The organism is Halomonas sp. THAF5a (genome assembly GCF_009363755.1).
GTDB lineage: Bacteria > Pseudomonadota > Gammaproteobacteria > Pseudomonadales > Halomonadaceae > Halomonas.
Genome location: NZ_CP045417.1, coordinates 3,444,855 through 3,500,821 on the forward strand (window position 1 = coordinate 3,444,855; position 55,967 = coordinate 3,500,821).

At 69.1% G+C, this 55,967-nt stretch carries 46 protein-coding genes, 5 tRNA genes and 3 rRNA genes (2 of these 54 cut by a window edge); 23 read left to right on the top strand and 31 right to left on the bottom strand.

Going from position 1 to position 55,967, the window contains the following annotated elements; translation table 11 throughout:
* Positions 1–1,290, top strand: partial view of a short-chain fatty acid transporter gene (locus tag FIU83_RS15600; protein WP_152484898.1) — the 3' portion only. Its footprint begins 21 nt before the window's first position; only the last 1,290 of its 1,311 coding nucleotides appear in the window; the start codon falls outside the window, past its left edge; its stop codon occupies positions 1,288–1,290.
* 90 nt (positions 1,291–1,380) lie between these two features.
* The gene (locus tag FIU83_RS15605) at positions 1,381–1,884 is read left to right on the top strand and encodes an acyl-CoA thioesterase (RefSeq protein WP_152484899.1); all 504 of its coding nucleotides are present in this window, start codon (positions 1,381–1,383) and stop codon (positions 1,882–1,884) included.
* A 13-nt stretch (positions 1,885–1,897) separates the two neighbouring features.
* Here FIU83_RS15605 and FIU83_RS15610 read toward each other — a convergent pair whose 3' ends face one another.
* From FIU83_RS15610 to FIU83_RS15620, 3 genes are all read right to left on the bottom strand, one after another.
* Entirely contained in the window at positions 1,898–2,218 is a 321-nt protein-coding gene (locus FIU83_RS15610; RefSeq protein ID WP_152484900.1) for an I78 family peptidase inhibitor, read from the bottom strand.
* A gap of 58 nt (positions 2,219–2,276) precedes the next feature.
* Positions 2,277–2,408 carry an entericidin A/B family lipoprotein gene (locus tag FIU83_RS15615; protein ID WP_152484901.1) on the bottom strand — a complete coding sequence of 44 codons (132 nt, stop codon included), beginning with the start codon at positions 2,406–2,408 and terminating at the stop codon, positions 2,277–2,279.
* An 84-nt stretch (positions 2,409–2,492) separates the two neighbouring features.
* Entirely contained in the window at positions 2,493–3,239 is a 747-nt protein-coding gene (locus tag FIU83_RS15620) for a sulfite exporter TauE/SafE family protein (protein WP_152484902.1), read from the bottom strand.
* 132 nt (positions 3,240–3,371) lie between these two features.
* On the opposite strand from FIU83_RS15620, the gene FIU83_RS15625 reads away from it, so the two are divergent.
* Positions 3,372–3,803, top strand: a complete 432-nt coding sequence (locus tag FIU83_RS15625; RefSeq protein WP_152484903.1) for an HIT domain-containing protein — start codon at positions 3,372–3,374, stop codon at positions 3,801–3,803.
* Between the two features lie 50 nt (positions 3,804–3,853).
* Here the strand turns inward: FIU83_RS15625 and FIU83_RS15630 are convergent, their stop codons facing one another.
* Both FIU83_RS15630 and FIU83_RS15635 read right to left on the bottom strand, forming a co-directional pair.
* The gene (locus tag FIU83_RS15630; protein WP_152484904.1) at positions 3,854–4,213 is read right to left on the bottom strand and encodes a hypothetical protein; all 360 of its coding nucleotides are present in this window, start codon (positions 4,211–4,213) and stop codon (positions 3,854–3,856) included.
* Positions 4,210–4,740, bottom strand: a complete 531-nt coding sequence (locus tag FIU83_RS15635) for a hypothetical protein (protein ID WP_152484905.1) — start codon at positions 4,738–4,740, stop codon at positions 4,210–4,212. The genes FIU83_RS15630 and FIU83_RS15635 overlap by 4 nt, the downstream gene beginning before the upstream one ends.
* A gap of 190 nt (positions 4,741–4,930) precedes the next feature.
* Between FIU83_RS15635 and FIU83_RS15640 the strand changes: the two genes are divergently transcribed.
* Positions 4,931–5,404 carry a Dps family protein gene (locus tag FIU83_RS15640; protein WP_152484906.1) on the top strand — a complete coding sequence of 158 codons (474 nt, stop codon included), beginning with the start codon at positions 4,931–4,933 and terminating at the stop codon, positions 5,402–5,404.
* A 101-nt stretch (positions 5,405–5,505) separates the two neighbouring features.
* Here FIU83_RS15640 and rmuC read toward each other — a convergent pair whose 3' ends face one another.
* Genes rmuC through FIU83_RS15655 form a run of 3 tightly spaced genes read right to left on the bottom strand, consistent with a single transcriptional unit; the run spans position 5,506 to position 10,780 of the window.
* On the bottom strand, positions 5,506–6,966 hold the full coding sequence (rmuC, locus tag FIU83_RS15645; protein WP_152485406.1) for a DNA recombination protein RmuC: 1,461 nt from the start codon (positions 6,964–6,966) through the stop codon (positions 5,506–5,508).
* A complete protein-coding gene (locus tag FIU83_RS15650; protein ID WP_152484907.1) occupies positions 6,966–8,468 on the bottom strand; it encodes an aminoacyl-histidine dipeptidase in 1,503 nt (500 codons plus the stop codon). Before FIU83_RS15650 ends, rmuC begins: the two co-directional genes overlap by 1 nt.
* Before the next feature lie 32 nt (positions 8,469–8,500).
* The gene (locus FIU83_RS15655) at positions 8,501–10,780 is read right to left on the bottom strand and encodes a tRNA(Met) cytidine acetyltransferase TmcA (protein ID WP_152484908.1); all 2,280 of its coding nucleotides are present in this window, start codon (positions 10,778–10,780) and stop codon (positions 8,501–8,503) included.
* A 391-nt stretch (positions 10,781–11,171) separates the two neighbouring features.
* On the opposite strand from FIU83_RS15655, the gene dctP reads away from it, so the two are divergent.
* The 4 genes from dctP to FIU83_RS15675 all read left to right on the top strand — a co-directional run bounded on the left by dctP (position 11,172) and on the right by FIU83_RS15675 (position 16,056).
* Positions 11,172–12,281 carry a TRAP transporter substrate-binding protein DctP gene (gene dctP, locus FIU83_RS15660; RefSeq protein WP_152484909.1) on the top strand — a complete coding sequence of 370 codons (1,110 nt, stop codon included), beginning with the start codon at positions 11,172–11,174 and terminating at the stop codon, positions 12,279–12,281.
* Between the two features lie 94 nt (positions 12,282–12,375).
* Positions 12,376–12,879 carry a TRAP transporter small permease subunit gene (locus FIU83_RS15665; protein ID WP_152484910.1) on the top strand — a complete coding sequence of 168 codons (504 nt, stop codon included), beginning with the start codon at positions 12,376–12,378 and terminating at the stop codon, positions 12,877–12,879.
* Positions 12,876–14,204 carry a TRAP transporter large permease subunit gene (locus FIU83_RS15670; protein ID WP_152484911.1) on the top strand — a complete coding sequence of 443 codons (1,329 nt, stop codon included), beginning with the start codon at positions 12,876–12,878 and terminating at the stop codon, positions 14,202–14,204. The genes FIU83_RS15665 and FIU83_RS15670 overlap by 4 nt, the downstream gene beginning before the upstream one ends.
* Before the next feature lie 175 nt (positions 14,205–14,379).
* Entirely contained in the window at positions 14,380–16,056 is a 1,677-nt protein-coding gene (locus FIU83_RS15675) for an iron ABC transporter permease (protein WP_152484912.1), read from the top strand.
* Here FIU83_RS15675 and FIU83_RS15680 read toward each other — a convergent pair.
* Entirely contained in the window at positions 15,976–17,160 is a 1,185-nt protein-coding gene (locus FIU83_RS15680) for an ABC transporter ATP-binding protein (RefSeq protein ID WP_152484913.1), read from the bottom strand. The two genes, FIU83_RS15675 and FIU83_RS15680, sit on opposite strands and share 81 nt — an antisense overlap.
* A gap of 235 nt (positions 17,161–17,395) precedes the next feature.
* On the opposite strand from FIU83_RS15680, the gene FIU83_RS15685 reads away from it, so the two are divergent.
* Positions 17,396–18,427, top strand: a complete 1,032-nt coding sequence (locus FIU83_RS15685) for a Fe(3+) ABC transporter substrate-binding protein (RefSeq protein ID WP_152484914.1) — start codon at positions 17,396–17,398, stop codon at positions 18,425–18,427.
* A gap of 58 nt (positions 18,428–18,485) precedes the next feature.
* Here FIU83_RS15685 and polA read toward each other — a convergent pair whose 3' ends face one another.
* Positions 18,486–21,269 carry a DNA polymerase I gene (gene polA, locus FIU83_RS15690; protein ID WP_152484915.1) on the bottom strand — a complete coding sequence of 928 codons (2,784 nt, stop codon included), beginning with the start codon at positions 21,267–21,269 and terminating at the stop codon, positions 18,486–18,488.
* Between the two features lie 189 nt (positions 21,270–21,458).
* On the opposite strand from polA, the gene FIU83_RS15695 reads away from it, so the two are divergent.
* The 3 genes from FIU83_RS15695 (at position 21,459) to speA (ending at position 24,768) form a co-directional block, all read left to right on the top strand.
* Entirely contained in the window at positions 21,459–21,770 is a 312-nt protein-coding gene (locus FIU83_RS15695; RefSeq protein ID WP_152484916.1) for a DUF2782 domain-containing protein, read from the top strand.
* Between the two features lie 122 nt (positions 21,771–21,892).
* Positions 21,893–22,852, top strand: coding sequence for a homoserine kinase (locus FIU83_RS15700; protein ID WP_152484917.1), 960 nt, complete (start codon positions 21,893–21,895; stop codon positions 22,850–22,852).
* A complete protein-coding gene (gene speA, locus FIU83_RS15705; RefSeq protein ID WP_152484918.1) occupies positions 22,849–24,768 on the top strand; it encodes a biosynthetic arginine decarboxylase in 1,920 nt (639 codons plus the stop codon). Before FIU83_RS15700 ends, speA begins: the two co-directional genes overlap by 4 nt.
* A 109-nt stretch (positions 24,769–24,877) precedes the next feature.
* Here speA and FIU83_RS15710 read toward each other — a convergent pair whose 3' ends face one another.
* From FIU83_RS15710 to FIU83_RS15745, 8 genes are all read right to left on the bottom strand, one after another.
* Positions 24,878–25,543 (bottom strand): fumarylacetoacetate hydrolase family protein, encoded by a 666-nt coding sequence (locus FIU83_RS15710; RefSeq protein ID WP_152484919.1) that lies wholly within the window; start codon positions 25,541–25,543, stop codon positions 24,878–24,880.
* A gap of 345 nt (positions 25,544–25,888) precedes the next feature.
* Positions 25,889–25,964 (bottom strand) — tRNA-Thr (locus tag FIU83_RS15715).
* A gap of 43 nt (positions 25,965–26,007) precedes the next feature.
* Positions 26,008–26,082, bottom strand: a tRNA-Gln gene (locus FIU83_RS15720).
* A gap of 6 nt (positions 26,083–26,088) precedes the next feature.
* Positions 26,089–26,164, bottom strand: a tRNA-Phe gene (locus FIU83_RS15725).
* Positions 26,165–26,258: 94 nt separating this feature from the next.
* A complete protein-coding gene (locus FIU83_RS15730) occupies positions 26,259–26,531 on the bottom strand; it encodes an oxidative damage protection protein (protein ID WP_152484920.1) in 273 nt (90 codons plus the stop codon).
* 21 nt (positions 26,532–26,552) lie between these two features.
* Positions 26,553–27,644 (bottom strand): A/G-specific adenine glycosylase, encoded by a 1,092-nt coding sequence (gene mutY / locus FIU83_RS15735; protein WP_152484921.1) that lies wholly within the window; start codon positions 27,642–27,644, stop codon positions 26,553–26,555.
* A gap of 107 nt (positions 27,645–27,751) precedes the next feature.
* Positions 27,752–30,097: an AsmA family protein gene (locus FIU83_RS15740; protein WP_152484922.1), complete on the bottom strand. Its 2,346-nt coding sequence runs from the start codon at positions 30,095–30,097 to the stop codon at positions 27,752–27,754.
* Positions 30,094–30,546 (bottom strand): acetyl-CoA sensor PanZ family protein, encoded by a 453-nt coding sequence (locus FIU83_RS15745; RefSeq protein WP_152484923.1) that lies wholly within the window; start codon positions 30,544–30,546, stop codon positions 30,094–30,096. Before FIU83_RS15745 ends, FIU83_RS15740 begins: the two co-directional genes overlap by 4 nt.
* A 192-nt stretch (positions 30,547–30,738) precedes the next feature.
* Between FIU83_RS15745 and hisB the strand changes: the two genes are divergently transcribed.
* The 4 genes from hisB to hisF all read left to right on the top strand — a co-directional run bounded on the left by hisB (position 30,739) and on the right by hisF (position 33,614).
* Positions 30,739–31,332: an imidazoleglycerol-phosphate dehydratase HisB gene (gene hisB / locus FIU83_RS15750; protein ID WP_152484924.1), complete on the top strand. Its 594-nt coding sequence runs from the start codon at positions 30,739–30,741 to the stop codon at positions 31,330–31,332.
* A 32-nt stretch (positions 31,333–31,364) separates the two neighbouring features.
* Positions 31,365–32,006, top strand: a complete 642-nt coding sequence (hisH, locus tag FIU83_RS15755) for an imidazole glycerol phosphate synthase subunit HisH (protein ID WP_152484925.1) — start codon at positions 31,365–31,367, stop codon at positions 32,004–32,006.
* Between the two features lie 84 nt (positions 32,007–32,090).
* Complete coding sequence (gene hisA, locus FIU83_RS15760) at positions 32,091–32,837, top strand: 1-(5-phosphoribosyl)-5-[(5-phosphoribosylamino)methylideneamino]imidazole-4-carboxamide isomerase (protein WP_152484926.1); 747 nt, start codon at positions 32,091–32,093, stop codon at positions 32,835–32,837.
* A 3-nt stretch (positions 32,838–32,840) separates the two neighbouring features.
* Entirely contained in the window at positions 32,841–33,614 is a 774-nt protein-coding gene (gene hisF / locus FIU83_RS15765) for an imidazole glycerol phosphate synthase subunit HisF (protein WP_152484927.1), read from the top strand.
* A 208-nt stretch (positions 33,615–33,822) separates the two neighbouring features.
* On the opposite strand, the gene FIU83_RS15770 is transcribed toward hisF, so the two are convergent.
* Together FIU83_RS15770 and FIU83_RS15775 are read right to left on the bottom strand one after the other, a co-directional pair.
* Positions 33,823–34,419: a YjaG family protein gene (locus tag FIU83_RS15770; RefSeq protein ID WP_152484928.1), complete on the bottom strand. Its 597-nt coding sequence runs from the start codon at positions 34,417–34,419 to the stop codon at positions 33,823–33,825.
* 180 nt (positions 34,420–34,599) lie between these two features.
* Complete coding sequence (locus FIU83_RS15775) at positions 34,600–34,893, bottom strand: MGMT family protein (RefSeq protein WP_152484929.1); 294 nt, start codon at positions 34,891–34,893, stop codon at positions 34,600–34,602.
* 48 nt (positions 34,894–34,941) lie between these two features.
* On the opposite strand from FIU83_RS15775, the gene FIU83_RS15780 reads away from it, so the two are divergent.
* Positions 34,942–35,637, top strand: coding sequence for a type 1 glutamine amidotransferase (locus tag FIU83_RS15780; RefSeq protein WP_152484930.1), 696 nt, complete (start codon positions 34,942–34,944; stop codon positions 35,635–35,637).
* Positions 35,638–35,640: 3 nt separating this feature from the next.
* On the opposite strand, the gene mnmH is transcribed toward FIU83_RS15780, so the two are convergent.
* From mnmH to FIU83_RS15805, 5 genes are all read right to left on the bottom strand, one after another.
* A complete protein-coding gene (gene mnmH, locus FIU83_RS15785) occupies positions 35,641–36,762 on the bottom strand; it encodes a tRNA 2-selenouridine(34) synthase MnmH (RefSeq protein WP_152484931.1) in 1,122 nt (373 codons plus the stop codon).
* The gene (gene selD, locus FIU83_RS15790) at positions 36,759–37,796 is read right to left on the bottom strand and encodes a selenide, water dikinase SelD (RefSeq protein ID WP_152485407.1); all 1,038 of its coding nucleotides are present in this window, start codon (positions 37,794–37,796) and stop codon (positions 36,759–36,761) included. Before selD ends, mnmH begins: the two co-directional genes overlap by 4 nt.
* 50 nt (positions 37,797–37,846) lie before the next feature.
* Positions 37,847–39,232 carry a DNA repair protein RadA gene (gene radA / locus FIU83_RS15795; RefSeq protein ID WP_152484932.1) on the bottom strand — a complete coding sequence of 462 codons (1,386 nt, stop codon included), beginning with the start codon at positions 39,230–39,232 and terminating at the stop codon, positions 37,847–37,849.
* 163 nt (positions 39,233–39,395) lie between these two features.
* Positions 39,396–39,842, bottom strand: coding sequence for a copper resistance protein NlpE N-terminal domain-containing protein (locus FIU83_RS15800; protein ID WP_152484933.1), 447 nt, complete (start codon positions 39,840–39,842; stop codon positions 39,396–39,398).
* 104 nt (positions 39,843–39,946) lie between these two features.
* The gene (locus tag FIU83_RS15805; RefSeq protein WP_152484934.1) at positions 39,947–40,840 is read right to left on the bottom strand and encodes an AEC family transporter; all 894 of its coding nucleotides are present in this window, start codon (positions 40,838–40,840) and stop codon (positions 39,947–39,949) included.
* Between the two features lie 126 nt (positions 40,841–40,966).
* Here FIU83_RS15805 and hisC point away from each other — a divergent pair, with 126 nt between their 5' ends.
* The 6 genes from hisC (at position 40,967) to FIU83_RS15835 (ending at position 49,147) form a co-directional block, all read left to right on the top strand.
* On the top strand, positions 40,967–42,022 hold the full coding sequence (gene hisC / locus FIU83_RS15810) for a histidinol-phosphate transaminase (RefSeq protein WP_152484935.1): 1,056 nt from the start codon (positions 40,967–40,969) through the stop codon (positions 42,020–42,022).
* A 70-nt stretch (positions 42,023–42,092) separates the two neighbouring features.
* Positions 42,093–42,500 carry a VOC family protein gene (locus FIU83_RS15815; RefSeq protein WP_152484936.1) on the top strand — a complete coding sequence of 136 codons (408 nt, stop codon included), beginning with the start codon at positions 42,093–42,095 and terminating at the stop codon, positions 42,498–42,500.
* A complete protein-coding gene (locus FIU83_RS15820) occupies positions 42,497–44,296 on the top strand; it encodes an ATP-binding protein (protein WP_253939500.1) in 1,800 nt (599 codons plus the stop codon). The genes FIU83_RS15815 and FIU83_RS15820 overlap by 4 nt, the downstream gene beginning before the upstream one ends.
* Positions 44,286–45,668 (top strand): sigma-54 dependent transcriptional regulator, encoded by a 1,383-nt coding sequence (locus FIU83_RS15825; protein ID WP_152484937.1) that lies wholly within the window; start codon positions 44,286–44,288, stop codon positions 45,666–45,668. Before FIU83_RS15820 ends, FIU83_RS15825 begins: the two co-directional genes overlap by 11 nt.
* A gap of 197 nt (positions 45,669–45,865) precedes the next feature.
* Positions 45,866–46,891, top strand: coding sequence for a TAXI family TRAP transporter solute-binding subunit (locus FIU83_RS15830; protein WP_152484938.1), 1,026 nt, complete (start codon positions 45,866–45,868; stop codon positions 46,889–46,891).
* Between the two features lie 108 nt (positions 46,892–46,999).
* On the top strand, positions 47,000–49,147 hold the full coding sequence (locus tag FIU83_RS15835; protein ID WP_152484939.1) for a TRAP transporter permease: 2,148 nt from the start codon (positions 47,000–47,002) through the stop codon (positions 49,145–49,147).
* Positions 49,148–49,681: 534 nt separating this feature from the next.
* On the opposite strand, the gene rrf is transcribed toward FIU83_RS15835, so the two are convergent.
* The 6 genes from rrf to pssA form a co-directional block, all read right to left on the bottom strand.
* Positions 49,682–49,797 (bottom strand): 5S ribosomal RNA (rrf, locus tag FIU83_RS15840).
* An 81-nt stretch (positions 49,798–49,878) separates the two neighbouring features.
* A 23S ribosomal RNA gene (locus FIU83_RS15845) occupies positions 49,879–52,767 on the bottom strand.
* A 197-nt stretch (positions 52,768–52,964) separates the two neighbouring features.
* Positions 52,965–53,040, bottom strand: a tRNA-Ala gene (locus tag FIU83_RS15850).
* Positions 53,041–53,054: 14 nt separating this feature from the next.
* Positions 53,055–53,131, bottom strand: a tRNA-Ile gene (locus FIU83_RS15855).
* Positions 53,132–53,229: 98 nt separating this feature from the next.
* Positions 53,230–54,767 (bottom strand): 16S ribosomal RNA (locus tag FIU83_RS15860).
* The 16S, 23S and 5S rRNA genes sit together here with 2 tRNA genes alongside, the layout of an rRNA operon.
* Positions 54,768–55,448: 681 nt before the next feature.
* Positions 55,449–55,967, bottom strand: partial view of a CDP-diacylglycerol--serine O-phosphatidyltransferase gene (gene pssA, locus FIU83_RS15865; RefSeq protein WP_152484940.1) — the 3' portion only. 318 nt of this gene lie beyond the right edge of the window; 519 of the gene's 837 nt are visible here — the last part of the coding sequence; the start codon falls outside the window, past its right edge; the stop codon is at positions 55,449–55,451.

The window sequence follows — 55,967 nt, forward strand, 5'->3', positions numbered from 1 at the left end:
CCGGCCGTGAAGCTGGTCGAGAAGTACCTGCCCGACCCCTACATCTTCGTGCTGCTGCTGACGGTCATTGCCGCCGCCGCGGCCATCGCCGTGGAGCGCCAGACGCCGCTGGCGGTGCTGCGCTTCTGGGGGGACGGCTTCTGGAACCTGCTGACCTTCTCGATGCAGATGCTGCTGGTGCTGGTCACCGGCTTCATGCTGGCGAGCTCTCCCCCCGTCAGCCGCCTGCTGCAGCGCCTGGCCGGCCTGGCCAACAACGCCGGCGCCGCCATCCTGCTGGTGACCCTGGTCTCGCTGGCCGCCAGCTGGATCAACTGGGGCTTCGGCCTGGTGGTCGGCGCGCTGTTCGCCAAGGAGCTGGCCCGCCAGATCAAGGTGGACTATCGCCTGCTGGTAGCCAGCGCCTACTCTGGCTTCGTGGTCTGGCACGGCGGGCTCGCCGGCTCGATCCCCCTGACCATCGCCACCGAGGGGCACTTCACCGCCGAGCAGATCGGCGTGATCGGCACTGGCGAGACCATCTTCTCGCTGTTCAACATCGCCATCGTGCTCTGCCTGTTCGTGGCGGTGCCGCTGGTCAACCGGCTGATGCTCCCGGACGAGAAGGAGAGCGTCTACATCGACCCCGCCCTGCTCGGCGAGACCGAGACGGCCAGGCCGCGCATCGCTCGCCCGGCGGAGCGGCTCGAGAACAGCACCACGCTGGCCTGGCTGGTCGGCATCCCGGGCCTGCTGTTCCTGGTCGACCACTTCCTGCTGCGCGGCGGCGGCCTCAACCTTAACGTGGTGAACCTGCTGTTCCTGTTCCTGGCGATCGTGCTCCACCGCACGCCCCAGAGCCTGCTCAACAGCCTGCAGGAGGCGATCAAGGGCGGCGCCGGCATCGTCATCCAGTTCCCCTTCTACGCCGGGATCATGGCGATCATGGTGCAGTCGGGACTCGCCGAGACCCTCTCCAGCGCGCTGATCTCGTTTGCCACCGAGGCGACCCTGCCCTTCTGGTCCTTCATCAGCGCCGGCATCGTCAACATCTTCGTGCCCTCCGGCGGCGGCCAGTGGGCCGTGCAGGCGCCGGTGATGCTGCCGGCCGCCCAGGCGCTGGGCGTGGACATCCCCCGGGTGGCCATGGCCGTGGCCTGGGGCGACGCCTGGACCAACCTGCTGCAGCCCTTCTGGGCCCTGCCGGTGCTGGGGATCGCCGGCCTCAAGGCCAAGGACATCATGGGCTTCTGCCTGATCCAGCTGCTGATCACCGGCATCATCATCACCATCGGCCTGAGCTGGTTCTGAGCCGCTCCTGACGCTGCCCACCGCAACGCCTCGCTCCCGCTGCCGGGGGCGAGGCGTTATGCTTCATGAAACCCTCACGAGACCGACGCGATGGACGACCAGACCCTCCCCGGCCAGCACGAACTCTCGATGACCGTGCTGATGACCCCCGACATGGCCAACTTCAGCGGCAAGGTGCACGGCGGTGCCATCCTGAAGAAGCTCGACGAGGTGGCCTACGCCTGCGCCAGCCGCTACGCCGGCCACTACGTGGTGACGCTCTCCGTCGATCAGGTGCTGTTCAAGCAGCCGATCCACGTCGGCGAGCTGGTCACCTTCCTGGCCAGCGTCAACCACGTGGGCCGCTCCTCCATGGAGATCGGTATCAAGGTGGTCGCCGAGGACATCCGCCAGAAGATGATCCGCCACACCAACAGCTGCTACCTGACCATGGTCGCCGTCGACGCCCACGGCAAGCCGGCGCGGGTGCCGCCGCTGCGGCTGGAGACCTCGCTGCAGAAGCTGCGCTTCGAGAAGGCGGCCCTGCGCAAGAAGCTGCGCAAGCAGGCCGAGGAGGAGGAACGCCGTACCCAGGAGGAGCACGCCGAGCGCTGAGCGACGATGGCGCTCAGCCGCAGTCGATGGCGGTGATGCGATCGCGATCGTCCAGGCGCACGTTGAGGCGATCCCGGCGGTAATCGAGGGTGGCGACCGTGCCGGGATGCAGCACCCTCAGGGTGGCCGCGCCGCTCTCGGCCTGGAGGGTCTCGCCGAGGGCGGCGGTGAAGCGCTGCCCGACCCGCGCCTGGAGCGCGGAGGTATCGCAGTCGTTGCCAGCGGCCAGGCCGGGCGGCGGCGGCGCGGGCGCCGGATCGGGTGTGGTCGATCCGCCAGCACAGCCGGCCAGCAGCAGGGCAGCGACGAGCGCCGAGAGGGCCTTCGATGGCATGGGCGTCTCCTCTTCCATGATGGGGCCCCGGCGCGCTCGCCGGGCCCCGTGGGTGGGCTCAGTAACTGGATTCCTGGATGGCCTCGCCGCCCTCCTCGATGTCCTGGCCGGCGCCGCGGATGGTGTTGCAGCCGCTGAGCAGCGATGCGGTGAACAGCGCCACGAGCCCCAGGGCGAGTATCCGTTTCATGCGTACCTCCTCATGCTTTCCGATATGGGGTGAACGGGTGATGCCCCTTCAAGCTAGCACGCGAGTGCCGTCGCCATCGAACGGCTATCCCAGCAGCAGGCGCAGGATGATCGCCGCAATGACCGCGAGGGTCAGCCACTTGACGACGAGAGCCCCGCGCGGGCTCATGTTGACCTTCACCGCCAGCCAGGCCCCCAGCATGCTGCCCGCCGCCAGCATCAGGCCATACCCCCAGCGCACCTGGTCGTTGACCAGGAAGATCGCCAGGGCCGGCAGGGTATAGACCAGCACGATCAGCACCTTGAAGACGTTCACCTGGGCCAGGTCGATCTTCAGCATGCGATAGAGCACCACGATGAAGAGGATCCCCACCCCGATCTGGATGAAGCCGCCATAGAGGCCGATGGCGAACATCGCCAGGTAGACGGCGGGGGTCAGGCGCTCCGCGGTGAGCGCGCGGGTCTCCACCCGCGGCTGGGGCAGCAGCATCAGCACCGCCGAGCCCGCCATCACCGCGATCAGGATCGCCTCGAAGAGGGCATCATCGGTCTTGAGGGCCAGCCAGGCGCCAACCAGCGAGCCGGCCACCGCCGGCACCGACAGCCGCAGGGAAAGCCCCAGGTGCGAGGCGCCGGCGCGCAGGAAGCTGGCGACCGCCGAGACGCTCTGCAGGGCCACGGAGACCCGGTTGGTGCCGTTGGCCGCCTGGGGCGGCAGCCCCAGGAACATCAGCAGCGGCAGCGTCAGCATCGAGCCCCCCGCGGCGAGCACGTTGATGAAACCGGCCAGGGTGCCGATGGTGAGCAGGGCGAGGCCCTCGAGCAGCGTCATGATGGCGTCCGTGCGTAGCGAGTCGAAGGCCAACCAGCATACCGGCCCCGCTTGGCCGGGGGAATCTGACCGCCCGGCCCTGCTGTGCCATCATGGGCGCGAGAGAGATGCCCTGGCGAAAGGAGAGCAGCCATGCAGGATTTCGAGCCCGATGCCCGCCTGGTGGCGGACACCTACCCGATCACCGAGCTGCCCCTGTGCCAGCTGCGGCTGATGGACGATGCGCGCTTTCCCTGGCTGGTGCTGGTGCCGCGCCGCCAGGCGGTCAGCGAAGTGTTCGACCTCGACGAGGCCGACCAGCACCAGCTGTGGCGCGAGGCGACGGCGGTCGGCCGCGCGCTGCTCGAGGCGCTCGCGGGCGACAAGCTCAATGTCGCCAGCCTCGGCAACGTGGTCGCCCAGCTCCACGTACATGCCGTGGTGCGCCGCCGCGGGGACGCCGCCTGGCCGGCGCCGGTGTGGGGCCACGGCCAGGCCGAGCCCTATGACGCGGACGCCCTGGCCGACATGCGGGCCCGCATCCTGGCCGAGCTGGAGCGGCTGAGGCTGGGCGAGCGCGGCTGAGGCGACGGCACCGAGACGGGCGATACCGAGACGATCTCGCGGCGGCGCCCTCAGGGGGAGGGCCCCAGCCGCGCCTCGAGGTCGGCGAGCAAGGGGGTCAGCAGGCCGGGCGGCAGCGCCCGGCCGCCCCGGGTGGCCAGGGCCTCGATCCGGCTGCCGCCCCCGGCCTCCGGCGAGAGACGCAGCGAGACGACATAGCCCGGCATGCGGGCCAGCGCGGCATCCAGCCGCCCGAGCTCGTCGTCGGCGTGGCGAATCACGTAGCCCCGCTCCATCAGCAGCGCCATGGCCTCGCGCAGGGTCGCCTCGGGCGCTGCCGACAGGCGCAGCTCGCGGGGCGGCACGGGAGCCGGCGAGGCGCAGCCGGCGAGCCAGGCGACCAGCAGCAGGGCAGTCAGCGCGCGCGTCATGGGGCCTCCCCGGCCGGCACGGCCCGGATGACGCGGCGCAGGTCGCGGCAGAAGTCGGCGTCGCTGGCGCTGCGCGATTCGCGCAGGTCGCCCCGCCAGTCGATCAGGCGAATGTCCCGGGTCACGCGCACCTCCCGCTCAGCCACCACTGCCGAGACCCGCTCGACGCGGGTCGCCTCGTCGATGCCCGGCCCGCCGCCGAAGCCGAGCACCACGCCCGTGCCGATATGGCCCCCGCTCCCCCCGCGCACGAAACCGCCGAGGCGCGGCAGGCGCTCGATGCCGTTGTCGTGGTAGATCGTGGTGCGAGCCCGGTCGGCGCTGACGAGCCCCAGGGACGCATCGGTGTGGCGCACCACGAAGCCCTCCGCCTCCAGGGCGGTGATCACCCGGGTCAGGTCATCGCCCGGCCCCGCGGGCCAGCGACACTCGGCAGCGGGGGCGGGCTCGGCCACCGGCAGGGTGGACGGCGTCATCTGGCAGCCGACGAGCAGCCCCGGCAGCAGCCACAGCAGCCATGCACGCATGGGATCGTCTCCACGAAAACTGGCCCATTCAGTCTAGGCGCTGGGCCCCGGCGACGATACGCCGGCCTTGAATCTCGCCGCCGCCGCCCGCATCTGGTGGGTAACGGCTATGGCGGCCATGAAGAGAATCGACTTATCCACGGCCGCCCACCGCAGTAAGCTGTCACCGAAGCGATCAAGGAGGCATTGCATGAGCGACACCAACACCATCGGCCTGCACGAATCCAGCGCCAGCCAGCTCGCCGAGAAGCTCAACGAGCTGCTGGCCAACTACCAGATCTTCTACATGAACGTGCGCGGCTACCACTGGAACGTGAAGGGCCCGCAGTTCTTCCAGCTCCACGAGAAGTTCGAGGAGTTCTACACCGACCTGCTGGTCAAGGTGGACGAGGTCGCCGAGCGCATCCTGACCCTCGGGCATACTCCGGTCCACGCCTACAGCGACTACGTGAAGATCGCCCGCATCCAGGAGGACAAGGACGTTCACGACGGCGAGGCCTGCGTGCGCGGCGTGCTCCAGGGCTACCAGACGCTGATCGAGCTGCAGCGCGAGCTGCTCTCCCTGGCCTCCGACGCCGACGACGAGGGCACCGCCGCCCAGGCCGGCGACTACATCCGCGAGCAGGAGAAGACCGTGTGGATGCTGGACGCCTACCTCGGCTGATCGCCCCGGAGGCCCTCGGCCTACGCCACGCATGAACGCCGAACGCCGCCCTCGGGCGGCGTTCTGGTGTCTGGCGGTCGCCTACTGGACCGAGCGGCGGATCAGGCGCGGCGCGAGGTCGCGTCCGTGCCCGGTTCGTCCTCCCCGCCGGGCCCGTCATGCCCGACCTCCTCGCCGTGGTCGCCGGCGGCCGCGCGCACGAGCTCGGCGGGCAGCGGCTTTCGCATCCGCACGCCGAGGCGTTCCAGCTCGGTGGCCTGGGCCACCAGGCTGCCCTGGCCGCTCGAGAGTCGCCCCATGGCCCGGCGCTGGCTGTCGCTCGCCCGCTCCAGGTGGCGCCCGACCTCCTCCAGGCTCTCGACGAAGCCCACGAACTTGGCCAGCAGCTTCTCGGCCCGCGCGCCGATCAGGCGCGCGTTCTCGTTCTGGCGCTCCAGGCTCCACAGGCCCGCCACGGTGCGCAGGCTCGCCAGCAGGGTGGTCGGGGTGACCACCACCACCTGGCGGTCGAAGGCCTCCTGGAAGAGCGAGTGGTCGCGCTCGAAGGCGGCGGCGAAGGCCGGCTCCACCGGCACGAACAGGAACACGAAGTCCGGCGAGTGGAGCCCCGGCAGGGCCGGGTAGTCCTTGCCGGCGAGGCCCGCCACGTGGCTGCGCAGCGACTGCAGGTGCGCCTTCATGGCCGCCTCGCGCTCGGCCTCCTCCTCGGCATTGACCACCCGGGTCCAGGCGACCAGCGACACCTTGGCGTCAATGATCAGGTGGCGGTCGTCGGGCAGGTAGATCACCGCGTCGGGGCGCTGGCGCCCCCGCTCGCCCGTGAGCGAGACCTCCCGGCGGTACTCGATGTCGCGGCGCAGGCCGCTGCGCTCGAGCACGGTCTCGAGCATCAGCTCGCCCCAGTTTCCCTGGGCCTTCTGGTCGCCCTTCAGCGCCCGGGCGAGCCCCGCGGCCTCCTCGCCGAGGCGGGCGTTGAGCCCGGCCAGCTGCTCGAGCTGGGCCTTGAGGGAGCCGCTGTCGCGGCTCTGCTGGCCGTGGAGCTCCTCGACCCGGCGGCGGAACTGGTCGACCTGCTCGCGGAAGGGCTTGAGCGTCGCCTCGAGACCATCGCGGCTCTGGGCCGTGAAGGCCCGCTGGCGCTCCTCGAAGATGCGCCCGGCCAGCTGGTGGAACTCCTCCTTCAGCCGCTCGCGGGCCTCCTCGAGCAGGGCCAGCTGCTCGCGGTGGCGCAGCGCCATCTGCTCGCGCTCGGTCTCGAGCCGGGTGGCCCGCTCGCGCTGCTCGGCGAGCCGGTCGCGGGTGCCGGCAAGCTCGGCCTCCAGGGCCGAGAGCCGCTCGCGGCTGGCATCCAGCTGGGCGTCGCTCTGGGCCAGCTCCTGCTCGAGACGCCGCGCGGCGGCCTCGCGCTCGTGCCGGGCCTCGTCCCGGGCGGCGAGCGCCGCCTCGGCGGCCGCCAGGCGCCGCCGCGTCCTCAGCGCCAGCACCGCGGTCAGCGCCAGAAGCCCCGCCAGCGCCACCGCGATCCCGCCGGCCGGCCCGGCCGCCTGCCACCAGGCGATCATCACCGCCCCGCTCCGGGCGCGCCACCCTCGGCGCCATCCGCTCCCGCGGTCGCCAGCTCCGCCACCAGGGCGCGCAGCAGCGTCCAGAACTCCTCCACCGAGGCGAGCTCCACCCGCTCGTCCGGGGAGTGGGCGCCGCGGATCTGCGGGCCGAAGGAGATCATGTCGAGCCCTGGGTACTTGCCGCCGAGGATGCCGCACTCGAGGCCGGCGTGGATCACCTTCACCTCGGGATCGTGGCCCAGCCGCTCGGCGTGCAGGCGGCGAAAGCGCGCCAGCAGGGGGCTTGACGGGTCGGGCGTCCAGCCGGGGTAGGCGTTCTCGACCCGGGTGCGGGCGCCGACGAGCTCGAAGAGCGCGCGGAAGCGGTCGGCCATGTCCGCGGTGGCGCTGTCGCGCAGTGAACGCACCAGGGCGCAGAGGTGGAAGCGCCCGGCCTCCAGCGAGACCACGCCAAGGTTGTTGGAGGTCTCCACCACCCCGGGCAGCGCGACGCTCATCCGCTCGACGCCGCAGGGCGCCACGTGCAGGGCCCGCACCAGCAGCCGGCTGGCCTCCCGCGTCAGGGCCTCGTCCGGCGCCGCCGCCGCGGGCGCGAGGGAGAGCGCGAGCCCATCGTCGACGCCGGCGAGCTCGTCCCGCAGCTCGTCGGCGAGCGCCTCTACCCGCGCCCGGGCATCGGCCTGCTCCTCGACCGGCAGCAGCAGGGTGGCGAAGGCCTCCCGGGGCAGGGCATTGCGCAGGGTGCCGCCCTGGTAGTCGGCGAGGCGCGCCCCGAGGGGCTCCAGGGCGCGCAGCACCCTGACCAGCAGCCGGTTGGCGTTGCCGCGCCCCTTGTGGATGTCGATGCCGGAGTGACCGCCCGAGAGCCCGGTGAGCGCGAGCGAGAGCGCCGCCTCGCCCTCCGCCGGCGGCGCGGTGGGGAGCTGGGCGTCGACGATGACGTCGGCGCCGCCGGCGCAGCCGATATAGACCTGGCCGCGATCCTCGGAGTCCAGGTTGAGCAGCACCCGTCCCTCGAGCCACCCTTCGGCCAGCTTCAGGGCGCCGCCCATGGAGGATTCCTCCTCCAGGGTGAAGAGTGCCTCCAGCGGGCCGTGGACCAGGGTCTCGTCCTCGAGGATCGCCAGCGCCGCCGCCACGCCGAGGCCGTTGTCGGCGCCCAGGGTGGTATGGCGCGCCTGCAGCCAGCCGTCGACCACCCGGGTCTCGATGGGATCCCGGGTGAAGTCGTGGGGGTGGTCGGCATTGGCCTGGGCCACCATGTCCAGGTGACCCTGCAGGATCACGCCGGGCGCCCGTTCGTGGCCGGGCGTGGCGGGCTTGCGGATGCGCAGGTTGCCGAAGGCGTCGCGATCGTGGGCCAGGCCCAGGCCGTCGGCCCACCGCTCGAGGGCGGCCACCAGGGCGGCCTCATGGCCGGAGGGGCGCGGCGTGTTGCACAGGGTGCGGAAATGGCGCCACAGCGGCCGGGGCGAGAGCTGCTCGAGATGTGCGTTCATGGGGCCTCTGTCCGACGGGGATTGCGGGCACTCTACCGCCCGGTCTCGGCGGGGGAAAGCCCGCCGTCGCCTTCATGAAGGCGCGCCACGGCCTCGCGCAGCCGGGCCTGGACGCCCTTCCTGCCCGTGACGCCCAGCCGCGTCGCCAGCCAGCTCGCCTCGCGCCCCTGGAAGGCCCAGGCCGCCAGGATCTCCAGCGCCTCGGCGTGTCCATGGTCGCCCTCCTCGACTCCGGCCCGGGCGCCGCGTCTCACCAGCGCCTGGATCGCCGGACGCGCGAGGGCGGGCTCGCGATGGCCGAAGGCCACGTCCGCGAGATCGCGCCGATCGGCGGCGTCGAGGGCGGGCGCCTCCCCCTCGGCGAGCAGGGCGAGGACCACCGCGGGCTCGAGGTCGGCCAGCTCGAAGGCCAGCAGGCCCGGCAGCTGGCGCTGGAAGCGCGCCGCCAGGCGCTCGGCGAGCGCCTCGCCGTCCGCGCTGGCAGGGCACACCACCATCAGCGCGTGCTCGCCGGTGGCGGCCTCCCGGGTCAGGCCGAGGCGCACGGCGCGAAAGCCCGCCGCGCGCCAGAACGCCAGCAGGCCCGGCGCGGCGCCGAAGCTCGCCCCCAGCAGGTCGATGCCCTCGTCCCGGGCCCGCGCGAGGGCGTCGTCGAGCAGCCGCCGCCCGCCGCCCCGGCGGCGCCGGTCGGCCGGCACGGCGATGCGCAGCACGCGACGCAGGCGCGCGGTCAGCGCCGCGCGTTCCCCGGCGTGGGCGGCGAGCGACTGGGCCAGCAGGTGGCCACGGGGGCGCCGCTCGCCCCGGGCCACCCGCTCGGCGAGCTCGACCGAGAAGCCGCCCTCGTCGCCGCACACCGCCACGCCCTCCAGCGCCGGGCCCGCCGAGAGGGTGGTGAGGCTCACCCCCGGGCCGTCCAGCAGGCGGCGCAGGTCGGCGGGGGTGGTGCGGTAGTGGGCCTGCACCAGCAGGCCGAACAGCGTGCGCAGCCGCGGCTCGTCATGGGCCAGGGCGGCGCGGTCCAGGCGCGCGACGCCCGGCGCACCGGCGCCGGACGTGTCCGCGTCCGGCTCGGCGTCCAGCAGCAGCAGGCGGGCGGTGAGCGCCTCGAGGGGATCGCCTGGCGCCCAGCGGATCGGCGCGGCCAGGTGGCATTCGCGATAGTCGGGGGCCTGGCGCTCGAGGCGCTCGCGAAAGCGCAGCGCGAAGCCGCGCCCCGAGCCCTCGTAGCCGTGCACGGTGGTGGCGAAGGCGATCCGCGGGAAGGCCTCGAGCCAGCGTCCCAGCAGGGGGGCGGGGATCGCCGCCGCCTCGTCCACCAGCAGCCAACGCCCGGGGCCGCCCACCTCGCCACGCTCGGCGAGGCGGGCCAGTTCGTCGGGCGCCAGGAAACGCACCTCTCCCCCGGGGGCCTCGAAGGCCTGGCCGTGGCGCCGGCCCTCGGGGCAGAGCGCCGCCAGGCGCTCGAAGAGCCCGGCCACCGCCGCCGGGCGCGGTGCGGTGACCAGGATCTCGACCTCGCTCGAGCCCGCCGACGCCCCCTCCGCGAGCAGACGCGCGCAGGCGATGCCCAGCGCCGCCGTCTTGCCGCGGCCGCGGTCGGCGGTCAGCACCAGGGGCCGGCGGCGGCGCAGCCGGGTCAGCCGGGCCACCGCCTCGGCCTGGTCCCGGGTCAGGCAGGCGTCGTCGCCGGCGGCGGGCGAAGGCTCGTCCGGCGCCTCGGGAAGGTCCGCCATGCGTGGCGCCTGCCCCGCGGTCCAGCGGATCACCCGGGCATCGCTGGCCAGCAGCCGGGCGAGGCGCGCCAGATAGCGGGCGGTGAGCGCCTCCGCCCGCCAGGGATGATCGGCCAGGCGAGCATAGTCGGCGTCCGGTCGCCGCCCCCAGTCGGAAGGCGTCATCAGCACCAGCAGACCGCCGGCGGTGAGGGTGCCGGAGAGCGCCCCGAAGGCCTCGGGATCGAAGCCGTCGTCGGCCGAGACGGCGTCGATCACCACCAGGTCCTGCTCGCCCCCCAGCCGCGTGCGAGCCTTGGCCGGTGGCAGCCAGGCCGAGGCCGCGAGGCCCTTTGGGGGCGCGGCGGCGACCCACAGGGGCGCGCTCCAGCCGCCCGTCGCCCCCGGTCCTTGATGTCCCGCCCCACGATGCCACAGCGCCAGCGCCTCGCGCCGACAGGCCTCGGCCTCGCCGGTCAGCCACACCAGGCCGCGCCAGCGGCGGCCGGCGAGCCGTCGCGCCTGCGCCAGCAGGGCGCCGGTCGCGCCCGCCTCCGGGGCGTTGCCGTCGCGCCCCCCCTGTTCTCTGCCGCTCATGCCCTCGTCTCCTGTCGACGCTGCCCTGTCCGAGGCGCCTTTCCCGAGGCGCCCGCCTCCCACTTTGGTCTTATATAAGCACGAGGTTCAACGCTACGCGCCCTCCCCGATCGACTGTTTACGTTAACGTAAACATCAAGCAACTCCTTGATTCTCATGCCATACCTTCCGACCGAGGCGGCCAGGCTCGCCGCCGACAGGCCGCCATGGGGCCGGTCTCGCGCCCCGTCGCCGGCGTATCGGCGCAATCGAATCCTGACCGTGCGACGTGCTAGCTTGAGGCGAGCGCCGCGACGCCGTCGGAGCGTCGGCGTCGCGGCGGGTGAACCGACTTGGCCAAGGCGGTGCCCACCGGCACTGCCGCTCGAACCAACAATAAAGGGACAACAACATGACAGCACTGCGCAGCTTCACCCTCACCGGCATCGCGGCCGGCGTCGCCCTCGCCGCCCTGAGCAGCACCGCCCAGGCCCAGGAGTCCTGGACCATGACCACCACCTGGCCGGACAACCTGGACCTGATCCAGATCGACCGCCACTGGGCGGAGCTGGTCAACACCCTGGCCGGCGACGAGCTGACCATCAACTTCCGCGCCGGCGGCACCCTGATGCCCGGCACCGAGGTGTTCGACGCCACCCAGACCGGCGCCATCCAGGCGGCCGGCGACTGGCCCGGCTACTGGGCCGGCCTGAGCCCGGCCTTCTCGCCGCTGGCCACTACCACCAGCCTGTTCAACGGCGTGGATTACCTGAACTGGATCAACCAGTGGGGCGGCTTCGAGCTCTACCAGGAGGTCTACGGCGACTACAACATGGTCTACCTGCCCTACGGCATCACCAACAACGAATCCGGCTTCCGCGGCGGCACGCCCATCGAGAGCATCGCCGACCTCGAGGGCAAGCGCCTGCGCCTCTCCGGTCGCGACCAGGGCCGGGTGCTCGAGCAGCTCGGCGGCTCCCAGGTCACCCTGGCCGGCGGCGAGATCTATCAGGCCATCGAGCGCGGCGTGGTCGACGGCGCCGAATTCTCCACCCCGGGCGTGGACTACAAGGCCGGCTTCTCCGAGGTCGCCGACTACTGGTCCGTCCCGGGCTGGCACCAGTCCGCCAGCGTGTTCGGCGTGATGATCAACCAGGACGCCTGGGACGCCCTCTCCGAGGAGACCCAGGAGAAGCTGAAGATCGCCGCCCAGGCGACCATGGCCTGGTCGCTGGCCTGGTCCGAGCGCGAGTCCACCGAGGGCACGGTGAAGTTCCTCGAGGACGGCACCGAGATCAACCAGCTCTCCGAGGAGGACCTCGCCGAGATCCAGCGCATTACCAACGAGGTGATCGTCCAGGGCGCCTGCGAGGACCCGATGCACGCCAAGGTCTACCACTCCATGATCAGCTACCTGGACCACTACGCCAACTGGCGTGACGTCTCGGTGCCCTACAACATGAGCCGAGTCACCGACGACCTGCCGTCCCTCGAGGAGATCGAGGCCTGCATGAACCAGTAAGCGGCCCGGGCCGGCCCTGCGGGGCCGGCCCCGATCGCGACGGTTCCGCCGACCTCCCTCCCGACCGCTTCGTCCGATGCCGAGAGCTCCCACCATGACTGCCATTGCCAGGGCCATCGATGCCCTCAACGAGGGCTTCGGCCGCCTTATCGCGCCGCTGCTCGCCGTGATCACGCTGATCGTGATCTATGACATCGCCATGCGCTTCTTCATCGGACGCCCCAGTGACTGGGCCTTCGATGTGACCAAGATGCTGTTCGGCGCCCATTTCATGCTGATGGCCGCCTTCGGGCTGCGCCATCATGCCCACGTCGAGGTCGACGTGCTCAAGCGCCTGCTCGCTCGCCGCAAGCAGGCGGTCCTCGAGCTCCTCGGCTACCTGATCTTCTTCGTGCCCTTCATCTGGATGCTGCTGACCCTCGGCTGGGCGTTCTTCGAACGCTCCTTCAGCCGCGGCGAGACCACCTACGGCATGATGGCCATCCCGGTCTATCCGGTGAAGGGCGTGATCGTGGTCGCCGCCGGCCTGCTGCTGCTGCAGGCCATCGCCATCGTCATCCGCGCCGTCCAGGCGCTGGGCAAGGAGACCCCCGCATGAACGCCGAGATGCTCACCCTGTTCATGTTCGGCGGCCTGCTGGTCGGCCTCTTCATGGGCCATCCGCTGGCCTTCGTGCTCGGCGGCGTCGCCGTGCTCGGCGCCTGGTTCGGCCCCGGCGCCAATACGCTGGGCATCCTGATCAACAACATCTACGGCAACGCCATGGACAACTACGTCCTGGTGGCCATCCCGCTGTTCATCCTGATGGCGCGCTTCCTCAACGACTCGGGCGTCACCGAGAAGATGTTCGAGTCGATGCGCCTGCTGCTCGCCAACCTGCGCGGCGGCCTGGCGCTGACCGTGGTGGTCGTGTCGGTGCTGCTGGCCGCCACCACCGGCATCGTCGGCGCCTCGATCGCGGTGATGGGCATGATCGCCCTGGTGCCGATGCTGAACTACGGCTACAACAAGCAGCTCAGCACCGGGGTGATCATGGCCAGCGGCTGCCTGGGCATCCTGATCCCGCCGAGCATCATGCTGATCCTGATGGCCAGCTACTCGCCGGTCTCGGTGGGCGCGCTGTTCGCCGGCGCCCTGGTCCCGGGGCTGATGCTCGGCGCGATGTACGCCCTCTACGTGCTGGTGATCTGCCACCTCAAGCCCGAGTACGGCCCGCTGGTGCCGGCCGAGGAGCGCGCCGGGGTCTCCACCGGCGAGCTTGTGAAGATGCTGGGCAAGTACGTGCTGCCGCCGATGGCGCTGATCCTCGGCGTGCTGGGCTCGCTGTTCACCGGCATCGCCACCGCCACCGAGGCCTCGGCCATCGGCGTGGCCATCGCCTTCCTGCTGTTCCTGATCTTCGGTGATCGCAAGGCGTCCACCTGCTACCGCACCCTGATCGAGGCCAGCAAGACCACCACCATGGTGATGCTGGTGCTGGTGGGGGCCACCGCCTTCACCGGGGTCTTCTCCATCGGTGGCGGCATGGAGGTGATCCACGAGGTGGTGATGGCGATGCCCGGCGGCACCACCGGTGCGCTGATCCTGATGCTCTTCCTGGTCTTCATCCTGGGCATGTTCCTGGACTGGACCGGCATCGTGCTGCTGAGCTTCCCGATCATGCTGCCGATCGTCGAGAGCATGGGCATCGACGTGCTGTGGTTCGTGGTGATGGTGGCCGTGGTGCTGCAGACCTCGTTCCTCACGCCGCCCTTCGGCTACGCCCTCTTCTACCTCAAGGGCGTGGCCCCCAAGGGGGTCGAGACCCTCGACCTCTACAAGGCGGTGATCCCCTTCGTGGCGCTGATCGTGCTGGCCTGCCTGCTGATGGCCGCCTTCCCGAGCCTGGTGACCGGCCTGCCGTCGCTGCTGATCGGCTACTGAGCCGTCTCACTTCCCCCCGGCTCGGCCCTCGACGCCCGCCGCTCCTCGAGCGGCGGGCGTCCTGCTTGACGGGGACACGGCGCGCGTGGCTGCAGTCGCCCCGGCCGGCTGATACAATTCTCGGCCGCAAGTTTCTCGCATCCCTGTAGCCCTCCCGGCACGGAAGGAGACTCCGTTGACCAGTCCGGCCCGTTCCCGCGCCCGCATCCCTTCCCGCCTGTCGCTGACCCTGAACCCCTGGAACGCGCTGACCATCGGCATCGCCCTGATCGTGGCGCTGCCGGTACTGGTGGTACTGGCGCACCTGTTCATGCCCACCGACGGCATCTGGCAACACCTGGGCAGCACCGTGCTGCCCCGCTACCTCGGCAATACGCTCTTTCTGGTGGTGACCGTCGGGCTCGGCACCTTCGTGATCGGCACCGGCACCGCCTGGCTGGTGGTGATGTGCCGCTTCCCGGGGCGTCGGCTCTTCGAGTGGGGGCTGCTGCTGCCACTGGCGGTGCCGACCTACGTGATCGCCTACGCCTACACCGACTTCCTGCAGTACGCCGGCCCTCTCCAGACCTGGCTGCGCGAGACCTTCGGCTGGTCGGCGGGGGACTACGTCTTCCCGGACATCCGCTCGCTGTGGGGGGCGGCGACCCTGATCACCCTGGTGCTCTACCCCTACGTCTACATGCTGGCGCGGGCGGCCTTCCTGGAGCAGTCGGTGTGCGTGCTGGACGTGGGCCGCACCCTGGGGCGCGGGCCCTGGCGGCTGTTCACCAGCGTGGCCCTGCCGCTGGCGCGCCCGGCGATCGTCGGCGGGGTGTCCCTGGCGCTGATGGAGACCCTCAACGAGTTCGGCGCGGTGCAGTACTTCGGCGTCGACACCTTCACCACCGGCATCTACCGCACCTGGTTCGGCATGGGGGAGCAGGTGGCCGCGGCCCAGCTCGCCGCCTGCCTGCTGGCCTTCGTGATCGCCCTGGTGCTGCTCGAGCGCTGGTCCCGGGGCAAGCGGCGCTACTTCCATACCACCGGCCGCTACCAGCAGATGCCGGAGTTCGCGCTCCACGGCGGGCGCGCCTGGGCCGCGACCCTGGCCTGCCTCGCCCCGGTGCTGCTCGGCTTTTTGATCCCCAGCGGCCTGCTGGGCTACCTCTCCGTCCAGGGTGGCGATGCCCTGTTCGGCAGCGCCTTCCTGGAGTACGCCGGCAACAGCCTGCTGCTGGCGGCGCTCGCCTCAGTGGTGGCCGTCGGCCTGGCGCTGCTCCTCAGCTACGGGGCGCGACTCAACCCCGGGCGCATCACCCGGGTCGCCACGCGGGTGGCGGCCATGGGCTACGCGGTGCCGGGCTCGGTGGTGGCGGTGGGCATCCTGATCCCCTTCGTGTGGCTGGATCATCAGCTCAACGACATCATGAAGGAGCAGTTCGGGGTCGTGGTGGGGCTACTGCTCAGCGGCTCGGCGTTCATCCTGGTCTACGCCTACCTGGTGCGCTTCCTGGCGGTCTCCTTCAACGCCATCGAGGCGAGTCTCGGCAAGGTGACGCCGAGCATGGACGCGGCCGCGCGGACCCTGGGTCAGACGGCGGGCGGCACCCTGCGCAAGGTGCACACGCCGATCATGCGCGGCAGCCTGATCGCCGCCGGCATCCTGGTCTTCGTCGACGTGATGAAGGAGCTGCCGGCCACGGTGATCCTGCGCCCCTTCAACTTCGACACCCTGGCCATTCGCGCCCACAACCTGGCCGCCGACGAGCGCCTGGCCGAGGCCTCGACCTCGTCACTGGCCATCGTGGCAGTAGGCATCATCCCGGTGATCCTGCTCAGCGTCGCCATGCGCCGCTCCCGCCCCGGCAGCTGAGGCCTCGTCGAGGGGGAAGACGAACACCTGGGAGTCGTCCAGGCCGATCATGATCGGCTGGCCCTCCCGGGGCAGGAAGACCCCCGGGGCCCGGGCGTGCAGGTGGGCCTCCTCGCCGTCGGCCGTGTGGGCGCAGATGTGCAGCAGGCTGGTGCGCCCCAGCAGCTTGGCCATGATGATGTGGCTGTGGTGATGCTCCGGCGGCTCGTTGAGCGGCACGACTCTCAGCGCCTCGGGGCGGATCATCACCCTCACCAGGCTGCCGTCGGGCAGCCCGTTCGCCGAGACCTCGCCCACCGGGGTCGCCACCTGGCCGTCCTGGACCCGCCCCTCGAGCTCGTTGACCTCGCCGAAGAAGGTGACCACGAAGGGATCGACCGGCGCGCAGTAGAGCTCCAGCGGGGTGCCGGCCTGCACCACCCGCCCCTCGCGCATCAGCACGATGCGATCGGCCATGAACATGGCCTCCTCGGGGTCGTGGGTGACCAGCAGCACGCCCGTGCCCACCTTCTTCAGCACGTGCAGGGTGTCATCGCGGATGCGGTCGCGCAGGCGGGCGTCGAGGCTCGAGAAGGGCTCGTCGAGCAGCATCAGTTGCGGCGCCGGCGCCAGGGCGCGGGCCAGGGCGATGCGCTGCTGCTGCCCCCCCGAGAGCATGTGCGGAAAGACCCGCGCATAGCGCTCCATGCCGAGCAGCTCGAGCAGCTCGTAGGCCCGCCGGCGGCGCTGCGGGGCGGGCAGGGCCTCGAGGCCGAAGGCCACGTTGTCGAGCACCGAGAGGTGCGGGAAGAGCGCCGAGTCCTGGAAGGCCAGGCCGACGTTGCGCTTCTCCGGCGGCACGTGGCTGCGCCCCTCGCCCATCGACTCGCCGCCCAGCGCCACGCGCCCCTGCTGCACCCGCTCTAGCCCCGCGGCGATGCGCAGCAGGGTGGACTTGCCGCAGCCCGAGGGGCCCAGCAGGCAGACGATCTCACCGGGCTTGACGTCGAGGGAGACATCCTCGACGGCCGGGTGCTGCTGGTAGGCGTGACGGATCTGGTGCATGGCGAGCACCGGGGCGGTGCCGGCCGGCGCGTCTGGCGTCAGGGTCGATGGACGGGTCATGGGGTCTCGACTGCCGGTTGAGAGTGTCTGGCCAACATGGTAACGCGAAAGCCTCCCGAATGCGTTGTACTATCGCTCGCATTCCAGCGCCGGCCTCCCCGAGGCGTCCCGCCACCTGACCTGGATCAGGTCGGCCGCCCGCCGGGCTTGACGAGGGCGCCGGGAGGGGCTTCAATGGCGAAAGTTTAATGTTAAGCATTATCATTTCAGACCATCGCCATCCACGAGGCCCCCCATGTCGCTGCATCGTCGTTCCGCCCTGCCCCTCGCCGCCCTGGTGGCCGGCTCCGCCCTGGCCACCCAGGCCTCCGCCGCCGAGGAGCTCAACATCTACTCGGCCCGCCACTACGACTCCGACGCGGCCCTCTACGCGGCCTTCACCGAGGAGACCGGCATCGAGGTCAACGTGCTGGAGGGCGACTCCGACCAGCTGATCCAGCGCCTCAAGCTCGAGGGCGAGGCGGGCCCGGCCGACGTGCTGATCACCGTCGACGCCGGCCGCCTGTGGCGCGGCGAGCACGAGGACATCTTCGCCAGCGTCGAGTCCGAGGTGCTCGACGAGCGCCTGCCGGCCCACATGCGCCACCCCGAGGGCAAGTGGTTCGGCTTCAGCCAGCGCGTGCGGGCGCTGTTCATCGACCCCACCGCGGTGGACGCCGATGAGATCAGCCGCTACGAGGACCTGGCCGACCCGGCCCTCGAGGGCGAGGTGTGCATCCGCTCCTCGAACAACATCTACAACCAGTCGCTGCTGGCCTCGATGATCGCCCATCACGGCGAGGAAGAGGCCGAGACCTGGGCCGAGGGCGTGGTCGCCAACTTCGCGCGCGACCCCGAGGGCGGCGATACCGACCAGATCCGCGGCGTGGCCAGCGGCGAGTGCAGCGTCGCCGTGGCCAACCACTACTACTACGTGCGCCTGCTCCACTCCGACAACGAGGCCGACCGCGAGGTCGCCGAGAAGGTCGAGATCGTCTTCCCCAACCAGGAGGATCGCGGCGCGCACATCAACGTGGGCGGCGCCGGCATGGTGAAGGGCGCGCCCAACGAGAAGAACGCCGTGCGTTTCCTCGAGTTCCTCGCCTCCGATGAGGCCCAGGCCCTGTTCGCCACCGGCAACTACGAGTTCCCGGCGGTCGACGGTGCGGAGCTCGACGGCGTCCTCGCCTCCTGGGGCGACTTCAAGAAGGACGACCTGAACGTCAGCGTGCTGGGCGAGAACAACCCGGAAGCGGTGCGCATCTTCGACCGGGCCGGCTGGCGCTGAGCCGTCGGGTCAGCCTCAGACGAACACGCCACCGCAACCGCGGTGGCGTTTTTGATGGTCAATGCGCCTCGTCCCAGTTCGCCCCACTCTCGGCCTCGACGATCAGCGCCACGTCGAGCTCGGCGGCGGCCTGCATGCGCGCCTTCACCTCGTCGATGAAGGCCTCGACCTGTGCCTCGGCCACCTCGAACACCAGCTCGTCGTGGACCTGCATCACCATCACGGCGTCGAAGGCCTCGCCGGCGAGCCAGGCGTCCACGTCGATCATGGCGCGCTTGATGATGTCCGCCGCGGTGCCCTGCATGGGCGCGTTGATGGCGGTGCGCTCGGCGCCCTGGCGGCGCGCGCGGTTCTGGGAGTGGATCTCCGGCAGGTAGAGGCGCCGGCCGAACACCGTCTCGACGAAGCCGTCCTCGGCGGCCTGGGCGCGGATGCGCTCCATGTAGCGGGCGACGCCCGGATAGCGGTCGAAGTAGCGATCGATGTAGGTCCTGGCCTGGCTCTGCTCGATGTTGAGCTGGCGGCCGAGTCCCCAGGCGCTCATGCCGTAGATCAGCCCGAAGTTGATCGCCTTGGCGCTGCGGCGCTGGTCCGGCGTGACCCTGTCGAGCCCTACGCCGAACACCTCGGCGGCGGTGGCGGCGTGGATGTCGCGGCCCTCGGCGAAGGCCTCGAGCAGCCCCTTGTCGCCGGAGAGGTGCGCCATGATGCGCAGCTCGATCTGGGAGTAGTCGGCGGCGACGATGCGGTAGCCCGGCCGGGCCACGAAGGCCTGGCGGATGCGCCGCCCCTCCTCGGTGCGGATGGGGATGTTCTGCAGGTTGGGATCCGACGAGGAGAGCCGGCCGGTGGCCGTGACCGCCTGGTGGTAGCTGGTGTGCAGGCGCCCGGTGGCCTTGTTGACCAGCCGCGGCAGCTTGTCGGTGTAGGTGGACTTCAGCTTGGCGAGCCCGCGGTGCTCGATGAGCACCTTGGGCAGCGGGTAGTCCAGCGCCAGCTCCTCGAGCACCGCCTCGGCGGTGGAGGGCGCCCCTTTGGGGGTCTTCTTGATCACCGGGATCTTCTGCTCCTCGAAGAGGATCTGGCCGAGCTGCTTGGGCGAGCCGAGGTTGAACTCGCGACCGGCGAGCTCATGCGCGCGGCTTTCCAGCTCGCGGATGCGGGTCTCGAGCTCCTGGCTCTGGGCGTGCAGCCGCTCGGGGTCCAGCGCCACGCCGGTGCGCTCCATGCGCGAGAGCACCGGGATCAGCGGCCGCTCGAGGGTGTCGAGGACCTCGGCCAGGCGCCCCTCGGCCTCGACCCGCGGCCGCAGCAGCCGGTGCAGGCGCAGGGTGATGTCGACGTCCTCGCAGGCGTAGGGCGCGGCCTGCTCCAGGGCGATCTGGTTGAAGGTGAGCTGCTTGGCGCCCTTGCCGGCGATCTCCTCGAAGGAGACCGTCTTCTCGCCCAGGTACTTCAGCGCCAGCGAGTCCATGTCGTGGCGGGTCGCCGTGGAGTCGAGCACGTAGGACGCCAGCATGGTGTCCTCCAGCGGCCCGGCCACCGCGATGCCGTGATTGGCCAGCACCGAGATGTCGTACTTGAGGTTCTGGCCGATCTTGGTGCGGCGCTCGTCCTCCCAGAGCGGGCGCAGGGCCTCGAGCACGGCGTCGCGGTCGAGCTGCGCCGGGGCGTCGAGGTAGTCGTGGGCGAGCGGGATGTAGGCCGCCTCGCCCGGTTCGAGGGCGAGCCCGACGCCGACCACCTGGGCCTCCATGTAGTTGAGGCTGGTGGTCTCCAGGTCGAAGCAGAAGGCCTCCGCCTCCTCGAGGCGCGCGAGCCAGGCGTCGAGTTCGGCCTGCTCGAGGATGACGTGATCCTCGCGCCGGTTGCCCTCGCCCGCCGCGTTCTCGCCGCCCTCGTCGCTCGCACCGCCCGCGGCCGGCGCCGGGGTGCCGCCGGCGACGTCGTCGACGCCCTCGTGGCGGCCCTCCAGCAGCTCCGAGAGCCAGCCCTGGAACTCCAGCCGGCGATAGAGCGCGACCAGCGCCTCGCGGTCGGGGTGGGCGATGTCCAGGTCGTCGAGGCCCACCGGCAGCTCGCAGTCGGTCTTGATGGTGGCAAGCTCATGGGAGAGGAAGGCCTGGTCGCGGTGCTCCTCGAGCTTCTTGGGCAGCGTCTTGGCGCCGCGAAAGCCCAGGGTCTTGACCTTCTCCAGGTCGCCGTAGACGGTCTCGAGCCCGCCCTCCATGCCCTGCAGGAGGCCCAGCGCCGTCTTCTCGCCGACGCCCGGCACGCCGGGGATGTTGTCGACCTTGTCGCCCATCAGCGCCAGGAAGTCGATGATCCGCTCCGGGGGCAGGCCGAACTTCTCCTCGACGCCGGCGACGTCCAGGGTCTCGTCCTTCATGGTGTTAACCAGGGTGATATGAGCGTTGACCAGCTGGGCCATATCCTTGTCGCCGGTGGAGATCACCGCGTCGCGGCCGGCCTCGGTGGCGCGCCTCGCCAGGGTCCCGATGACGTCGTCGGCCTCCACCCCCTCGATGCACAGGAGCGGCAGCCCCAGCGCGCGCACGCAGTCGTGCAGCGGCGTCACCTGGGAGCGCAGGTCGTCGGGCATCGGCGGGCGATGGGCCTTGTACTCCTCGAACAGCTCATCGCGGAAGGTCTTGCCGGGGGCGTCGAAGACCACCGCCATGGGGCTGTCGGGATAGTCCTTGATCAGCCGCTTGAGCATGTTGAGCACCCCCTTGATCGCCCCGGTGGGCTGCCCCTCGGAGGTGGTCAGCGGCGGCAGGGCGTGGAAGGCGCGGTAGAGATAGGAAGAACCGTCGACGAGAACGATGGGCGTGTCGGCCATGTATCGGCATCCATTGAGGCGTGGCATAAGTAAGGAGTGACTGGCCATCCATGATACGCATTGCCGCCGGGTTTTGCCGCGGATGGTAGGCCACACGGCCACGAGCCCTTACACTGGAGTGACCACCGGGGCGGCCGAGGTGGATCGATCGTGGAGGCGGCCCCGTTTCCCTCGGTACTGGAGGCCATCATGAAGAAGATCCTGCGCAGCGACGCGCCCGCCCTGGGGCTCGGCCTTGTCCTGGCTACCGTCCTGGCGCTCCTTGTCAGCGCCGGCGCGCTCGCCCAGTCGGCCGGCGACCTCGAGCCGGACATCACCATTCGCGAGGAGGAGGATCGCACCATCCGCGAGTACCGGGTCAACGGCGAGCTCTACGCCATCGAGATCCAGCCCTCCGCCGGCCCCTCCTACTACCTCGTCGACCACGACGGCGACGGCGACTTCGAGCGCCGCGAGGGAGACCGCATCGCCGTGCCCCAGTGGGTGCTGAAGACCTTCTGATCCCCAGGCCGCCCCGCCGCGGCCTCCTGGCCTCGCCAACTCTCCCGCCGCGGTCGGGGCGCGTGCATCGGAGGGCCAAGTCGCTACAATAGGCGGCTTGGCATTTCCCGGGCGAGAGACACATGGCCGTATTCACACCGCTTACCGACCCTCAGGTCGCCGAGTTCCTCAGCCGCTTCGACGCGGGCTCGCTGGTCTCCGTCGAGGGCGTGCCCGCCGGCACCGAGAACAGCACCTTCTTCGTCACCACCGACCGACGCGAGCTGGTGCTGACCCTGTTCGAGCAGGGCGAGCACGAGGAGCTGCCGTTCTTCGTCGACCTGCTCGACTACCTGGACGAGCACCGCCTGCCGGTCCCGGGTCCCCTCCACGATCGCGACGGCGTGGCCCTGCACACCCTGGCCGGCAAGCCGGCGCTGCTGTTCCCCCGGCTGCCCGGCAAGCACCCCAAGGCGCCGAACCTCGCCCAGTGCCGCGAACTGGGCGACGCCCTGGGGCGCATGCACGCGGTCTCCCGGCACTTCCCCGGCCACCGCCCCAATCCCCGGGACCTGCACTGGCTGCTGCCCATGCACCACAAGGTACTGGTCTACCTGTCACCCGAGGACCAGGCGCTGATGAAGGACGAGGTGGAGACCTACCAGGGCTACTTCGGCGACGCGCCGGACCTGCCCCAGGGGGCCCTTCACGGCGATCTGTTCCGCGACAACACCCTGTTCGACGGGGATCGCCTGGGCGGACTGATCGACTTCTACAACGGCTGTACCGGCGACCTGCTGTTCGACCTGGCCATCGTCGTCAACGACTGGGCCACCGAGCCCGACGGCCGCCTGGACCCGGCCCGCCACGACGCCCTGCTCGGCGCCTACCTGGCCCGTCGGCCGCTCACCGCCGCCGAGCGCGATGCCTGGCCGATGATGCTGCGCCTGACCGCGCTGCGCTACTGGCTCTCCCGGCTGCTGGTGGTCTACGTCGATCCGCCGGCCCACGACCTCACCCCCCACGACCCCGACCAGTTCCGCACCGTCCTCGAGGCGCGCCTGGCGCACGGTGCCCTGCCGCTACCGGAAGGAGACGCATGAGTCAGCCCAAGAGCAAGGCCGGACCGGCCCAGCGAGCGCGCCGCACCTGGAACATCGACCAGTGGGGCAGCGGCTACTTCGACGTCAACGACGACGGCCAGGCCCTGGTGCGCCCGCTGGGCAGCGACGACGACGGCCCCGCCCTGCCCCTGCAGCCGCTGGTCCACAAGCTGCGCGAGGCCGGCCTGCGCCTGCCGGTGCTGGTGCGCTTCACCGACATCCTGCACGACCGGGTCGAGCAGCTCTGCGCCGCCTTCGACACCGCCATGCAGGAGGAGGCCTTCTCGGGCGGCTACACCGCCGTCTACCCGATCAAGGTCAACCAGCAGCGCCGGGTGGTCGAGTCGATCCTCGGCACCTACGAGCGCGGCCGCGGCCGCGTCGGCCTCGAGGCCGGCAGCAAGCCGGAGCTGCTGGCCGTGCTCGCGCTCTCCGCCGACGGCTCCTCGCTGATCGTCTGCAACGGCTACAAGGATCGCGAGTACATCCGCCTGGCGCTGATGGGCGAGAAGATCGGCCACCGGGTCTACCTGGTGGTGGAGAAGCTCTCGGAGCTGCCGCTGATCCTCGAGGAGGCGCGCCGCCTCGGCGTCACCCCGCGCATCGGCCTGCGCGCCCGGCTCTCCTCGGTGGGCCGCGGCCGCTGGCAGGACACCGGCGGCGAGAAGTCGAAGTTCGGCCTCACCGCCAGCCAGATCCTCAGCGTGGTGGCGCAGCTGCGCGAGGCCGATGCCCTGGAGAGCCTGCAGCTGGTGCACTTCCACCTCGGCTCGCAGATCGCCAACATCCGCGACATCCAGCGCGGCCTGCGCGAGTGCGCCCGCTTCTACCAGAGCCTGGTGGAACTGGGCGCCCCGGTGGACACCGTGGACGTCGGCGGGGGTCTCGGCATCGACTACGAGGGCACCCGCTCCAGGAGCTTCTGCTCCGCCAACTACTCCATGCTCGAGTACGCCCGCAACGTGGTGGCGGCCTTCGCCCAGGCCTGCGCCGAGCAGGAGCTGCCCCAGCCGCACATCATCAGCGAGTCCGGCCGCGCCCTGACCGCCCACCACGCGGTGCTGATTTCCAACGTGATCGGCGAGGAGCGGGTCAGCCACCTCTCACCCGAGCGGCGGGTGAAGGACGAGCCCCAGGTCGACGAGCTGTGGCGGGTCCACGACCTGCTCCACGAGCGCGCCGAACCCCGCGGCCTGGTGGAGGCCTGGCACGACCTGGTGCACGCCATGGGCGACCTCCAGGAGCGCTTCGTGATCGGCATGACCGACATCGACGCCCGTGCCGAGGGCGAGAGCGTCTACTTCGCCGCCTGCGCGCGGCTGCGCGGCCTGCTCGACAACCGCAACCGCGCCCACCGCGAGATCAGCGACGAACTGGCCGAGAAGCTCGCCGACAAGCTGTTCGTCAACTTCTCGCTGTTCCAGTCGGTGCCCGACGTCTGGGGCATCCAGCAGATCTTCCCGGTGCTGCCGCTGGAGGGCCTGCACCGCGGCCCCGAGCGGCGCGGCGTGATCCAGGACATCACCTGCGACTCCGACGGGCGCATCGACGGCTACGTCGACGGCCAGGGGGTCGAGACCACCCTGCCGCTGCCCGAGTGGCGCGAGGGCGAGGAGAAGCTGCTGGGCTTCTTCCTGGTGGGCGCCTACCAGGAGATCCTCGGCGACCTGCACAACCTGTTCGGCGACACCGACTCCGTGGACGCGGCCCTGACCGCCGACGGCGAGTGGTCGATCAGCCAGGCCCAGCAGGGCGATCGGGTCTCCGATGTGCTGGGCTACGTCAACTTCGACGTCTCGACCCTGCGCGACCACCTCGCCGAGCAGCTCGCCCGCAGCGGCCTCGACGGGGCCCAGCAGCGGGCCTTCCTCGACGACCTCTCCGACGGGCTCGACGGCTACACCTACCTCGAATAGGTAGGTACCGGCCTGGCGCCGATCGCCCCTAGACGACCACGCCCCGCGGCCTCGGCCGCGGGGCGTTGTCATGTCAGGGCGTTGTCGTTGTTAGCGACGTCGCGCTCGCTCAGTCCACCACGCGGGTCGTGACCGCGAGGCCGCCGTCAAGCGAGAAGGCGAGCGTGGCGCCCCGGGGCAGCGGACCGACGCCGGCCGGGGTGCCGGTGATCACCACGTCGCCGGGCTCCAGGGTGAAGTGGCGGCTCATCTGGGCCAGCAGCGCCGGCACAGGGAAGAGCATGTCCGCGCCCCGGCCGTGCTGGCGGGCCTCGCCGTCCACCTCGAGGGTGAAGGCGAGCGACGCCCAGTCCGGGACCTCGGTCAGTGGCAGGAAGGCCGAGAGCGGGCAGGCGCCGTCGAAGGCCTTGGCGACCTCCCAGGGATGCCCCTTCGCCTTCAGGCCCGCCTGGACATCGCGCAGGGTCAGGTCCAGGGCCAGCCCGAGGCCGGCCACGCCACGCTCGGCCTGCTCCGGCGTGGCGCTCGAGAGCGTCTCGCCGATCAGCAGCGCCAGCTCCGTCTCGTAGTGCACCTCGCCCCGGGCGAAGGGCGCCTTGATCGGCGCCTCCAGCGCCACGGCGGCGGTCGCCGGCTTGATGAACAGCAGCGGCTCGCTCGGCACCGGGTTGTCCAGCTCCCGGGCGTGCTCGGCGTAGTTGCGGCCGACGCAGACGATCTTGCCGAGCGGCTCGGCGAACGGCCGGCCATCGGTGAAACGGGGCACGAAGCGCATGGGGACTCCTCTCCTTCTCGTGGGTGCCGGGGCGGTCGAACGACCGGCATTTCAGTCTACCGAAGCCGGCCCCGGGGTCCAGCGCCGCCCGATCGAGCACGCCTCGTCATCACGCAACTGAAAGAATCCGCGGCTAGGGTAGGCACATCACGCCTCGAGTCGTGAGCCCAGGATCCGGAAGACCAGCGCATGTTTAGCTCGCCTGCGGGCGAGCTCTTTTTTGGCTGAAGAAAGGCGGGAAGAAGGCGGGAAGGAAGCGGCGTGATCACAAAGTGGATACGCACAAAAAAACCGCCTTCGAGGGCGGTTGCTTGTATGCTGCGACTCATTTTCCCGATGCTTCTATGGTGCCGGCACCAGGAGTCGAACCCGGGACCTACTGATTACAAGTCAGTTGCTCTACCAACTGAGCTATGCCGGCGCGGGAACCGACTCGAGTCACAGAATCGGAAACAGGGTTGACGTGGCTGGGGTAGCAGGATTCGAACCTGCGCATGCCGATACCAAAAACCGGTGCCTTACCGCTTGGCTATACCCCAGCATTATGGTGGCCAGAGACGGAATCGAACCGCCGACACGGGGATTTTCAATCCCCTGCTCTACCAACTGAGCTATCTGGCCCCTCGCCAACGGTGCGTATTAAACCGCACTGGCCCGCCGCCGTCAACTCTTTTTGATTCAGAAAGTTGGAAGGCAGTCGCGGGCCCCGTCGCGCCTACTGCTCGGGCGGCACGTAGCCCTCGGCCTGGTCGGTTTCCCGGTTGTCGAGGAAGCGCTCCATCTGCTCCATCAGGTACTCCCGGGAGGCGGCGTCGAGCATGTTGAGGTGCTTCTCGTTGATCAGGCGGGTCTGCAGCGCCTGCCACTCCTCCCAGGCCCGCTTCGAGACGCTGGCCTGGATCTCCTGGCCCTTCTTGCCCGGCAGCGGCGGGAACGGCAGGGCCTCCATCTCCTTCTGGTACTTGCGGCAGAACACGATCTGGCTCATCGGGACTCTCCTCGTGCGGGCTCAGGGCCCGGCGGTGGTGGTCAGGGCAAAGGGGGCCAGCGACTCCAGCAGCGCCTTGACCGGCGCCGCCAGGCCGATGCTGGCGGGATCGGCGGGATCGTACCAGCGGCGCGCCTCGCCCACCGAATCCAGCCGGGCGATGCGCGCCGGCTGCGGGGTAATCTCGAGGCGGAAGTGGCTGAAGACGTGGGTGAAGGGCGTCCAGGCCGCGTCGAGCTCGCTGCCCGGCGCATGGACGGCCAGCCAGGCCGCCAGGGCCTCGCGATCGTCGAACTGGGGCAGGCTCCAGAGCCCGCCCCACAGGCCGCTGGCGGGGCGCTGCTCGAGCAGCACGCGCCCCTCGCCGTCCTGCAGCAGCAGCATGGTGGTGGTGCGAGTCGGCACGGCCTTCTTCGGCTTCGACTCGGGGAAGCGCTTCTCCTCGCCGCGGGCATGGGCGAGGCACTCCGCCTCGAAGGGGCAGCGGGCGCAGTCCGGCTGCCCGCGACGGCAGAGGGTCGCTCCCAGGTCCATCATCGCCTGGGTGAAGTCGACCACGCGCGCCTCGGGGGTATAGTGCTCGGCCAGGGCCCAGAGGCGGCGCTCCACCGCCGGCCGCCCCGGCCAGCCCTCCACGGCGTGCAGGCGCGTCAGCACCCGCTTAACGTTGCCGTCGAGGATCACCGCCCGCCGCCCGGTGCTCTGGGCGATGATCGCCCCGGCCGTGGAGCGACCGATACCGGGCAGCGCGGCCATCGCCTCGAGGCTCTCCACCGGAAACGCCCCGCCGTGCTCCTCGACGACGACCCGCGCGGCCTTGTGCAGGTTGCGCCCCCGGGCGTAGTAGCCGAGCCCGGTCCAGAGGTGCAGCACCTCGTCCTGCCCGGCGGCGGCCAGGGTGGCGACGTCGGGGAAGCGCGCCATGAAGCGCTCGAAGTAGGGGATCACCGTGGCGACCTGGGTCTGCTGCAGCATGATCTCCGAGACCCATACCCGGTAGGGACTGCGATCCTGCTGCCAGGGCAGGTCGTGGCGGCCGTGCTCGTCGAACCATGCGAGCAGGCGCTGCTGGAAGCGTTCGGGGGGCAGGATGGCGGGCGGCATCTCGCTCATGGACTCTCTCAACGACTATTTCGACGGATCGCTCGACACGATGCTCTCAGGGCACGAAAAAAAGCGCCGACTGGGGAAGTCGGCGCAGGGACTGGTCTAGGTCTTGCTCAATTGAAGAGACCTTCCAGGGCGTTGCGAAGTTCCCGGCCGGCCTCCTCGCCGAGGCGCTCGTCGATCTTCTCGACGGCGCCCTCGAGACGCTCCTCGACCTTCTCTCCGGCCCGCCGGGTGGCCTCGTCGCGCAGCAGCCCGGCGAGGGTGCCCTGGAAGGCCTCGCGGTCGAAGCGGCACCACTCGGCGCTGTCGCCCCCGAGGGTACCGTCGCAGCGCACCGGCAGCGGCACCCGCGCCAGCCGCGGGTTGACCTCGCAGGGCGCATTGTCGGCGTCCACCAGGCGTACCGCGGCGCGCAGGTCGAACTGCTCGCTGACCAGGTCGATGCGACCTTCGCCGTCGACCCGCATGCCGGGCAGGGTGACCAGCAGGTCGTCGCTTGTCACCTCGCCCTCGTCCAGGGTCAGGCCGGCGCGGATCCGCTCGAAGCGTGTCTGATCGGCCCATTCGCGGTCGAGGGTCTTGCCCTGCAGGGTGGCCGCCGCCGTGCAGAGCTCCTCGCCGACGTTGAGCTCGTTGAAGGCGCCCTCGTCGATGCGCGTCTCGAGGCGGCCGCTCAGGTGGCGCCGGAGCTCCAGCAGGGAGTTGCCGCGACTGGTCAGCTCGCCCTCGCCGCTGAAGCGCCCGCTCAGGGGCGAGGGCGCCTCGTCCCGGGCCTCGAGCAGCGACTCGAGGCGCACCCGCTCGGCCCTGGGCGCGAGCTGCCAGCGGATCGGGCTCTCGCGCAGGTCGAGGGCACCGTCGGCGGCCAGGCTCCCCTCGTAGAAGCGGGAGGTGAAGTCGACCAGGCGATGACGGCCGTCGCGCCCCTCGAGGGTCAGGTCGACGTCCTGGAAGTCCAGCCCCGCGAGGCGCAGCTGCCCCAGGGCGAGATGGGCGTCGAGGTCGAGCTCGGCGAGCCAGGAGGCGGGCACCAGCGTCTCCTCCGCCTGGGCGTGGGCGCGGCGGATGCCCGGCAGCCGCCAGCGCGAGGCGGCGTCGTCGGCGACGCCTGCCGGCGGCAGGTAGCCGTCCAGGTCGAGACGATCCCCCTGCAGGTCGGCGGCGAGCAGGCCGCCGTCGAAGCGCCCCGCCAGGCGGCCGGTGAAAGTGGCGTCGTCGAGCACCAGGGTCAGGCCGGCGAGCTCGAAGCGCTCGAGATCGCCGCTGACCGGGCTGGTCAGCGCCACGTCGCTGAGGGCCTGGCCGTTGGCCATGGGCGGCATCGCCGCGAAGCGCGCAAGCCAGGGGCGCAGCGACAGCGGCGTCAGGCGCAGCTGGCCGGTATAGGCCGGCGCCCCGCCGAGGTCTCTGAGGTTGAGGTTGCCGTTGAGCTTGAGGGCGTCGGGGCCGGTCAGCTCCAGCTCGCGCAGGCGGGCGCTCTGGGCGTCGAGGTCGGCGTCCAGCGTGAAGGCGAGCGACAGCGGCAGGGGCTTCTCGCCCAGGCGCGGGTGATGGAGGCTGGCGTCGAGGGCGCCCTCGTCCAGCTGCACGCTGCCCTCGCCGAGGTTCAACACCATCCGCTCGCCCTGCAGGTTGAGTTTCTGCTCGTTGGCGAGGCTGGCCAGGCGGTTGACCGTCTTGAGGCTCAGCCCCTCCAGCACGTGCCGCCCCTCGGCGAGCCCCAGGTCGACCCGGGTCTCGAGGGAGACGTCGCTGAGCAGGCGCGGCTCGGTCGGCGTATCCCGCTCGTCGAGGCCGTCGTGCAGCCGCAGGCGGAAGGAGGAGGTAAGCGGGAAGGCGCTGCCGGGGTTGACATTGCTGCCGCGCACCTCGAGGGCCTCGAGGCGCAGCTCGCGGTCGGCCTGGGCGTCGCGGAAGTGCACCTCGCCGCGGCGCACCTGAACGCTGGCGATGTTGAGGGCCACCGAGAGGCCCTTGCCGCCGTCCGGGGCGGGGCCGGCACTGGCCGGCGCCAGGGCGGCCTCGGCCTGCTCGCCGCGCTCGCCCAGCCGCTCGAGGATCACCTCCCAGTTGCCCTGGCCCTGGGCGTCGCGCTCGAGGTCGAGATAGAGGTCGTCGAGGGTCAGGCCGTCGATGGCGATCTCGCCGCGCAGCAGCGGTGCGAAGGCAAGGCTGACCTCGGCATGGGAGAGCGCGGCGAAGGGCGCCGAATCGTCGGCCTGGTCGGGCAGCCGGGCCTCGGCCTGCTGCACGCCGACCCCCAGCCGGGGATAGAAGGACCAGGAGAGCGGGCCGTCCAGGGTCAGCTCGAGCCCGCTGTGCTCGCGCACGACCTCGACCAGGCGCGGCTTGAGGTCATCGGGATCGAAGAAGGTGGTGACATAGACCACGGCACCGACCATCACCAGGCCGAGGACACCGATCGCGGCAAGCAGGGTGCGCAGCAGGCGCTTCATCGGTCACCTCCCTGTGACCAGAGGTTGAGTTCGAAGTAGTCCCCGTCCTGGGTGAGCCGATAGCCGAGCCGCGAGAGCAAGAGCTGGTCGGCCATGGGCAGCTGGGAAGAGACGGCGAAGAGGCGGCGCCCCTCGGCGTGGGCGGCCTCGCTGACCAGCGCCAGCAGGCGCGAGCCGACGCCGCGGCGGCGCGTGGTCTTGCGCACGCAGAGGTTCGACAGCCACCAGGCGTTCTGGTCGAGCTTCACCGCCACGGCGCCCAGCAGCCGGTCGTTGAAGCGGGCACAGCTGAACAGGTGGCCGCCGGCCAGGTGTTCGCGAATGAAGTCATCCACGGGGAGGGGGAGGCGCTCGGGGGGCGCGTCCGTGAAGATGCGTGCAAGGTCGAGACGTATCTGGGCATCCGCTTCCCAGGCGTCCTGGTCGACCTGTTGCAGGGTCACCGGCATGCGTGGATCTCCTTGAGGCCGGGGCGGAAGGCGTGCCGCCACTGTCATGGGCCGCATTGTAGCGGATGGGGTGAGCGATTCACTATAATGGCAGGCTCTCGGCGTCCGGCACAGCGCACGACGCCCCTTCGTATTATGGCCGGCGGGCATCCCCGGCCCCCTCGACACGCGCCCAGGCGCGGGAGATCCGACATGTCCGAGCGTATCGCCACGGTCACCCGGAACACCCGGGAAACCCAGATCACGGTGACCATCAACCTCGACGGCGAGGGGCGCCTGGCCTGCGAGACCGGGGTGCCCTTCCTCGACCACATGCTCGACCAGGTGGCGCGCCACGGCCTGATCGACCTGGACATCGCGTGCCAGGGCGACCTGCACATCGACGATCACCACACCGTCGAGGACATCGGCATCACCCTGGGCCAGGCCTTCCACCAGGCGATCGGCGACAAGCGTGGCATCTACCGCTACGGCCACGCCTACGTGCCCCTGGACGAGGCGCTCTCCAGGGTGGTGGTGGACTTCTCCGGCCGCCCGGGGCTGAGCATGGACGTGGAGTTCACCCGCGCCAGCATCGGCCGCCTGGACACCCAGCTGTTCTGGGAGTTCTTCCAGGGCTTCGTCAACCACGCCCGGGTGACCCTGCACGTCGACAACCTGAAGGGCTTCAACGCCCACCATCAGGCGGAAACCATCTTCAAGGCCTTCGGCCGCGCCCTGCGCATGGCCGTGGAGCAAGACCCGCGCATGGCGGGCCAGATGCCGTCCACCAAGGGCAGCCTCTGAGGCCGCCACACGAACAACACGAGGAGCGTCCCATGACCATTGCCGTCATCGACTACGGAATGGGCAACCTGCATTCCGTCGCCAAGGCACTGGAGCACGTCACTCACGAGAACGTGGTCGTGACGCGGGATGCCCGTCGCATCCGCGGCGCCACCCGCCTGGTCCTGCCCGGCCAGGGCGCCATCCGCGACTGCATGGGCGAGCTGGAGAAGACCGAGCTTCGTGGCCTGGTCGAGGAGCTGCTCGCCGCCCAGGAGAAGCCGCTGCTCGGCATCTGCGTCGGCCAGCAGATGCTGCTCGACCACAGCGAGGAGAACGGCGGCATCGGCTGCCTGGGCTTCCTGCGCGGCGAGGTGAAGAAGTTTCCCGCCGACATGCGCGACGACATGGACCATCGCCTCAAGGTGCCGCACATGGGCTGGAACCTGGTGCACCAGCACCACGACCACCCGCTATGGGCGGGCATCGACCAGGACGAGCACTTCTATTTCGTGCACAGCTACTACGTCGAGGCAGCCGACGACGCCACGGTGTTCGGCACCACCGACTACGGCCGGGTGAGCGCCCACGTGGCCGTCGGCCGCGACGCCACCTTCGCCGTGCAGTTCCACCCGGAGAAGAGCTCCCGGGCCGGCCTCCAGCTGCTGGAGAACTTCGTGCAGTGGACGCCCTGAGCGGCGCCACGGCCTGAGCACGGTTCCGACGATCGCCGATTGACGACAACAAGGGCGCGCAGGCGCCGAATGGAGACCCGACACATGCTGGTAATTCCCGCCATCGACCTCAAGGACGGCCAGTGCGTGCGCCTCAAGCAGGGACGCATGGACGATGCCACCACCTACGGCGATGATCCGGTCGCCATGGCCGCCCGCTGGGTCGAGGCCGGCGCCCGCCGCCTGCACCTGGTCGACCTCAACGGCGCCTTCGAGGGCGAGCCGGTCAACGGCGAGGCGGTCACCGCCATCGCCCGCGCCTACCCGGACCTGCCGATCCAGATCGGCGGCGGCATCCGCTCCGCCGCCACCATCGAGCACTACCTCGAGGCCGGGGTCTCCTACGTGATCATCGGCACCAAGGCGGTCAAGGAGCCGACCTTCGTCGGCGAGATGTGCCGTGCCTTCCCGGGCCACGTGATCGTCGGCCTGGACGCCCGGGACGGCTTCGTCGCCACCGACGGCTGGGCCGAGGTCTCCACGGTCAAGGCCACCGAGCTCGCCAAGCGCTTCGCCGACGACGGGGTCTCCTCCATCGTCTACACCGACATCGCCCGCGACGGCATGATGCAGGGCGTCAACGTCGAGGCCACCGCCGAGCTCGCCCGCGAGGGCGGCCTGCCGGTGATCGCCTCCGGCGGCGTCACCGACCTCGAGGACCTGCGGTCGCTGGCCAAGGTGGCCGACGACGGCATCCTCGGCGCCATCACCGGCCGGGCCATCTACGAGGGCAGCCTCGACGTGGCCGAGGCCCAGCGGCTGTGCGACGCGCTCAGCCAGAAGGGGGGCTGATCCATGGGACTCGCCAAGCGCATCATCCCGTGCCTGGACGTCGACGCCGGCCGCGTGGTCAAGGGCGTCAACTTCATCGGCATCCGCGACGCCGGTGACCCGGTGGAGATCGCCCAGCGCTACAACCAGCAGGGCGCCGACGAGATTACCTTCCTCGACATCACGGCGAGCCACGAGGACCGCGACACCACGGTGGAGATGGTCGAGCGTATCGCCGGCGAGGTGTTCATCCCGCTCACCGTGGGCGGCGGCATCCGCACCTGCGACGACATCCGCACCATGCTCAACGCCGGCGCCGACAAGGTGTCGATCAACACCGCCGCGGTGACCAATCCCGACTTCGTGCACGAGGCCGCCGAGCGCTTCGGCAGCCAGTGCATCGTGGTGGCCATCGACGCCAAGAAGGTCTCCGCCGAGGGCGAGCCCGAGCGCTGGGAGATCTTCACCCACGGCGGGCGCCGCCCCACCGGCCTCGACGCCGTGGAGTGGGCGAAGAAGATGGTGGCCTACGGTGCCGGCGAGCTGCTGCTGACCAGCATGGACCGCGACGGCACCAAGGCCGGCTTCGACCTGGGCGTGACTCGGGCCATCGCCGAGGCCGTGAGCGTGCCGGTGATCGCCTCCGGTGGCGTCGGCAACCTCGACCACCTGGTGGATGGCGTCCTCGAGGGCGGCGCCGACGCGGTGCTGGCGGCCAGCATCTTCCACTTTGGCGAGTACACCATCCCCGAGGCCAAGCGGTACATGGCCGAGCGGGGGATCGAGATGCGGCTGTAGTGCTCGAATGAGATGAGCGCCGGGGGCAAGGCGGAGCGAGGGTCTTTTGACCAGGGACGTCAAAAGTAGCGCCCAAGGACGGGTTCACAGCGCCCTCGCGAAGGCTTGACGCCGGATAAGCTCATCGTCTCTCGCTTGCGACCGACTCAAGACGACAAAGGGCCCGCCAACTGGCGGGCCCTTGGGGTTCTGGTCGATGTGCGGGCGGCTACTCCTCGACGGAGAGCCCCAGGTTGCTGACGCCGTCGTTGCGCCCCAGGCGACGCAGCGCCTTGAGCGCCTCGCGATCGAGCTCGCCCTCCACCGCCTCGAGCACGGCGTCCTGGAAGTCGTTCTCGTCCGCCATCAGCGGATGGTCGCGCACCAGGGCGGCGAGGCGCTCGGCGTCCTCCTCGCCCTCGGTGAGCTCGATGAAGGCGCGCACCCCGCTGCGCGAGGCGCGGCTGACCTCGAGCACCGCCTCGGAGGCCTCGCCGCGCAGGGTGTCGAGGATCGCCGAGAGCGCGACGACCGCCTCCAGCGCCCGCCGGGCGCCGAAGCTGTCGTCCTCGGCGGGGGGCTCCAGCTCGGCGAGCTTATCGGCCTGGCGGTCGAAGTCGATGCGCGCCTCCTTCACCGCCAGCCGCTCCCAGACCAGATCCAGGATCACCCGCAGGCCGTGGGGATCGCCCTGGCCGCTGTTCTCGGCATAGAGGCCCTGACAATAAAAGACATAGTTGGGCAGCAGGCGCTCGCACAGCGCCGCCATGAAGGCCTGCTGGCGACGCGGCTCGAGCCGCTGCAGGCGCTGAAAGAAACCGCTCATGGATTCTCCTTGGAATATCGCTGTCTCAGCATCGTCCCTTCGCTCATGGCTGGACGCAGGCGGGGCTGATCCGGCGACGGCTCTTCGAGGAGGCGCTGTGAATACTTCCCTGTACGCTACCGACGCCATCCCTGGCGTAGGACCTCCTCTACGAGCTATCCCCGGCGCCCCTCCGCTACATCAGGGCCACATACGCGCCGGCGATACCTTTCCCCGCTCATCGAACAGCACGCCCTCGGCCACCAGGCGGCGGCGCTGCTCCTCGGCGCCGCCGTGATCGGCCAGCCGGCGCGAGGCGGTGATGACCCGGAACCAGGGCAGGCCGTGGCCGGCGGGCAGCTCGCGCAGCGCCCGGGCCACCAGCCGCGGCGTGCCGCCCTCGGTCATGGCGGCGATGCGCCCGTAGGTCGTGACCCGTCCCGGCGGGATCTCGGCCAGCACGGTCAGTATCTGTTCCTTGAGGGCCGCGTTCATGTACCCTGCCTTCCCCTGCATTTTGCTGATATTGGCGAGGTCGCCCGCATGCACGTTCACCTGCTTCAGCACAGCCCCTACCAGGGGCCCGGCCGGATCGCCGACTGGCTCGACAGCATGGGACATAGCCACACCGTCTTCCACCTCGATGCGGGCGAGCTGCCGCCGCGGTTCGGCGACGGCGATGCCCTGATCGTGCTCGACGGCCCCGAGGGCCTCGCCGACGAGCGGACCCGCCCCTGGCTCCGGGCGGAGCGCAAGCTGGTGGCCCAGGCGCTGGACGGCCGCAAGCCGCTGCTGGGCATCGGCTACGGCGCCCGGATGATCGCCGAGACCCTCGGCGCGGTCGTCGGCCGGGGCACGGTGGCCGAGACCGGCTGGCACCGGGTGACCCTCGCCCCGCTGACGCCCGTCGACCTGCCGGAGACCTTCGAGGCCTTCATGTGGCACCGCGAGGTCTTCGCCCTGCCCGACTATGCCCTGGCGCTGGGCCAGAGCGAGGCGAGCCCGCTGCAGGGCTTCACCTGGGACGACGGCCGGGTGCTGGCCCTGCTCTGCCACCTGGAGGCCACCGCGGAGAGCGTCGCCGCCCTGCTCGACCACCAGCCGCCGCCCGAGGGCAGCGAGAAGAGCCCCCACGCCCAGGCGCCCGCGGCGATGCTCGACGACCCGAAGCGCTTCGACCGCCTCGCCCCGCTGCTCGACCGGCTGCTGTCCCAGTGGCTGCGCCACGCCGCGCGCTGAGCCTCAGGCCGGCTCTTGCACGGGCCGGTTCGCCTCCCGCGCCTCGGCCGCCCACTCCCGGGCGAACGCCAGGCAGCTCTCCCAGTCGCCCACGTGGAGGAAGTGGCGCTCGGGATGCTTCTCCAGCTGGTGACGGTAGAGCGGATCGTAGTATTCGGTGAGCAGCGGGGCCAGCCAGGCCTCGTGGGCGCTGCTGTTGCCGCGCTCGTGCTCGCGGAAGGCCAGCGCCTGGAGGCGCTGCAGCCGCGCCAGGCGTGCCTGGCCCAGGCGCTTTCTCAGCCGACCGAGGGCCGCGGCGAGCTGCTTGCGCATCAGCGTCCAGCCCAGCCAGTCGCCGAACTGCTGGCGATGGACCTCCCAGAGGTCGTCGATATAGTCCTTGCGGATCTGCTCCAGGCGCCAGTCCAGCGGCATCTCGATGCGGATGCGCGGCGCCTCGAGCATGCCCCCCCAGAAGGTCAGCGGGATGTTGGAGGTGCCGATGCGCCGCGACTCGTCCTCCAGCACCAGCGGCCCGGGCAGGTCCAGCAGCCGGCGGCCCATGGCGTGCTCGAAGTCGATCTGGGTAGGCGCCGGCAGCGGGTGTCGGCCGAAGGCCGAGCCCTTGTGGCGGGCGCACCCCTCGAGGTCGAGCCCCTCCTCCAGGGCCAGGATCAGCGAGGTCTTGGCACAGCCGGTGAGCCCGCCCACCACCAGCTGCGGCTGTTCGGCGGCGGCGTCGATGCGCGCGCAGAGCGCCTGGCGCATGGCCTTCCAGCCCCCGCGGATACGCGGGCGGGTGATGCCGGCATCGGCCAGCCACTGCTGGGCGGTCTGCGAGCGCAGCCCGCCGCGGAAGCAGTAGATGACGGCGTCGGGGTGGGCCTCGACGAGGCGCTGCCAGGCGGCGACCCGGGCGGCCTTGAGGCCGCCGCTTACCAGCCGCTCGCCCAGGGCGATGGCCGCGTCCTGGCCGCGCGCCTTGTACTCGATGCCGACGAGATGACGCTCCTCGTCGTCCATCAGCGGCAGGTTGACGGCGCCGGGCAGCTTCCCCTGGGCGAACTCCACGGGGGCGCGCACGTCGATCAGCACGCGCTCCTGCCGGAGCAGCTCGAGGTCCGGCTCGACCAGCGGCAGGCTCATCCGCGCACCTCGATCAGCGACGACCCGCCGGCCTTGACTACCTCGCCGAAGGGCGTGAGCGCGAGGCCGTGGTCGCGACCGATGCGCTGCACGTCGTCCTCCCAGGAGGGGTGCACCGAGAGCAGCAGGCCGCCGGAGGTCTGCGGGTCGCAGAGCCACTGCCAGTGCGCCTCGTCCATCTCCGGCAGGCTCGCGCCCAGGGCCTCGCGGTTGCGTTGGGTGCCGCCGGGCACCGCCCCCTGGCGGCGATAGGCCTCGGCCTCGGCGAGCCGCGGCAGGCGCCGGAAGTCGACCCGCGCGCCGACGCCGCTGGCCGAGCAGATCTCGGCGAGGTGGCCGGCCAGGCCGAAGCCGGTGACGTCGGTCATGGCGTGCACGCCCTTGACCTTCGCCAGCGCCGTGCCGATGGCGTTGGAGCGCAGCATGGTCGAGCGGGCCAGCTCCTGGTGGCCGGCCTGAAGCAGGCCGCGCTTCTCGGCGGTGGTGAGCAGGCCCACGCCTAGCGGCTTGGTCAAGAACAGCAGGTCGCCGGGCTTCGCGCCCTTGTTGAGCTTGAGGTGCTCGAGATCGACCAGGCCGTTGACCGAGAGGCCGAAGATCGGCTCCGGCGACTCGATAGAGTGGCCGCCGGCCAGCGCCAGCCCGAGCTCGCGGCACACCGCCTGGGCGCCGCCCACCACGTCGCCGGCGACCTCCGCGCCGAGCTTGTCCAGCGGCCAGCCGAGGATGCCCAGCGCCATCACCGGCGTGCCGCCCATGGCGTAGACGTCGCTGATGGCGTTGGTGGCGGCGATGCGCCCGAAGTCGAAGGGATCGTCGACGATGGGCATGAAGAAGTCGGTGGTGGCGATCATGCCGCGCCCGTCGCCCAGGTCATAGACGGCCGCGTCCTCGCGGCCCTGGTTGCCGACGATCAGCCGCGAGTGGCTGCTCCCGGGGCCGGCCTTGGCGAGGATCCCGTCGAGCACGTCGGGGGCGATCTTGCACCCGCAACCGGCGCCGTGGCTGTACTGGGTCAGGCGGATGGCGCTCATCTCGTTCTCCTTGGCGTGTGTCATCGCATTCTACCTCAAGTATGCCGGGGCTAGAGGGCGTCGAGGGCCTCGGCGAGCTTGTCCACGGCGACCACCTCCATCCCCTCGGGGCTGCGCTTGGGGGCGTTGCCCCGGGGCACGATGGCTCGGGTGAAGCCGTGCTTGGCCGCCTCGACGATGCGCTCCTGGCCGCTGGGCACCGGGCGGATCTCGCCGGACAGCCCCACCTCGCCGAACACCACCAGCTCACGGGGCAGCGGCCGGTTCTGCAGGCTGGAGACCACCGCGACCAGCACCGCCAGGTCGGCGCTGGTCTCCAGCACCTTGACCCCGCCGACCACGTTGAGGAAGACGTCCTGGTCGCCGGTGAAGAGCCCGCCGTGGCGGTGCAGCACCGCCAGCAGCATGGCCAGGCGGTTCTGGTCGAGGCCCACGGCGACACGGCGCGGGTTGCCCAGCGCCGACTCGTCGAGCAGCGCCTGCACCTCGACGAGGATCGGCCGGGTGCCCTCCCAGACCACCATCACCAGGCTCCCGGCGCTCTGCTCCTCGTTGCGCGAGAGGAAGATGGCGCTGGGGTTCTTCACCTCCTTCATGCCGTGCTCGAGCATCGCGAACACCCCCAGCTCGTTGACCGCGCCGAAGCGGTTCTTCTGGCCGCGCAGGGTACGGAAGCGCGAGTCGGCCCCGCCCTCGAGCAGCAGCGAGGCATCGATCATGTGCTCGAGCACCTTGGGGCCGGCCAGGCTGCCGTCCTTGGTGACGTGGCCGACCAGCAGCAGCACGGTGTTGGACTGCTTGGCGAAGCGGGTCAGCGCGGCGGCGGACTCGCGCACCTGGGCCACGCCCCCGGGCGCCGAGGCGATGTCCTCCAGGTGCATGGTCTGGATGGAGTCGATGATCAGCACCTCGGGGCGCTCGCGCTCGGCCACGCCGAGGATGGTCTCGACGCTGGTCTCGGCGAGCATCTTCAGGCCCTGGGTGGGCAGCTGCAGGCGATGGGCGCGCATCGCCACCTGGGAGAGCGACTCCTCGCCGGTGACGTAGAGCGAGGACCGTTCCTGGGCGAGCTTGCAGGCGGTCTGCAGCAGCAGGGTCGACTTGCCGGCGCCGGGATGGCCGCCGAGCAGCACCGCGGAGCCCGGCACCAGGCCGCCGCCCAGCACCCGGTCGAACTCCTCGAAGGTCGAGGAGAGCCTCGGCACCTCGCTGAGATCGACGCTGGCCAGGTCGACCACCTCGCGAGAGAGGCTGCCGGCATAGCCGCCGCGCCCGGCGCCGCTCGCCCCGCCGCCCGAGCCCGCCCCGGGGCGCGCGGCGGCCAGGCGCACCTCGCTGAGGGTGTTCCACTCCTGGCAGCTGGTGCACTGGCCCTGCCACTTGCGGTATTCGGCACCGCACTCGGTGCAGACGAAGGCGCTCTTCACTTTGGCCATGGGGCCCTCTCTCCCTCGATGACGGGGCCGCTCGACGACGGCCCGGCTGACAGTCGGGCCATTCTAGCAGCCGCGGGCCGCCGCCGGCGGGGCCCCACGCGGACCGGGCCCGCAACGACGTGGGGCGGCCCTGAGGCCGCCCCGGTACCGCTCGCTCGCCGAATCAGAGACGCTTGAGCTGCAGCATCTCGCTGTTCTGGAAGCGACGCAGGTTGGGATCGATCAACTCCAGCGTCTGGGGATCGACGCGCAGGAAGTAGTAGGTCTGGCCCTCGCCGTCGGGCACGAGCTCATAGACGGTGGCGGAGGGATCCTGCTCGGTGCCCTGCAGGACCTCCCAGTTGCCGGCGTAGTTCTCGTCCGGCGGGTTCTGCGGGTGGGCCCGGTAGGATGCGTCCAGGTCGAAGGTCCGCTCCGCGGCCGCGCCCTGCGCCTCGCCGTTGAGGGTCACGTTGAGGTCGATGCCCTCGCAGTTGCGGCACGGCAGGGTGCCCTGGTAGGTCACCGTGGTCGCTTCCATCTCGGTGGCGGCCTGATCGGTGGGGCCGGTCGCACAGCCGGCCAGCAGCGCGGCGAGGGCAGAGCCGACCAGCAAGGTCCTGATTTGCATGTATGTCCTCCTAACCAATGGGCATGACGCCGTGAGACACGGCTACCTGACTCACAGCATAACCTCTCGTGTGCTCCGCCGACAGCCTCGCCCGGACGCCGGCCTCACCCCGGCGGCTGGACGTGGGTGAAGACCAGGATCAGCACCAGGGGCATGATCAACAGGCTGCCCAGGTTGCCGATCAGCACCAGGGAGGCCACCCGGTGGGGCTCCTGACGATACTGCTCGGCCACGAGGTAGTTCAACACCGCCGGCGGCAGGGCGGCGAAGACCCACAGGGCCGCCGCCTGCAGGCCCGAGAGCTCGAGCCAGACGATCAGCGGCGCGGCGAGCACCAGCCCCGAGAGCGGGCAGAGCAGGGCGCCGAGCAGGCCCGTGCGCCAGTCGCCGAAGTCGATCTCCAGCATGCGCACCCCCAGGGCGAAGAGCATCAGCGGGATGGCGACGCCCCCCAGCATGTGCATCGCCTCCAGCCCCCAGCCCGGCAGCGGCACCCCACCCAGGTTGACGCCGAGTCCAGCGAGGCTCGCCAGCACGATGGGCATGCGCAGCATCCGCCACAGCGGGGTATGCGGGCTGAGCATGTAGAGCCCCACCGAGAAGTGCAGCAGCATCTCGACGATGAACAGCACCACCGCCGCCGGCAGCGCCTGCTCGCCGAAGGCCAGCACCAGCAGCGGCAGGCCCATGTTGCCGGAGTTGTTGAACATCATCGGCGGCAGGAAGGTCTTCGCATCGAGCTTCAGCCACTTCGCCACCGGCCAGAGCAGCAGCCCCGAGCCCAGCACCACCGCGGCCGCCGCCAGGGCGAGCCGGGCGTAGTCCGCGAGCGGCGCCTGGCGGTCGGCCAGCACGGCGAACACCAGTAGGGGCACGAAGAGCTCCATGTTGAGGGTGTTCAGCCCGCGGATGTCCGGCGTGCGAAAGCGGCCGTAGAGGGTGCCGCAGCCCGCGATCAGGAAGACGGGCAGCAGGGTGGCGATGATCTGGGCGGTCATGGCGGGGAATCCGTAGGCGGCGAACAGTCGAACAGGGCGAGCCCCGAGCCTAGCATGGGCGCGGCTTGCGCGGTCGAGGCGCTCGGGTCACCATGAGCTCAGTCCCCACCCCTCGAGCGAGTGATCATGAGCAAGTTCTGGAGCCCTGAGGTTCGCGAGCTGACGCCCTACGTACCGGGAGAGCAGCCCCGCGAGCGGCTGATCAAGCTGAACACCAACGAGAACCCCTACCCGCCGGCCCCGGCCGTCGAGGCGGCCCTGCGCGAGTTTTCCGCCGACCACCTGCGCCGCTACCCGGACCCGACCTCGCTGGCCCTGCGCGAGGCCCTGGCCGAGTCGCTCGGGGTGGAGACCGCCCAGGTCTTCGTCGGCAACGGTTCCGACGAGGTGCTGGCCCTGGCCTTCCAGGCCTTCTTCCGCCAGTCGCGGCCGCTGTCGATGCCGGCCATCTCCTACAGCTTCTATCCGGTCTACTGCCGCCTCTACGGGGTCGAGCGCCGCCCGCACCCGCTGGACGACCAGTGGCGCGTCGACCTCGACGCCTTCCCCGAGGAGGCCGGCGGCGTGATCTTCGCCAATCCCAACGCTCCCACCGGCCACGGCCACGGACGCGAGGCCATCGCCCGGCTGCTCGAGCGGGTCACCGAGTCGGTGGTGCTGGTCGACGAGGCCTACGTGGACTTCGGCGGCGAGAGCGCGGCCCCGCTGGTCGAGCGCTATCCCAACCTGCTGGTCACCGGCACCTTCTCCAAGTCGCGCAGCCTCGCCGGCCTGCGCCTGGGCTACGCCGTGGGCTCACGGGAGCTGATCGAGGGCCTGGAGCGGGTCAAGGACTCCTTCAACTCCTACCCCATCGACAGCCTGGCCAGCGCCCTGGGCATCGCCTCGCTCGGCGATCGCGAGCACTTCGAGGCCTGTCGGGAGGCGGTGATCACCACCCGCGAGCGCACCCGGGGGCGTCTCGAGAGCCTGGGCTTCGAGGCGCTGCCCTCGCAGACCAACTTCCTGCTGGTGAGCCACCCCGAGCACGACGCCGCCCAGCTCTTCGTGGGCCTGCGCGAGCGCGGCGTGCTGGTGCGCCACTTCGACACCGAGGCGCTGCGCGACCACCTGCGCATCTCCATCGGCACGGATGACGAGATGGACAGCCTCATCGAGGCCCTGGAGAGCCTGTGCCGCTGAGCCGGGCCGCCTGCGGGGCACGCCGTTCGCGTGGCCCGCACCGTCCCCCGACCCACCGACGAGTCATGCCATGAGCGAGGAACGATTGCCGCTGGCCGGCGTGCACCACGTGGCCCTGATCACCGCCGACTATCCGCGCGCCAGGCGCTTCTACCTCGAGGTGCTGGACGCCGAGATCCTCCATGAGACCTACCGCGAGGCCCGCGACAGCCACAAGCTCGACCTGCGCCTGCCCGGTGGCACCCGGCTCGAGCTGTTCTCCTTCCCCTCGCCGCCGCCGCGCCCCAGCTATCCCGAGGCCTGCGGGTTGCGCCACCTGGCGCTGGCCACGCCGGACCTCGATGCCTGCGTGACACGGCTCGAGGCGCGGGGTGCCGATCCCGAGCCGATCCGCGTCGACGAGGGCACCGGGGCCCGCTTCACCTTCTTCAGCGACCCGGACGGCACGCCCATCGAGCTGTACGAAGCCGCCTCGTGAACGCGCCGACCACCGTGACGCGCCCCTGGCACCTCGCCCTGCTGGGCGGCGCCGGCCTGCTGGCGGCCGCCCTGTGGTGGGGCGTGTGGCAGTGGCAGTTCCAGCAGTCGCTGGAGGTCGCCCGCCAGCATGCCCAGAACCGGCTGTCGCTCTACTCCACCACCCTGGAGGGCGCCCTGGCGCGCTTCGCCTACCTGCCGCGGCTGCTGGCGAGCCAGCCGCGGCTCCGCGCGGCGGTGGACGCCCCCTCGGGCGCCACCCTCGAGCGCGCCAACCGCTATCTCGAGCGGGTCGCCGCCGACGCCGGGGCCGAGGCGATCTTCCTGCTCGACCGGCAAGGCCACACCGTCGCCAGCAGCAACCACGCCACCGTCGACAGCTTCATCGGTCACCATTACGGCTTTCGCCCCTACTTCCAGGATGCCCTGCACCGGGGCGAGGGCGAGTTCTTCGCCATCGGCAGCACCACCGAGCGGGCCGGCTACTTCATCTCGACGCCGGTGATCTCGGCCGCCGACGGCCAGGCACTGGGCGTGGTGGCCATCAAGGTGGCGCTGGAATCGCTGCAGGCGAGCTGGCGGCGCGCCGGGGAAACGGTCCTGCTCTCCGATGCCAACGGCGTGGTGATCCTCTCCAGCCGTCCCGGCTGGCGGTACCGCACCCTCGCCCCGATCGGGCCCGCGGCCATGGACGAGATCCGCCAGCAACGCCAGTTCCTCGAGCGCCCCCTCGAGCGCCTCGGCGAGGTGCTGGCCGACGGTTCGCTGGTCATCGGCAGCGGCTCCGTCAGCGAGCGCTACCTGGACCTGTCGCGGGCGCAGCGGCGACTGGGCTGGACCATGCACTACCTGGTGCCGATGCGGCCGCTGTACCAGGACGCCCGCAACGCCTTCCTGGCGGCGGCGGGCGCCACCCTGGTGCTGGTGCTGCTGGGGCTGTGGCTGCGCGAACGCCAGAAGAGACATCGCCTGCGGGACCGAGAGGCGCGCATCGTGCGCGAGGCCAACGAGCACCTCGAGTCGCGAGTCATCGAGCGCACCCGAGCGCTACAGGAGGCCCAGGAGGAGCTGGTGCAAGCCGGCAAGCTGGCCTCGCTCGGCACCATGGCGGCGGGCATCGCCCACGAGCTGAACCAGCCGCTCTCGGGCATTCGCACCTATGCCGCCAACGGGGCTCGCCTGATGGCCAGGGGCCGACACGACGCGGCCGAGGGCAACTTCGCGCGGATCCAGTCGCTCTGCGATCGCCAGGATGCGCTGATTCGCCAGCTCCGGCTGTTCGCCCGCCGGGGCGGCAGCCGCGAACCGATCGACCTGGAGGAGCGCCTGGCCTTCGTGCTGGAACTGCTCGACGAACGCCTGCGCCGCCAGGGCGTCGAGGTGGCGCTCGACCGGGACGCCTCGCCGTGTCCCCCGGTCCTCGGCGATACGCTGCGCATCGAACAGCTGCTGACCAACCTGCTGCGCAACGCCCTGGACGCCCTGGCGACGGTCGAGCGGCCGCGACTCGCCATCGCCCTGGTGCCCGGCGAGGAGAGCCTGACGCTGCGGATCGCCGACAACGGTCCCGGGATCGACGAGGCCATCCTGAGCCGGCTCTTCGATCCCTTCTTCACCACCAAGGCGGTGGGCGACGGCCTGGGGCTGGGGCTGTTCATCTGCTTCGGCATCGTGCAGGACCTGGAGGGCCGCATCACCGCGACCAACCTCGAGCGGGGCGGTGCCTGTTTCGAGGTCACCCTGCCCCTCGCCGCGACGCCGACCTCACTCGCTGGAGACGCCCGAGATGCCGACTGAAGACACCCTCCCCGTGTGGCTGGTGGACGACGACCCGGACGTCCGGGAGTCGCTGAGCCAGTGGCTGGAGGTCTCGGACCTGGCGGTGCGCACCTTCGAGGCCGCGACGCCGGCCCTCGAGGCCCTGCACCAGGGGGCCCCCTGCGGCGTGCTGGTCAGCGACGTCAAGATGCCGGGCATGGACGGCCTGGCGCTGCTCGATGCCGTCCAGGCGCTCGAGATGGCGCCCCCGGTGGTGCTCATCACCGGCCATGGCGACGTGCCCATGGCGGTCGCGGCCATGCAGGCCGGCTGCTGGGACTTCGTGGAGAAGCCCTTCGCGCCGGAGCGTCTCGAGGAGTGCGTGCGCCGCGCCCTCGCACAGCGCCGGCTGACGCTGGAGAACGAGCGCCTCCGGCAGACCCTGCGCCAGGGCGACCTGGCGGGCCGCCTGCTGGGCCAGGCGCCGGCCATGGTGGCCCTGCGCCGGCAGCTCGAGACCCTGGCCCCGGTGCGGGCCAACGTTCTCGTGCAGGGCGAGACCGGCAGCGGCAAGGAGGTGGTCGCGCGCTGCCTGCATGAGTTCGGCCCCGGCGACGCGGCTCCCTTCGTCGCCCTCAACTGCGGCGCCCTCTCTCCGGAGCTGATCGAGTCGGAGCTGTTCGGTCACGAGAAGGGCGCCTTCACCGGGGCGCACGGCCGGCGCATCGGCCAGCTGGAACATGCCAGCGGCGGCACCCTGTTCCTCGACGAGGTCGAGTCCCTGCCGCTGAGCGCCCAGGTCAAGCTGCTGCGCGCCCTGCAGGAGGGGGAGGTCACGCCGCTGGGCAGCAACGCGGTGCGCCCGGTGGACCTGCGCGTGGTGGCGGCCGCCAAGGCCGACCTACCGACGCTGGTCCGCGAGGGGCAGTTCCGGGAGGACCTCTACTACCGGCTGGCCATTACCGAGCTGCGCCTGCCGCCGCTGCGGGAGCGCCGCGAGGATATCGCCACGCTGTTCGCCCATTTCTGCCGACAGGCCGCCGCGGTCCACGAGCGCGATACGCCCGTGGCATCGCCCCGCCTGCTCCGGGCCCTCGAGCGGCAGCCGTGGCCGGGCAACCTGCGTCAGTTGCGCAATGCCGCCACCCGCTTCGTGCTGGGGCTCGAGATCGCCGGCCTCGAGGACGGCGAGGCGAGCGAGTTCGGCTCGCTGAACGCCCAGGTCGCCGCCTTCGAGTGCGCCTTGCTGCGGGCGGCCCTGGGCCGCCATGGCGGCAACATCCAGGCGGTGATGGACGAGCTGGAACTGCCCAGGCGAACCCTCAACCAGAAGATGCTTCGCCACGGGCTGCGCCGCGAGGCCTTCCTCGCGCCCGGAGACCGCGACGCCTGCAGCCCGGACGAGGCCTGACGGGCATCGGCCATTTCCTGCCGATGGCCGGTGGCGCCATCGGCAGGAAATGGCCGATGGCGCGGGAACGACGCCAGAGCTCCCCGGCCAATGCCTCACCAACCCATTGAATAAAAAGCAGAAGCCTCTTCTTGGCAAGCTTGTCGCTATAACAGCGGGTCAATCATCAAAATAACTCGCTTGCGACGGAGGCTCGTATGCAAAAACGCCAGTTCCTGAAACTCGCCCTGACCCTCTCCACCGCCACGGCCCTCGGCCTGGGCGCATCCGCGGCCTCCGCCCAGTCGGCAGCGGCAGGCGGCCAGTACATCATGGGCACGGCCACCACCGGCGGCACCTTCTATCCGGTCGGCGTCGCCCTCTCGACCCTGGTGCGGGTCAAGCTCGAGCCCACCCATGACCTCTCGGTATCGGCCATCAGCTCGGCCGGCTCGGCGGAGAACCTGCGCCTGATGGACGCCGACGAGGCGCAGTTCGGCATCATCCAGGCCCTGTACGGCGCCTGGGCCTGGAACGGCAGCGGGCCGGTGCCCAAGGCCTACAAGAACATCCGGTCGGTCTCCATGCTGTGGCAGAACGTCGAGCACTTCGTGGTGCGCAACGACCTGGTGGACACCGGCACCATCGACGACCTGGCCGGCCTCTACGATCACGGCTTCTCCATCGGCGCGCGCAACTCGGGCACCGAGGGCTCCGGTCGGCAGATTCTTGCCGGCCTCGAGATCGACCCCGAGCGGATGGACCTGGCCTACCTGGGCTACAGCGCCAGTGCCGAGGCCATGCAGAACGGCAACATCGACGGCATGAACATTCCGGCCGGCGCCCCGGCTTCCGCGGTCACCAGCGCCTTCGCCAACATGGGCGACGAGATCAGCGTGCTGGAGATCACCGAGGACCAGCTGGCGCGCATCAACGGGGAGTACCCGGTCTGGAGCCCCTACCGGATCGATGCCGACACCTACCCGGGCCAGGACGAGGCGATCGACACCATCGCCCAGCCCAACATCCTGGTGGCCAATGCCGACGTGCCCGACGAGCACGTCTACCAGATCACCAAGGCGATGTACGAGAACCTCCCGTTCCTCAACAACATCCACCCCGCCACCCGGGCCATGGCGCTGGAGAAGGCCCTCGACGGCCTGCCGATGCCCCTTCACCCCGGCGCGGCGCGCTTCTTCGAGGAGCAGGGGCTGGAGATCCCGGACACCCTGATCGCCGACTGATTCCCCCACGACGGCCGGCCGGGCCCCGGGCCCGGTCGGCTCCTCGAGGCATGCCCGACGCCAGCGGCCCCTATCGTGGCCGCTGGCGTCCGTTCCAGGAGAGCTTCCATGAACACCCCCCCCGCACGCGAGGTGCGCGACGAGTCGGCCCAGGAGGCCCCGGCGCGCCTCGAGCACCCTTGGCTCGGGCGCCTGCTGTTTGGCCTGACCCTCGTCATCGCCCTGAGCCACCTCTACTTCAACACCTTCAGCACCCTGTCCGAGATCTGGACCAGCGCGCTGCACTTCGGGCTGTTCGGCCTGCTGTGCGCGCTGGCCGTGCCGATGTGCCAGGCCGCCCAGCCGTCGCGTCAGCGGCTGGTCCTGCTGCTCGACATCCTGCTGGGCCTGGCCGCGCTGGGCTGCGCCCTGTACCTGATCGCCTTCGAGGATGCGCTCTATGATCGCGGCGTGCGCTTCTCCACCGCCGACTGGGTCGTGTCCATCGTCGCCCTGGGGCTGGTGCTGGAGTTCGCCCGGCGCACCACCGGCTGGTTCATCCCGGCGCTGTGCCTGGTCGCCCTGACCTACGTGGCCTGGTGGGGCCAGTACGTCGGCGGCGTGTTCAACTTCCCGGGGCTGAGCTGGGAAACCGTGCTGTTCCGCAGCTACATGGGCGGCGAGGGCATGCTGGGCTCCATCGCCCGCATCTCCTGGTCCTACGTGTTCATGTTCATCCTCTTCGGCGCCTTCCTGGTGCGCTCGGGAGCCGGCGATTTCATCATCGAACTGGCACGCTGCGCCGCCGGGCGCTTCGTCGGCGGTCCCGGCTTCGTCGCCGTCTTCGCCTCCGGCCTGATGGGCTCGGTCTCCGGCTCCAGCGTCGCCAACACCGTCTCCACCGGCGTCATCACCATCCCGATGATGCGCAAGGCCGGCTTCCCGGCCCGCTTCGCGGCCGGCGTGGAGGCCGCCGCCTCCACCGGTGGCCAGCTGATGCCACCGGTCATGGGCGCGGGCGCCTTCATCATGGCGTCCTACACCCAGGTCTCCTACCTCTCCATCATCGGCATCGCGGCCCTGCCGGCGCTGCTGTACTTCATCTCCGTCGCCATGTTCGTGCGCATCGAGGCCAAGCGCAGCCATGCCCACCAGCTGGCCGACGAGGACGCGCCGGGGATTCTGACCGTGCTCAAGGGCGGTTGGCACTACCTGCTGCCGCTGGTGGTGCTGGTCGCCGCCCTGATCTACGGCTTCACCCCCACCTACGCCGCGGGCATCGCCATCCTCTCGGTGGTGGCCGCCTCCTGGCTGTCGAAGACGCCGATGACCTTCCGGGCCATCCTCGAGGCCCTCTCGCTCGGCACGCGCAACATGATCACGACCGCCATCCTGCTGATGACGGTCGGGCTGATCGTCAACGTGGTCTCCACCACCGGTATCGGCAACGTCTTCTCGCTGATGATCGCCGATTGGGCCGGCGGCAGCCTGCTGATCACCCTGGTGCTGATCGCCGTGGCCTCCCTGGTGCTGGGCATGGGCCTGCCGGTCACCGCGGCCTACATCGTGCTGGGCACCCTGTCGGCGCCGGCGCTCTACGGCCTGATGGCCCAGGACCAGCTGATCGACCTGCTGATGAACGGCCAGCTCCCCGAGCAGGCCAAGGCCATCTTCATGCTGGCCGCCCCGGACCAGCTGGCCGCCCTGAACGCGCCGATGGATGCCGCCTCGGCCAGGGAGCTGCTGTCGGTGGTACCGGACAACTTCCGTACCCAGCTCTATGAGCAGGCGCTGTCACCGCACACCCTGACCATGCTGCTGGTCGCGGCCCACATGGTGATCTTCTGGCTGTCCCAGGACTCCAACGTCACCCCGCCGGTGTGTCTGACGGCCTTCGCCGCGGCGGCCATCGCCGAGACGCCGCAGATGCGTACCGGCTTCACCGCCTGGAAGATCGCCAAGGGCCTGTACATCATCCCCCTGCTGTTCGTCTGGTCGCCGCTGATCACCGGCTCGGCCCTCGACATGGTCACCGTGTTCGTGTTCGCCGCGTTCGGCATCTACGCCATCATCGCCGGGCTCGAGGGTTACCTGGAGCACGAGCTGCCCTGGTGGCTGCGCCTCGGCATGTTCCCGATCGGGGCGCTGATGCTGTGGCCCCACGGCCACCTGACCCTGGACCTGCTGGGCCTGGTCATCTTCATGGCGGTACTGCTGTGGAGCTACCGCCTCGGCCGCCACTCCGCCCCCGCCCTCGCGAACGCCCAGACCGAGTAGACGCCCCCTCCGGTCGACAGCACGACGGCCCCCGACACCCGTCGGGGGCCTGCATGCCTTCCCCGCCTCCTCCCTGCACACCATCGACCGGCCCCCCCGCCCCTGTCCTTGTGACCGGGCACCCCGGGGCTTCTCGGCCGCCCCTTCTGCCTCGACAGGCAGACAGTCCCCACCACCGACGCACTGATGCCGGAATCGCGATGCGCCGGCTCCACCCCGTCCTCCGGTGCTTGCTTCGGCTCGAGGCTCGCCCCCTCGGCAGCGGGTATCGACTGGCCCCTCGCGTCGCCAACGCGCCACCCAGGATGGCGAGGGGAAGCCCGACGCGCTGGATGACCTGGGTCCGTCCCGCACGACAGACACCCACGCATGAAAAAACCCCGAGCTCGGCTGAGCTCGGGGTTGTCTCGAAATCGGTGCCTGGGATGGCCGCGCCGATGGCCGGCGACCTGGGCGGGTGCACGCCTCGCGCAAAAACACCCGCGCATGAAAAAACCCCGAGCTCGTTGAGCTCGGGGTTTTCTCGGAATAGGTGCCTGACGATGACCTACTCTCGCATGGGGAGGCCCCACACTACCATCGGCGCTGATCGGTTTCACTGCTGAGTTCGGCATGGGATCAGGTGGTTCCCGTACGCTATGGTCGTCAGGCGAAAAACGGTGAATCATGCTGACGAGATCGTCTCGCGTATCCGTCTGTCGGTTGCCATCGGCAGACCGCTTGGGTGTTATATGGTCAAGCCTCACGGGCCATTAGTACCGGTTAGCTCAACGCCTTGCAGCGCTTCCACACCCGGCCTATCAACCAGCTGGTCTTGCTGGGCCCTTCAGGAGGCTCGAGGCCTCGGGGAGATCTCATCTTGAAGGGGGCTTCCCGCTTAGATGCTTTCAGCGGTTATCCCGTCCGCACATAGCTACCCGGCAATGCCACTGGCGTGACAACCGGAACACCAGAGGTGCGTCCACTCCGGTCCTCTCGTACTAGGAGCAGCACTTCTCAAATCTCCAACGCCCACGGCAGATAGGGACCGAACTGTCTCACGACGTTCTAAACCCAGCTCGCGTACCACTTTAAATGGCGAACAGCCATACCCTTGGGACCGACTTCAGCCCCAGGATGTGATGAGCCGACATCGAGGTGCCAAACACCGCCGTCGATGTGAACTCTTGGGCGGTATCAGCCTGTTATCCCCGGAGTACCTTTTATCCGTTGAGCGATGGCCCTTCCATACAGAACCACCGGATCACTAGAACCTACTTTCGTACCTGCTCGACGTGTCTGTCTCGCAGTTAAGCACCCTTATGCTCTTGCACTCAATGCACGATTTCCAACCGTGCTGAGGGTACCTTCGTGCTCCTCCGTTACGCTTTGGGAGGAGACCGCCCCAGTCAAACTACCCACCACACACGGTCCTCGATCCGGATAACGGACCTGAGTTAGAACGCCAATGATGCCAGGCTGGTATTTCAAGGTTGGCTCCACCGTGGCTGGCGCCACGGTTTCCAAGCCTCCCAGCTATCCTACACAAGCAACATCAGCGTCCAGTGTGAAGCTATAGTAAAGGTTCACGGGGTCTTTCCGTCTAGCCGCGGGTACACAGCATCTTCACTGCGATTTCAATTTCACTGAGTCTCGGGTGGAGACAGCGTGGCCATCATTACGCCATTCGTGCAGGTCGGAACTTACCCGACAAGGAATTTCGCTACCTTAGGACCGTTATAGTTACGGCCGCCGTTTACCGGGGCTTCGATCAGGAGCTTCGCTTACGCTAACACCATCAATTAACCTTCCGGCACCGGGCAGGCGTCATACCCTATACGTCCGCTTACGCGTTTGCAGAGTACTGTGTTTTTAATAAACAGTTGCAGCCACCTGGTATCTTCGACCGCTTCGCGCTTAGGGAGCAAGTCCCATCACGCTAGTGCGGCGTGCCTTCTCCCGAAGTTACGGCACCATTTTGCCTAGTTCCTTCACCCGAGTTCTCTCAAGCGCCTTGGTATTCTCTACCTGACCACCTGTGTCGGTTTGGGGTACGGTTCCACTGTATCTGAAGCTTAGAGGCTTTTCCTGGAAGCGTGGCATCGATGACTTCCAGACCGTAGTCTGTTCGTCTCGTCTCTCGGCGTTAAGGAACCGGATTTGCCTGATTCCTCGGCCTACTGACTTTCACCAGGACAACCAACGCCTGGCTCACCTAGCCTTCTTCGTCCCCCCATCGCAATACAGTGAAGTACGGGAATATTGACCCGTTTCCCATCGACTACGCCTTTCGGCCTCGCCTTAGGGGCCGACTCACTCTGCTCCGATTAGCGTCGAACAGAAACCCTTGGTCTTCCGGCGGGGGAGTTTTTCACTCCCCTTGTCGTTACTCATGTCAGCATTCGCACTCGTGATACCTCCAGCAAGCCTCTCGACTCACCTTCATCGGCGTACACGACGCTCCTCTACCGCTCATCCAGAGGATGAACCCGTAGCTTCGGTACCTGGTTTGAGCCCCGTTACATCTTCCGCGCAGGCCGACTCGACTAGTGAGCTATTACGCTTTCTTTAAAGGATGGCTGCTTCTAAGCCAACCTCCTAGCTGTCTGAGCCTTCCCACATCGTTTCCCACTTAACCAGGATTTGGGGACCTTAGCTGACGGTCTGGGTTGTTTCCCTTTTCACAACGGACGTTAGCACCCGCTGTGTGTCTCCCACGCGTCACTCACCGGTATTCGGAGTTTGCCTCGGGTTGGTAAGTCGGGATGACCCCCTAGCCGAAACAGTGCTCTACCCCCGGCGGCGCTACGTGAGGCGCTACCTAAATAGCTTTCGAGGAGAACCAGCTATCTCCGGGCTTGATTAGCCTTTCACTCCGATCCACAAGTCATCCAAATCTTTTTCAACAGATCCTGGTTCGGTCCTCCAGTTGATGTTACTCAACCTTCAACCTGCTCATGGATAGATCGCCCGGTTTCGGGTCTATTCCCAGCGACTGGTCGCCCAGTTAAGACTCGGTTTCCCTACGCCTCCCCTATACGGTTAAGCTCGCCACTGAAAATAAGTCGCTGACCCATTATACAAAAGGTACGCGGTCACCGAACGAGTCGGCTCCCACTGCTTGTACGCACACGGTTTCAGGATCTATTTCACTCCCCTCTCCGGGGTTCTTTTCGCCTTTCCCTCACGGTACTGGTTCACTATCGGTCAGCCAGGAGTATTTAGCCTTGGAGGATGGTCCCCCCGTCTTCAGTCAAGGTTTCTCGTGCCCCGACCTACTCGATTTCACACCAATCGGATTTCGACTACGGGGCTATCACCCTGTATCGCGTGGCTTCCCAACCACTTCGTCTATCGGTCATGGTGCTTAAGGGCTGGTCCCCGTTCGCTCGCCGCTACTAGGGGAATCTCGGTTGATTTCTTTTCCTCGGGGTAATGAGATGTTTCAGTTCCCCCGGTTCGCCTCCTGGCACCTATGTATTCAGTGCAGGATACCCACGTTACCGTGGGTGGGTTTCCCCATTCAGAAATGCCCGGGTCGCAGGTTGTTTGCCACCTCGCCGAGCCTTATCGCAGGCTTCCACGTCTTTCATCGCCTCTGGCTGCCTAGGCATCCACCGTGTGCGCTTCATCGCTTGACCATATAACCCCAAGAGGTCTGGTCCGCGATGACAATCGACAATTGCCGGATACGCTTGAGACGTATCTCATGTTGCCTTCTTTCGAAAGCAACGCTTTGTCAGCATGATTCACATTGTTAAAGAGCACTGTTCAGAGAACAGTGGGAAGCCATCTGGCTTGCCGCTGGTCTCTGTGACCGGACTGTCTTGGGAAGAGATGGTGGAGCCTAGCGGGATCGAACCGCTGACCTCCTGCGTGCAAGGCAGGCGCTCTCCCAGCTGAGCTAAGGCCCCTCTGATCCTGCAAATGGTGGGTCTGGGCAGACTTGAACTGCCGACCTCACCCTTATCAGGGGTGCGCTCTAACCAACTGAGCTACAGACCCGGCTACAAACCACTGGGTCCGCGACCCAAACAGTCTTTGCTCTGGTCGATCAGGTAATTCATTGTGAGCACTTGCCGAGTGTCGGCGACGTCGTCGATTAAGGAGGTGATCCAGCCGCAGGTTCCCCTACGGCTACCTTGTTACGACTTCACCCCAGTCATGAACCACACCGTGGTGATCGCCCTCCGAAGTTAGGCTAACCACTTCTGGTGCAGTCCACTCCCATGGTGTGACGGGCGGTGTGTACAAGGCCCGGGAACGTATTCACCGTGACATTCTGATTCACGATTACTAGCGATTCCGACTTCACGGAGTCGAGTTGCAGACTCCGATCCGGACTGAGACCGGCTTTATGGGATTAGCTCCACCTCGCGGCTTCGCAACCCATTGTACCGACCATTGTAGCACGTGTGTAGCCCTACCCGTAAGGGCCATGATGACTTGACGTCGTCCCCACCTTCCTCCGGTTTGTCACCGGCAGTCTCCCTAGAGTTCCCGACCGAATCGCTGGCAAATAGGGACAAGGGTTGCGCTCGTTACGGGACTTAACCCAACATTTCACAACACGAGCTGACGACAGCCATGCAGCACCTGTCTGAGCGTTCCCGAAGGCACCAATCCATCTCTGGAAAGTTCGCTCGATGTCAAGGGTAGGTAAGGTTCTTCGCGTTGCATCGAATTAAACCACATGCTCCACCGCTTGTGCGGGCCCCCGTCAATTCATTTGAGTTTTAACCTTGCGGCCGTACTCCCCAGGCGGTCGACTTATCGCGTTAACTGCGCCACAAAGGTCTCAAGGACCCCAACGGCTAGTCGACATCGTTTACGGCGTGGACTACCAGGGTATCTAATCCTGTTTGCTACCCACGCTTTCGCACCTCAGTGTCAGTGTCAGTCCAGAAGGCCGCCTTCGCCACTGGTATTCCTCCCGATCTCTACGCATTTCACCGCTACACCGGGAATTCTACCTTCCTCTCCTGCACTCTAGCCTGACAGTTCCGGATGCCGTTCCCAGGTTGAGCCCGGGGCTTTCACAACCGGCTTATCAAGCCACCTACGCGCGCTTTACGCCCAGTAATTCCGATTAACGCTCGCACCCTCCGTATTACCGCGGCTGCTGGCACGGAGTTAGCCGGTGCTTCTTCTGTGAGTGATGTCTTCCCTCCGGGGTATTAACCCGAAGGCGTTCTTCCTCACTGAAAGTGCTTTACAACCCGAAAGCCTTCTTCACACACGCGGCATGGCTGGATCAGGCTTTCGCCCATTGTCCAATATTCCCCACTGCTGCCTCCCGTAGGAGTTCGGGCCGTGTCTCAGTCCCGATGTGGCTGATCATCCTCTCAGACCAGCTACGGATCGCGGCCTTGGTGAGCCATTACCTCACCAACTAGCTAATCCGACATAGGCTCATCCAATAGCGCAAGGTCCGAAGATCCCCTGCTTTCCCCCGTAGGGCGTATGCGGTATTAGCCTGAGTTTCCCCAGGTTATCCCCCACTACCGGGCAGATTCCTATGCATTACTCACCCGTCCGCCGCTCGACGCCTCCTAGCAAGCTAGGATCGTTTCCGCTCGACTTGCATGTGTTAGGCCTGCCGCCAGCGTTCAATCTGAGCCATGATCAAACTCTTCAGTTTAAAGTCTGATAGTTCCTAAGGTGGAACCAAACCTGGCTCAAGGTTCAAACGTCTCGTTTGACGAGTCGCTTGCCTTGAATGTTTCAGTGACTGGTCACCGACATCCCGACAAGCGCCCACATGAATTACCTGATCGATTGTTAAAGAGCATCTCGCTGTTGCCGTCGTGCCGGCCGCATCAATGAAGCGGCGGTCTCGCCGGCGCCCTGCGAGGAAGGCGTATTCTACCTGACCGGCATTTCTTGTCAACCCTACGAGGCGTTCCGAAGAAGCGAAGCGGGTGACCGAAACCTCATCTCGCCCTGCGAGGTGAGTGCCGATCGAGTGGCGTGCATTCTACCGAATGCGGCGAGTTCGTCAAGCGGGAATTTTCAAAGCGTCTTCGAAAAACCCAAATGGAAACAAGCACTTCTGCCACCATTACCGCCTGCAACGTTGGCCCGTCGCCGGCAGCGGATGCGTACTTTACGGATTTCCCCGGAGGCGTGCAAGGCCTTCGTGAAGAAAAATGTCGCGAGCGTGTCGCGGCGGTGACGAAACGATGACCGGGAGGCCGCAGATGCCTTATCCACAGCGCCTTGCGGCGCCCGCGGCAACGACCGGGTGTGGATAGGTTTACCGCCGGCCAGAAACACGAACGCCCGCGCGGGGCGGGCGTCGTGGCGGGGCGAGTCTAGCGACTCAGCGGGCGGAGGGCGAGTGCTTCAGCTTGCGCATCAGCGCCATCACCGGGCCGGAAGCCACGTAGGTGCCGAAGAGCAGCAGCAGCATCACCGAGGGTTCGATGGAGATCACCACGAAGCCCAGCACGACCGCCAGCAGGAAGACGAAGGGCACCGGCCCCTTGAGGTCGACGTCCTTGAAGCTGTAGTAGCGGATGTTGCTGACCATCAGCACGCCGGCGGCGCCGACCACCACGAGCATCAGCAGCTTGAAGCCGAAGGCCTCGGCATCGAAGCTGTGGAAGGTCCAGACGCTGGCCGCGACCAGGGCCGCCGCCGAGGGGCTCGGCAGGCCGATGAACCATTTCTTGTCGACACTGCCGATCTGCACGTTGAAACGCGCCAGGCGCAGGGCGGCGCAGGCCACGTAGAGGAAGGCCACCACCCAGCCGGTCTTGCCGATGTCCTGAAGGATCCAGATGAAGGCCACCAGCCCGGGAGCCACGCCGAAGGAGAGCATGTCGGAGAGGGAGTCGTA

What these genes read in the sequence shown, in the direction of transcription:
- hisA (WP_152484926.1), top strand. Translation starts at nt 32,091, where the DNA reads ATGCTGGTAATTCCCGCCATCGACCTCAAGGACGGCCAGTGCGTGCGC.
- polA (WP_152484915.1), bottom strand. Translation starts at nt 21,269, where the DNA reads ATGGCCGACACGCCCATCGTTCTCGTCGACGGTTCTTCCTATCTCTAC.
- FIU83_RS15695 (WP_152484916.1), top strand. Translation starts at nt 21,459, where the DNA reads ATGAAGAAGATCCTGCGCAGCGACGCGCCCGCCCTGGGGCTCGGCCTT.
- hisB (WP_152484924.1), top strand. Translation starts at nt 30,739, where the DNA reads ATGTCCGAGCGTATCGCCACGGTCACCCGGAACACCCGGGAAACCCAG.
- FIU83_RS15700 (WP_152484917.1), top strand. Translation starts at nt 21,893, where the DNA reads ATGGCCGTATTCACACCGCTTACCGACCCTCAGGTCGCCGAGTTCCTC.
- FIU83_RS15830 (WP_152484938.1), top strand. Translation starts at nt 45,866, where the DNA reads ATGCAAAAACGCCAGTTCCTGAAACTCGCCCTGACCCTCTCCACCGCC.
- rmuC (WP_152485406.1), bottom strand. Translation starts at nt 6,966, where the DNA reads ATGATCGCCTGGTGGCAGGCGGCCGGGCCGGCCGGCGGGATCGCGGTG.
- FIU83_RS15620 (WP_152484902.1), bottom strand. Translation starts at nt 3,239, where the DNA reads ATGACGCTGCTCGAGGGCCTCGCCCTGCTCACCATCGGCACCCTGGCC.
- FIU83_RS15640 (WP_152484906.1), top strand. Translation starts at nt 4,931, where the DNA reads ATGAGCGACACCAACACCATCGGCCTGCACGAATCCAGCGCCAGCCAG.
- selD (WP_152485407.1), bottom strand. Translation starts at nt 37,796, where the DNA reads ATGAGCGCCATCCGCCTGACCCAGTACAGCCACGGCGCCGGTTGCGGG.
- FIU83_RS15665 (WP_152484910.1), top strand. Translation starts at nt 12,376, where the DNA reads ATGACTGCCATTGCCAGGGCCATCGATGCCCTCAACGAGGGCTTCGGC.
- FIU83_RS15710 (WP_152484919.1), bottom strand. Translation starts at nt 25,543, where the DNA reads ATGCGCTTCGTGCCCCGTTTCACCGATGGCCGGCCGTTCGCCGAGCCG.
- hisH (WP_152484925.1), top strand. Translation starts at nt 31,365, where the DNA reads ATGACCATTGCCGTCATCGACTACGGAATGGGCAACCTGCATTCCGTC.
- dctP (WP_152484909.1), top strand. Translation starts at nt 11,172, where the DNA reads ATGACAGCACTGCGCAGCTTCACCCTCACCGGCATCGCGGCCGGCGTC.
- FIU83_RS15635 (WP_152484905.1), bottom strand. Translation starts at nt 4,740, where the DNA reads ATGCGTGCATGGCTGCTGTGGCTGCTGCCGGGGCTGCTCGTCGGCTGC.
- FIU83_RS15630 (WP_152484904.1), bottom strand. Translation starts at nt 4,213, where the DNA reads ATGACGCGCGCGCTGACTGCCCTGCTGCTGGTCGCCTGGCTCGCCGGC.
- FIU83_RS15655 (WP_152484908.1), bottom strand. Translation starts at nt 10,780, where the DNA reads ATGAGCGGCAGAGAACAGGGGGGGCGCGACGGCAACGCCCCGGAGGCG.
- radA (WP_152484932.1), bottom strand. Translation starts at nt 39,232, where the DNA reads ATGGCCAAAGTGAAGAGCGCCTTCGTCTGCACCGAGTGCGGTGCCGAA.
- FIU83_RS15825 (WP_152484937.1), top strand. Translation starts at nt 44,286, where the DNA reads ATGCCGACTGAAGACACCCTCCCCGTGTGGCTGGTGGACGACGACCCG.
- FIU83_RS15815 (WP_152484936.1), top strand. Translation starts at nt 42,093, where the DNA reads ATGAGCGAGGAACGATTGCCGCTGGCCGGCGTGCACCACGTGGCCCTG.
- FIU83_RS15800 (WP_152484933.1), bottom strand. Translation starts at nt 39,842, where the DNA reads ATGCAAATCAGGACCTTGCTGGTCGGCTCTGCCCTCGCCGCGCTGCTG.
- FIU83_RS15805 (WP_152484934.1), bottom strand. Translation starts at nt 40,840, where the DNA reads ATGACCGCCCAGATCATCGCCACCCTGCTGCCCGTCTTCCTGATCGCG.
- FIU83_RS15770 (WP_152484928.1), bottom strand. Translation starts at nt 34,419, where the DNA reads ATGAGCGGTTTCTTTCAGCGCCTGCAGCGGCTCGAGCCGCGTCGCCAG.
- FIU83_RS15670 (WP_152484911.1), top strand. Translation starts at nt 12,876, where the DNA reads ATGAACGCCGAGATGCTCACCCTGTTCATGTTCGGCGGCCTGCTGGTC.
- FIU83_RS15780 (WP_152484930.1), top strand. Translation starts at nt 34,942, where the DNA reads ATGCACGTTCACCTGCTTCAGCACAGCCCCTACCAGGGGCCCGGCCGG.
- mnmH (WP_152484931.1), bottom strand. Translation starts at nt 36,762, where the DNA reads ATGAGCCTGCCGCTGGTCGAGCCGGACCTCGAGCTGCTCCGGCAGGAG.
- hisF (WP_152484927.1), top strand. Translation starts at nt 32,841, where the DNA reads ATGGGACTCGCCAAGCGCATCATCCCGTGCCTGGACGTCGACGCCGGC.
- FIU83_RS15625 (WP_152484903.1), top strand. Translation starts at nt 3,372, where the DNA reads ATGCAGGATTTCGAGCCCGATGCCCGCCTGGTGGCGGACACCTACCCG.
- mutY (WP_152484921.1), bottom strand. Translation starts at nt 27,644, where the DNA reads ATGAGCGAGATGCCGCCCGCCATCCTGCCCCCCGAACGCTTCCAGCAG.
- FIU83_RS15745 (WP_152484923.1), bottom strand. Translation starts at nt 30,546, where the DNA reads ATGCCGGTGACCCTGCAACAGGTCGACCAGGACGCCTGGGAAGCGGAT.
- FIU83_RS15605 (WP_152484899.1), top strand. Translation starts at nt 1,381, where the DNA reads ATGGACGACCAGACCCTCCCCGGCCAGCACGAACTCTCGATGACCGTG.
- FIU83_RS15730 (WP_152484920.1), bottom strand. Translation starts at nt 26,531, where the DNA reads ATGAGCCAGATCGTGTTCTGCCGCAAGTACCAGAAGGAGATGGAGGCC.
- FIU83_RS15610 (WP_152484900.1), bottom strand. Translation starts at nt 2,218, where the DNA reads ATGCCATCGAAGGCCCTCTCGGCGCTCGTCGCTGCCCTGCTGCTGGCC.
- FIU83_RS15685 (WP_152484914.1), top strand. Translation starts at nt 17,396, where the DNA reads ATGTCGCTGCATCGTCGTTCCGCCCTGCCCCTCGCCGCCCTGGTGGCC.
- speA (WP_152484918.1), top strand. Translation starts at nt 22,849, where the DNA reads ATGAGTCAGCCCAAGAGCAAGGCCGGACCGGCCCAGCGAGCGCGCCGC.
- FIU83_RS15835 (WP_152484939.1), top strand. Translation starts at nt 47,000, where the DNA reads ATGAACACCCCCCCCGCACGCGAGGTGCGCGACGAGTCGGCCCAGGAG.
- FIU83_RS15775 (WP_152484929.1), bottom strand. Translation starts at nt 34,893, where the DNA reads ATGAACGCGGCCCTCAAGGAACAGATACTGACCGTGCTGGCCGAGATC.
- FIU83_RS15650 (WP_152484907.1), bottom strand. Translation starts at nt 8,468, where the DNA reads ATGAACGCACATCTCGAGCAGCTCTCGCCCCGGCCGCTGTGGCGCCAT.
- FIU83_RS15615 (WP_152484901.1), bottom strand. Translation starts at nt 2,408, where the DNA reads ATGAAACGGATACTCGCCCTGGGGCTCGTGGCGCTGTTCACCGCATCG.
- FIU83_RS15740 (WP_152484922.1), bottom strand. Translation starts at nt 30,097, where the DNA reads ATGAAGCGCCTGCTGCGCACCCTGCTTGCCGCGATCGGTGTCCTCGGC.
- FIU83_RS15680 (WP_152484913.1), bottom strand. Translation starts at nt 17,160, where the DNA reads ATGACCCGTCCATCGACCCTGACGCCAGACGCGCCGGCCGGCACCGCC.
- hisC (WP_152484935.1), top strand. Translation starts at nt 40,967, where the DNA reads ATGAGCAAGTTCTGGAGCCCTGAGGTTCGCGAGCTGACGCCCTACGTA.